This window comes from Acinetobacter sp. YH12211, assembly GCF_013418015.1.
GTDB lineage: Bacteria > Pseudomonadota > Gammaproteobacteria > Pseudomonadales > Moraxellaceae > Acinetobacter > Acinetobacter towneri.
The window spans coordinates 1-57,671 of record NZ_VPCW01000011.1 but is presented as its reverse complement, the minus strand read 5'-3'; the positions used below and the strand labels follow the sequence as shown (position 1 = coordinate 57,671).

Sequence of the window (57,671 nt, the reverse complement as noted above, 5' to 3'; positions counted from 1 at the left end):
GCTTCTGGGGTCATTCTGCCATGCGATGTTGTTGCAGGATGGGTAATGGTTGATTTTACATCGCCCAAATTACTGGTGATAGATAGGAAGCGTGTGTTGTCAATCACAGTCCACGCGCCTTCACGCTCGCCTTTCACCACAAAAGATACAACACCACCAAAGCCAGACTGTTGTTTTTTCGCCAACTCATGCCCCGCATGATGCGGCAGACCTGCATAATACACTTTTTCAACTTTTGGATGTGCATCTAGCCACTCGGCAAGTTTTTGTGCGCTAGCGCAATGTGCTTTCATCCGCAGGCTTAAAGTTTCTAAACCTTTTAAGAAAATCCATGCGTTAAATGGACTTAATGAGTTACCCAAAGTACGAATCACACCGTTGATTTCTTCAACCAGTTTATCTTTGCCCACCACAGCGCCGCCTAAAGCACGTCCCTGCCCATCAATATATTTGGTCGATGAGTAGATAATTAGGTCAGCACCAAATTTAATTGGTTGTTGTAAAACTGGGGTACAGAAGGTGTTATCGACTGCAAATAAAGCATTATTTGCATGTGCAATATCGGCAATGGCTTGTAAATCGCCTACTTGTGCCAATGGATTTGATGGTGTTTCAATAAATAACAAACGCGTATTTGGACGAATCGCTTGCTTCCAACTGTCTAAATCTTCTAAATCAACAAAAGTGACATCGACACCAAACTTCATCACGTATTTTTCAAATAGTGAAATGATCGAGCCAAATACAGCACGTGAACAGACTACATGATCACCCGCTTTAAGATAAGCCAAAGTGATCGCATGAACGGCCGCCATACCCGAACTTGTCGCAACCGCACGTTCTGCACCATCTAATACTGCCAAGCGTTTTTCAAAAGCCTGTACAGTTGGATTGGTATAACGTGAATAGGTATTGCCTTCAATTTCACCTGAGAATTTTGCAGCTGCATCGGCAGCATTTTCACAAACAAATGATGAAGTCAGGAAAATTGGCTCACTGTGTTCGCCTTCAATTGTACGGTTGTGTCCGGTACGAATTGCCAAAGTATCTAATTGATATTCAATGTCGTCGTGTTGACTCATCTTTACTGCTCAGCCCTAAACTTAGTCCTAAGACCTGTTTGTTAAATAATTGCCAACATTTTGAGCGCCAAGCGCATTTAAGGTCAAGGTAAAATGTATAAATATCGCTTAGACTTCATTCAAATCGGCGCCACGTGTGATGGAACACCTCATGAATCAGCTACAAAGAAAATTTAATCCGCACCGAAAAAAGCTTAAAAACCTCAGCACTCGCTTATTTAAAAGCCGTGATTTGATCTTATCTCAGACCACGCCATACGACATCGTGGCACGTTATAAGTATGCGCAGATTCGCTATTACGCTTCGCCAGATAAGCAATATAAAGAGCCGCTGGTTTTTGTTGCGCCTTTAGCAATTACCATGTCGATTTATGACTTATATCCTTATCGCTCTTTAGTGAAACATTTTCAGCATAGCGGTTTTGATGTGTATTTGGTTGATTGGGGACAATTGACCTATCAACATTGTCATTTAAATTTTATGGCTTTTATTTAGGATGCAATCCCTAATTGTATTCAACTCATTTTACAACACGCCAAAGTCGAACAAATTTCACTACATGGTTGGAGTATGGCGGGTATTTTTGCCATGCTTTATACCGCCGACCAACAAACAACTCATATTAAAAACTTGATGGTTTTGGGTAGCCCTGTAGATAGCTATGCTTCGGGGCGGGTTGGTAAACTCTTTCAACTGACCAATCAACTGATTTCTAAATATCCCAAATTGCAACATGCCTTTTATTCAGGAAAAATTCCAAAGCATTTAATTCATACACCGGGTTTAATCAATGCGATTGGTTTTAAGATTTTAGACCCTAGAGCATGGCTGGAAAGCAATAAACAGATGCTGTCGAATCTGCACGACTTACAAACCTTGCATGAAAACGCAACTTTAGCCAATTTTTTAAATAATATGATTGATTATCCGGGTGGGATTAATCAGGACATGGTATTGAATGTATGGCTGCAAAACCCACTCAAACAAGGTCATATTCAACTCAAACAACATCAGATAGACCTTAAAAATATTCATTGTTCACTTTTGGTCGGTGCGGGTGATAGCGATCAAATTGTCACTGCTGAAGCTGCTCAACCTTTATGTGAATTGACAAGTAGTACCGATGTCACGTTTACTCTTATTCCAGGTGGACATTTGGGTTTAATGTCCAGTCAAAAAAGTGCCAATGAATTCTGGCCTAAACTGACCACTTGGTTAGAACAACGATCTAGCAAAATTGCATAAAGAGAGCAAAAACATGATTCAATCTGTTGCATTTATTGGCTTAGGCGCAATGGGCTACCGCATGGCAGCCCATTTACCTAAACATTTTGATACGGTCTATGTCTGGAATCGTAACTTTGCCAAAGCCGAGCAACATGCTGCTGAATATGGCACACAAGCGGTTGAATTGGCTCAAGCGGTGCAAGCAGATATTATTTTTTCTTGCTTGCCCACCAGTACCGAAGTTGAAAACCTGATTGCACAAGTTCAACTTAAAGCAGGTTCAGTCTGGGTCGATTGCACCAGTGGCGTACCCGAAAGTGCTAAAAAATTGGTACAACAACTTGAAGCACAACAGATCGACTTTTTAGATGCACCTGTAAGCGGACAAACCATTGGTGCAGAAAATGCCACATTAACAGTCATGATTGGCGGTAAAGCTGCTGCTTTTGAAAAAGCCCTACCTGCAATTCAGGCTTTTGGTAAAGTGATTCAGCATGTGGGGGAACCCGGTGCTGGCTTTGCCGTAAAAGCGGTGAACAATATGTTAATGGCAGTAAGTTTGTGTGCTGCAGCTGAAGGCTTTACCACCTTAAAAGCGCATGGCGTAAACTTAAATCAGGCCTTGCAATGCATTAATGCTTCGAGCGGTAAAAGCGCAGTAACGGAAATGATTTTGCCGCAGCGAGTACTGAACCGTGCTTTTCCAAAGACTTTTGCTCTGCCTTTACTGGCCAAAGACACAGGAATCGCATTGGATTTAGTCCGTGAAGCAGCTTTGCCTGCACCTGTATTGGCTTTAACCCAAAGCCTGATTCAGGCAGCGAATTTAACCGCAGAAAAAGACAGTGATTTTTCCACTGCTGTGAAAATGTATGAATTATGGAGTAATATTACCCTAGAGTAAGAACTCGCCATTGAATATGCAGCGATAAACCCAATAATGTGTATTAAGTGGCTAGTCACACCATCATTAAATAGAGGAAACTCTTATGAACAAGTTTAGCATTGCCGTATTTGCAAGCCTTGCAACTTTAATTGGGGCAAGTTCAACTGCTTTTGCATCCGAACAAGAATGTCAAAAACTTAAAAATGACCACGATGTTATTTATGCATCTAAAGGGTTCTGCTTCAAAGACCCAGAAGCTAAAGCACGTTTTGGTAATGACAACTGCTATACAACCAAACCTAAGTTTTCTGAAAAAGAACAACAACGTCTTGACGCAATCAAAGAACGTCAAAAAGAACTGAACTGTAAATAACCGTTCTGAAATATCAAAGCTGAATTTAAGGAATCATAATGGCTTACGATGATCAAAATATTTTTGCAAGAATTCTACGTGGCGAACTTCCTGCAATTAAAGTGTATGAAGATGACCAAGTGCTTGCGTTTATGGACATCATGCCGCAAGCCGATGGTCACACTCTCGTGATTCCTAAAACACCTGCAGTAACTTTATTGGATTTACCTGCAGATGCAGCAGCATATACCATTCAAATTGTGCAAAAAATTGCAAAAGCAATGCAGCAAGCTTTGGGTGTAGATGGTATCGTGTTAATGCAATTGTCAGGTACAAGCGCAGGTCAAACTGTCCCCCACGTGCATTTTCACTTAATTCCGACGTCGGTACATCAGCTTGGGAAACATGCTGCACAAATGGGCGACCAAGACAAAATTAAAGCCCAAGCGGAAAAAATTAAAGCAGCGCTCTAAAATATTTCCAAAATAAGCAGCAAAAATGAATGGAGCACCTGCTCCATTTTTTTCATCTCATACTTTAACCCTGCATTTTTTCAAGCAGTTTATGACAATAGCATTTCAGTCTGCTTGCAATTAAGTTATTCATTTCATATATTTTTTCTAAATTTAAAAACTCAGTCACTAAAAAAATGCGAATAAAAGTAAGTTTTTGATCTAATTTGTACTTTTTAATAATTTTGAAATATTTCCTTAATATTACTGTCGCATTTGTAAGGAATACTTAGCACCAATAGAGAACAGCGGTAGATCAACCCTACTTCTGAACAATGTTTAGGACTAAAAAACAATAGTCTGTATTGGAGCTACACATGAAAAAAACGCTTTGCGCATTAGCAGTTGGGGCAACCTTTTTAACACCAGCATTAGCGATGGCTGCTGATGTTAAAGTTTATGGTCGTGCACACGTATCTTTAGACTATCTTGATGATGGTAAAGACTACAACGAAGTTGGTCTTTCTTCTAACTCATCACGTTTAGGCTTCAAAGCTGAACAAAAATTAGAAAATGGCATGACTGTTTTTGGTCAAATTGAACAAGAAATTAACTTTGCTAGCGGTTCTGCAAATGATGATTTAGAGTTTGCTACTCGTGATACTTTTGTAGGTTTAAAAGGTGACTTCGGTCAAGCGCGTGTAGGTCGTTTTGACAGCCCATTTAAAGCTGCACGTGGTCCAGTCAACTTCTTTGGTGACCAAGTTGGTGACATCCGTAACGTAACTCGTGCTGGTAACTTACGTTTTGATGAGCGTAATGCTAACTCAATTGAATATAAATCACCTAAATTTGGTGGCGGTTTTAATGTTCTAGCTGCACTTTCTTTACATGAAGGTAATAGTGCTGGTTTCACATCTACAACCTCACAAAAAACTACAGTCATTAATACTGTAGACGGTCCAGTTACAGTTGTTGTTCCAGGCACTACAACAACAAATACTAAAGCTGATCGTGATGATAAAGCTTATGACTTAGCTTTAACTTATAAAGAAGGCAAAGTCGATTTTGCTGCTGCTTATGAGCACTATGAAGAAGATGCTGGTCGTGGTGAGCGTGATGGCTTCCGTATTGCCGCTGCATACAAAATCACACCTGAGTTAAACGTTGGTGCTTTATATCAATTGTTAACACATGATAATGAAACTGCAAACCCAGATGCACAAGTATTTGGCGTAGCAGCGGATTATAAAGTTACACCGAAGACTTATGTACGCGGTCAAGTCTTCCATCGTGATGTAGATGCAGATGATGCAAATGCAACATTATTGGCTGTGGGTGTAGAGCACCGTTTAGACAAGGCCATACGTGTATACGCAAACCTTGCAACTATGCTTAATGACAAAAAATCTAACTTAACACCATGGTCACAAGGTCGCTCAAACAACGTTGGTGGCGTGAATGACGAAGATGCTTTAGGTCTTTCTTTGGGTTTTCGTTACGACTTCTAAGTCTAACCAAACTTAAAAAACCAAAAAACACGCTTCGGCGTGTTTTTTTATGCTCTACTGTTTTAGCTATATTTAGAAACAGGTAAAAAAGCCAGCAAATGTGCTGGCTTAGTTTTTATGGCTCAAGTTTTAACAACAAAGCCTTTCTTTCATTAACGCTTTAAAAACCCAGACACTAAATTCATGACTTGTTGAATATCGTCGTTGGCTTCTTGTTTACTGGTTTGCTCACCTTGTGGTGTCAATGAATCAATAATTTGCGGCAATACTGTAGAAATCGCATTATAAATATCTTGCTTTGGCGCCTGAGTTTGCTGTGCGACCTGCGCTACATCGGCATCATCAAATAAACTTTGTACTTGTTCAGCACCTACATGTGCATTTTCACCTGGGCCTGTAGATACCCAATCATCCACCTGACTGGTTAAGCCTTGTCCTTTGAGTTTATCCAAAGCACCTTGCAAGCCACCCTGTTTTTGAATCCATGCCAACACCAAAGGCAAGACTGCAATTAATAAACTTTGTGTACCTGAAGCACCTGCAGCAGAACGCTGTTGTTGTCCACCCAACTGACCAAGTACCGAACCAAGAATACCACCCAAGCCACCTTGTGCAGATTGTTGGTTATTACCACCAAGTTGCCCCAAAACCGAACCTAAAATGCCACCCAATCCACCTTGAGATTGATTAGATTGCTGATTCGCGCCCAATGCCTGCTTTGCTAAAATTTCAACAATATTGCTTAAATTGGTCATTTTATTTTCCTCATAATGCCCTTATGACAGCATACGAAGTTTTGACTGAATTGCGCGCTTGAAATTGTTAAATTTTGCAATATCCTAAATTTATGTGAATTAACTATCATTATTAGAATTTTGTGGTCGTAATTCAGCACTTACCAGCGGAATTTATCCCAATTTTCAGGGTTTGCCCAAAACTTAGAATTAAACCAATCAGGCACGTGCTTATAAGTCAAAATATTAAATTGCCATAAGCACAAATGATGCTGCTCAAAGCGATGTTCAATCAATTGCGTAAAACCAAGTGCTCTAAGCAATTGCTCATCTTCACGTGCAGCAATTACCACAATACGCTTTGCCAATAAATCACGTAGCTTTACCAAAATTTGCGAGGTGTGTTGTGGTGTCTGCGCAGCAAAATCGGCAGCATCTAAAAATACAACTGCCAAATCAAAACGTTGGGTAAAAGGCAGATTTAAAAATGCCAATGCGCTAAAATACTGCCATTGGATAGTTGGCTGCTCATCAGCCGCTTGATTGTTATACTTCGGGCTTGCTTCAATATTTTGCCCCATACACAATGCAGTAGAAATTGGCTGTTGTTGAGATAAATCATCAATTAATGCTTGAATTAAACGCATTTCAGCCATCACTGCATTCCTTCATTTTCGAGAGAGTATTCTTATGGAACTACAAGGCATTTGCCATAAAATGCACGCAGGTCTTAAGGACCATAGTGTAACTGATGAACAGGTACACAAGGCAAATGTTGAATATAAATTTATTCTAGACCGTTCAGAAATTGATCTACCTTTTCAGCTTGGGCAAGAGCTTGAACTAGAGTGGACGGGCAATATTTATTGTGTTTCTTGTGGCGTAAAAACACCAAAATCTTATTCGCAAGGACATTGTTTCAAGTGTTTTAAAACCAAAGCATCTTGCGATATGTGCATCATGAAGCCTGAAACCTGTCACTATCATTTAGGTACATGTCGTGAAGATAGTTTTGCTCAAGAAGTCTGCTTTCAACCGCACATCGTATATTTAGCCAATTCAAGTGCTTTAAAAGTGGGAATCACCCGTTTAGGTCAAATGCCTACACGTTGGTTAGATCAGGGCGCAACCCAAGCCTTACCAATTATGAAAGTCGGCTCACGTCGTTTATCTGGGCAATTAGAAGTTATGTTTGGTACACAAGTCGCAGATAAAACCGACTGGCGCAAACTACTCAAAGGCGAAGCAGAGCCGCTAAACCTAATTGAAGTGCGTGAACAACTGATTGAAGAGTTTGCGCCTAAAATTCAGACCATTCGTGATGAGTTTAGTCAAAACCTTGAATTCAACGAAACGGTAGAGCTTTTAGATCAGGAACTTCCGCGTGAATTTGTGTACCCTGTAGAACAGTATCCTGAGAAAATTAAATCGCATAACTTAGATAAAACCCCAATCATTCGCGGCAAACTGCAAGGAATTAAAGGGCAATATTTAATCTTGGATACAGGTGTCATCAACATTCGTAAATACACAGGTTATGAGCTAAAAATTCGCGCTGAATAAATCTTGAAACTGCTTACTTAATCATTTTAGATGCACAAAAAAACCAGCAAATTTGCTGGTTTTTTTGTAGATGTTCATCACTTATTTGATTTTCGCTTTCGATTTCAAATATTGCGTATAGTCATCTAGCTCTTGTTGAGCACGTAATTGTTGATACAACTGCGCTAACTCTTTCAGTTGCTCAGGCGTTAAAGCATTCGATGTAGTATCGTTTACATTTGATACAGCTACCACCACCAATTCATTTGGTATAGATGCTGTTGTTACTGACCACATACCATCTTTAGGCGCAAGCACACTAAATGCAGCACGTTCAATTTCACGCTTTAACAAACCATCTGCACGGGTGAATGTGCCTGCATTTTCAAAACGGATTTGGTTTTTCGCCAAAACGGTCGCTGCAGGTTGAGTTTTAAAGGCATCCAACGCAGCTTGAATATCTTTTTTCGCTGCATCAAAGGCTTTTTTCTCAATCAGTTTAGCTTTTACGCGGGGTGTTGCTTCTTCTAAAGTTTGCACACCTGCGGCATGGTAATTACGCACTTTCACCCATACCACATCGCCATTGGCTAAAGTAATGTTACTCGATGCGTTGCGATCGCCATTTTTCACATCATCATTAAACAATTTAACTTTGACAGATGGCTGGCTTAAAACAGGATGCTGCGCCGCCAAAGTTAAACCATTAACAGATTCGACTTTGGCCGTTTTCACTTCTTCTGCCACAACATCTAAAGCATCACTACTCACCACCAATTCATTTAAGCTGTTGATGGTATCGGTATACGCATTTTCAGTTTTGGCTTTTTGCAACTCTGCCATTAAACGTGCTTTTTGAGTTTCAAACGCAGGGACTTGAACTGTAGCACCTTCTGTTTGAATCACATGATAGCCATATTGAGTTTTAATCGGCTGTGATACTTCACCAGATTTTAAGCTACCCACGGCTTTGTCAAAGGCATCGCCAAATACGCCTGCTTCATAACCTGCAACCTCACCACCTTTGGCTTTAGACTCAGGATCATCCGAATACTTTTGTGCAGCTGCAGTAAAGCTTGTACCTTGCTTAATTTCAGCTGCGGCTTGCTCTGCAAGTTTTTTAGCTGCGGCATCATCACGCGCATCGGTGGTGATTAAAATATGTTTCACTGTCGGTACAGCAGCACCTTTTTGAGTTTCGACAAACTTTTGATAAGCCTGTTGTAACTCTGCGTCAGTGACAGCCGTATTTGCAGGTGCAATATTGGCTGGAGTCACCACAATGTAATCGACATCAACGCTAGCAACCTGTTTAAAGGCATTGGCGTGCTGTTCATAATACGCAGCAATCTCTTGTGCATTTGTGGTGATGTTTTTCTTGTAGTCATCTAACTTAATGCTAGATAAATGCAAAGTACGTTGCTGGGTTTGTAAATTGGCAATTTGCTGAATATCAGACGGGCTAACTAAAGCATAATCGGTAAAGCTAGCACTCAGCATTTTTAACGCATGGTCTTGGCGTAAATTTGCCACAAGCGCCTGATTGGTCATGCCTACAGATTGCAGATAGTTCGCATACAAGCTTTCAGAAAACTTGCCATCTTGTTGGAAATTCGGTTGCTGTGCAATCATTTGTTCAATTTGTGCATCGCTCAAAGAAATCCCTAATTTCTCAGCTTGTTGTAATAACAAGGTACGTGCAACCAACGTATCTTTGGCTTTGTTTTGAATATAATTTTGATTCAATAGTGTTTCATCACCATTGGTATAGGCCAAGTATTGTTCTTTCAAGGAATTGGTCAGATTATCTAATTCTCGTTTTGAAATTTGCTGACCATTGACTGTTTGTGCAGTGTCTTCAGACTGACCTCCACTAAAATATCCTTCAATACCTACAAGTGCTAAAGGGGTCAAGAACAAGACGAGCAAAACTTTGCCCAACCAACCCTTAATAACTTTACGAAAAGATTCCATAAGTATTCCAATATTTTATTTGTGCGAGATTTTAACTGAAAACCCTCAACGAATGAATGCGTTGAAGCCGTTTATTGACATTATTAATAAAAAACGCGCCAATTGGCGCGCTTTCTTGGCATTTTAAAAGATTATGCTACTGAATCTTTTAAACCTTTACCCGCTTTAAAGCTTGGTACTTTGCTTGCTTTAATTTCAAGTGTAGCACCTGTTTGTGGGTTACGACCTGTGCGAGCAGCACGCTCTTTCACATTAAATGTACCAAAACCAACGAGGGTTACAGTATCACCCGCTTTAAGCGCTTCAGTAATAGAAGCAATTGTTGCGTCTAAGGCCTTACCTGCATCAGTCTTAGACAATCCCCCTTTCTCTGCAATTGCATCGATTAATTCTGATTTATTCATGAAAATTACGTCCTCTTAATATCGTTTATTTAAGGTCCAGAGATTTAATTTAAATTACCGTAACGCCTTTATAGCAATGCTTTGAGGGTAAAAGCAATACTCCCTGCACGCTTTTATGCAAAATAAATGGTAAAACGATGGAACTATTAGCCTCTATTCAGTTTTGCCCTAAAATACCCGATGTATAATAAAGCAACATACTTTAAGCCCCCTTTGCACAGAATTACTTTTTCGCGACATCTTCTTTTAATTGTTTATTTTCTTCAATCAACGCATCGACTTTGGCATGTAATTGCAGTACCAATTGCTCCAAATGTTGTAGGTCTTTTGCTGTCACCAAGCCAATTCTATTTAAAGAATGATTGACGCTATGGTCAATTAAACGCTCAACTTTATCTTTAGTATCAATGACCGACTCTTTGGCTTTTTCAGACACTTTTTCAACTGTTTGATCGGCAATTTCTGTAGTTTTAGATTCTAATTCCTCACCCACCTTGACCAGAGAGTCAAACAATTTATTGCCTTCTTCTTCTGCGCGTGAAAATGCACCTAAACCTGCTAGCCAAATTTGCTTGGTATATTTACGAAAATCGAGTGATGATTTACGTCCTGAGCGTAATTTATCTTTATTTTTCAATGTGGTTTCTGATTCAAGCAAATGCTCTTCTACGCTATCCGTCGTTTTTTCCATGAACCTCTCTCCTGCTTATTTTATGCGCACATAAATGTAATAAACCTACAAAATGCTTTCATAATAGCAAATTAAATACTTGATCGTTTTGCTAAACTGTTCTACAAAGCAAGATTATTCGCTGCGCTTCTTAGAATGTATTCTCAACGAAGCGCAAAACAAGGAATTCAACTTTAGATTTAGGGACTTGATTTTATGAGTGATTCGCAACAAAGACAAAGTAATCCACATTTGTTGCTGACCATGCTCATGATTGTGCTGGAAACAATTTTTAGCTTTATTCTAAAACATGATCGTGTGGTCGCTTTGCAGGCTAAAAAGTTTGTCGACCAGAAAATCACCATTAAAATTAATAGCTATATTCCTTATTTCGACATTTACGTGGAATTCAATCCAAACGGCATCTTATTTGACAGCAAAGCACCTGAACAAGCTGTCGATTTAGATGTGCGCACCACCCTCATAGATTTATTTAAAATCTTTATTTTAGGTAATCGTCGCAGTATTAAACACATGCGTATAGATGGTGACATTACCCTTAAAGATGAGTTTCGTGATCTAATTTTGCATTTTAGTGCACCCAAAGTTTTAGCTGACTGGAAACAATGGCTGAAAGAAGCACCGCAAGAACAAGAAGTGATTGGTTCTAAAAAGCGCATTGCCCCACTTTTAGACAAAATTGATGAACAACGCTCTAAGATCAACACCCTACAAGTTGAGCTTAAACAGCATAAAAACCGTATTCGTCGGATTGAACGTCGTCAAAAGCGCATTAACATCGCCTTTGGAGTAATAACAGTATTATTAATTACGTTATTAGTGTATAATTTATGGATCGTTTAAACGCATTAAAATATCAATAAAAACAGCGTAAATCCTTGCGCACGATATCATAATAAAATACTTGACTAATTTAGTCGGGATTCATACAATACCCATATCTAGTCTAATCATGTGTATCGAATCATGCGCTTAACAACTCGCGGTCGCTACGCAGTGACTGCTCTACTTGATTTAGCTTTGCAGCCAACTGAACAAACGATCACGCTTGCTGAAATTGCAGCACGTCAAACTATTTCTGTTGCTTATCTTGAGCAGTTATTCGCAAAACTTAAGCGCCACGGCTTAGTGTCTAGTGTTCGCGGTGCTAACGGTGGTTACCATTTAGCACGTAGTGCAAATGAAATCACTGTGCTAGAAATCATTGAAGCCGTAAACGAAACTGTTGATGCAACCCGTTGCGACCATAAAGGCAACTGTCAAAATGGTGCAATGTGTTTGACTCACGATTTATGGCAGGAACTCTCCCATCATATTGCCGACTATCTCGCTAAAATCTCACTTGCTGACTTAGTTGCGCGTGACAACGTACAAACTGTTGCCATTCGCCAGAACACAGCACCGTTTGATTCAGCTCTTTTATCGGTTACAGGTATTTGACATGAAACGTCCAATTTATCTTGACTACGCAGCAACCACTCCTGTAGATCCTCAAGTTGCAGAACGCATGATGGAGTGCCTGACTTTTGATGGGACTTTCGGTAATGCCGCTTCTCGTTCGCACGCTTATGGCTGGCAAGCAGAAGAAAAAGTTGAATATGCACGTGAACAAGTTGCGAACTTGATCAAAGCAGACCCACGTGAAATCGTGTGGACTTCTGGTGCAACAGAATCAGATAACCTTGCACTGAAAGGCGTAGCGCAATTCTATGCGTCTAAAGGCAAACACATTATTACCTCTAAAATTGAACACAAAGCCATTTTAGATACCTGCCGTGAGCTTGAATCTGAAGGTTTTGAAATCACCTACTTAGAGCCACAACCACAAACAGGTTTAATTACCCCTGAAATGGTTGAAGCAGCAATTCGTCCAGACACCATTTTAGTGTCGTTGATGATGGTCAATAACGAAATTGGTACGATTACCGATGTCGCTGCAATTGGCGAAATCACCCGTGCCAAAAAAATCTTCTTCCACGTTGATGCTGCGCAAGCTGCAGGTAAGGTAGAAATTGATTTATCTACCTTAAAAGTAGACTTAATGAGCTTCTCTGCACACAAAATCTATGGCCCTAAAGGTATTGGTGCGCTATTTGTACGCCGCAGTCCACGCGTACGCTTAAAAGCACAAATGCATGGTGGCGGTCATGAGCGTGGCATGCGTTCAGGCACACTTGCAACCCACCAAATTGTAGGTATGGGCGAAGCATTTGAACTTGCAGGCAAAAACTTGGCTTCTGAACAAGCCCGTTTACGTGTATTGCGCGACAAACTTTGGAATGGCTTGAACACCATGGAACAAGTTTTCCTGAATGGTCACCCAACACTAAACGTAGCCAACTATTTAAACGTCAGCTTCAACTTTGTTGAAGGTGAATCTTTAATGATGTCTCTTAAAGATGCTGCGGTATCTTCAGGTTCTGCGTGTACTTCAGCGACTTTAGAGCCATCTTATGTATTACGTGCACTAGGTCTTTCAGACGAACTTGCACACAGCTCAATTCGTTTCAGTTTTGGTAAATACACCACTGAAGAAGATATTGATCATGTCCTAACTGTGACTAAAGCTGCTGTTGAAAAGTTACGTGAACTTTCACCGCTTTGGGATATGTATAAAGAAGGGATTGACCTTTCTAAAGTAGAATGGACTGAACACTAATTCATCCCAAATCTAATGGCTTTGACAGGAAGCCATTAGATTGATAAAGGTAATTTCACCCCCATATTTATATTAAGGCTGACCCCGAGGTTTGGAGAAGCGACATGGCTTATAGCGATAAAGTAATTGATCATTACGAAAACCCTCGTAATGTTGGCGTTTTAGACAAAAATGCTGAAAACGTTGGTACAGGTATGGTGGGCGCACCTGCATGTGGCGATGTAATGCGTCTGCAAATTCAAGTGAATGACGAAGGCGTGATTGAAGAAGCACGTTTCAAAACTTATGGTTGTGGTTCTGCCATTGCTTCTAGTTCTTTGGTTACTGAGTGGCTTAAAGGTAAAACTTTAGATGAAGCACAAGCGATCAAGAACATTGATATTGCTACCGAACTTGCCCTTCCACCAGTGAAAGTACACTGCTCTGTATTGGCAGAAGATGCAATTAAAGCTGCTGTAGAAGACTATCGCAGCAAAAAGACCAAAGCTTAATTTGCTAAGTTTTGTGGAAAAACAAACGGAGTTTTCATGATCAATTTAACTGAAAATGCTGCAACTCATATCAGCAATTACTTAAAGAATCGCGGTAAGGGTGAAGGTATTCGCGTTGGTGTGAAAACTTCAGGCTGTTCTGGTTTGGCTTATGTACTCGAATTTGTAGATGAAGTCGATACGCACGACCAAATGTTTGAACAGTTTGGTGTTAAAGTTTTCGTTGATCCGAAAAGCCTAGTTTACCTAGATGGCATGGAAATGGACTATGTCAAAAATGGTTTAAACGAAGGTTTCGAGTTTAACAACCCCAATAAAAAAGGTGAATGTGGCTGCGGTGAATCGTTCACGGTATAACGCCACCTCCCTCTTTTTAGCTTAAAACAGTGTACAATACACTGTTTTAATTGCATTTATGCAGCCAATTTTGCACACTAATCGCGGATTCCATCTCCCATGAATCATTTTGAGTTGTTTAATCTTCCTGTTGCACTCGATATTGATTTCGCTACTTTAAAAGCTGAATTTTTAAAGCTACAGCAGCAATATCACCCCGACAAAGCCGAAGACAAAGATCAAGCCTTGATTAAATCTAGTAAAATTAATCAGGCGTTTAAACAACTCTCTGCGGTAGACAGTCGTGCTGCATATTTACTCTCATTGAAAAAGCAAGATTATCATCTCGATCAATCCATCCATGACTTTGAATTTTTACAAGATGCCTTGGAAATTCGTGAGCAATTGGATGATGCCAACTGTGCCGATGACTTACAGTCATTAAAGGTTGAAGTACAACAATGGGTTGATGGCTTAGTCCGTGAATTTAAAATTGACTATGCCGAAGAAGATTGGGCAGAAGCGCGTGACACTGTGCGTAAATTACGCTTTTTCATGAAAGTTATGGCTGACCTAGACAAAGCTGAAGATCGTTTCCTTGATGATGACAGTTTTGATTTAGACGATGATTTTTAATTTTAGTTTGTATTTTAATATTTAACGGGCAAAGGATTTTACATAATGGCGCTCTTGCAAATTGCAGAACCAGGTCAATCAAGTGCACCGCATGAACATCGCATTGCGATTGGCATTGACTTAGGCACCACTCATTCATTGGTTGCCACAGTTCTTTCTGGTAAAGCCAAAGTCTTGCATGATGAGCAAGGTCGCGTGCTACTGCCTTCTATCGTCCATTATGCAGAGCAAAATACACATTATGGCAATGCTGCTGCGCCATTTATTACTACAGACCCTAAAAACACGATTGTTTCAGTCAAGCGTTTTATGGGTCGTTCTAAAGCGGACATTAAATTTCAACATCCATACACGTTAGTGGGTGAAGACAATCAAATGCCTGCTTTTGAAACAGCTCAAGGCCGTAAAACACCTGTTGAAATTTCGGCAGAATTACTTAAACAACTCAAAGACCGCGCAGAAGCCAGCTTACAAAACCCTGTAAATGGTGCAGTGATTACTGTTCCTGCTTATTTTGATGAAGCTCAACGCCAAGCCACACGTGACGCTGCCGAGCTTGCAGGTTTAAAAGTATTGCGTTTATTGAATGAACCGACTGCAGCAGCGGTTGCCTACGGTTTAGATCAAGACACCAACTTGGCTCAAGACCGTAACTATGTGATTTACGACTTGGGCGGTGGTACGTTTGACGTTTCTATTTTACGTTTCTCTCAAGGTGTTTTTGAAGTTTTAGCCACAGGCGGCCACACTGCTTTAGGTGGTGATGACTTAGATCGTCTGATTGTAAAATGGGCAAAAAAACAGCTGAATATTGAAAGTTTAGATGATGCAGAATATGCACACTTTATTGTGTCTGCACGTAAAGCCAAAGAAGCGCTCAGCAATGCAGAAAGTGTTGAATTAAAACTGTTAGAGCACACGCTGCAATTAGACCGCGCAAACTTTGAAAGTATTATTCAGGTTGCTTTAGATAAAACCATTAGTGTATGCAAACGTGTATTACGCGATGCCAAACTTGACCTAGATGACATTCAAAATGTAGTTTTAGTTGGTGGTTCAACACGTTCTTATGCCGTGCAAAAAGCTGTTCGTGAAGTATTTAATCAAGAACCATTATGCACAATTAACCCAGATGAAGTGGTTGCAATTGGTGCATCAATTACCGCCAATCAACTAATTGGTAACAGCAAAGATGGTTCGTTGCTATTAGACGTTACCCCACTGTCTTTGGGTTTAGAAACCATGGGCGGTTTGGTGGAACGCTTAATTTCACGCAATACTGCAATTCCTGTAGCACGTCGCCAAGAATTTACCACTTATCAAGATGGCCAATCTGCCATGTTGATTCATGTGGTACAAGGTGAGCGTGATTTGGTAGAACATTGTCGTAGCTTAGGTCGTTTTGTGCTACACGGTATTCCACCAATGACTGCGGGTCAGGCACGCATTGAAGTTACGTTCCAAGTCGATGCTGATGGCTTGCTCAGTGTTTCTGCTAAAGAAACCACTTCTGGTGTGACTGCAAATATCGACATCAAGCCATCTTATGGTTTATCTGAAGCAGATACCGAGCGTTTGCTGCTAGATGGTTTCAAATATGCAGAAGAAGACAAGCAATTGCGTCATTTGCATGAAACCAAAGTTGAAGCACAACGTGAACTTGAAGCTTTACAACAAGCCTTAAAAGTAGATGCACAACTATTAAGCCCAGAACAATTAGAAGCTTTAAATACTGCCAAAGCGCAGTTGGAAGCCGAATTGACTGGACAAGACATTAAAGCCATTGAACATGCTGTTGAACAGCTTAAAATACACAGTGATGCTTTTGCTGCAATTCGTATGAATCAACATATTGATACAGCACTTAAAGGCACTAAACTCGACGACTGGTCAAACTCAAACTAATTTAAGGTAAAGATTATGCCACGTATTAAAGTACTTCCACATGCGCAATTCTGCCCAGAAGGTGCTGAGTTTGAAGTCGAACAAAATGCCAACTTATGCGAAAGCTTACTTGAAAATGGCATTAAAATTGAACATGCTTGCGATATGTCTTGTGCATGTACCACTTGCCACGTTGTTGTTCGTAAAGGCTTTGACAGCCTAGAAGAAATGGATGATGTTGAAGCTGACTTATTAGACCGTGCTTGGGGTTTAGAGCCTGACTCTCGTCTGTCTTGCCAAGTTAAAGTTGTGGATGAAGATTTAGAAGTTGAGATTCCAAAATACACGATTAACCATGCTTCTGAAAATCACTAATCCACTTAAATAAAAAAGAGGGCTTAAAAATCCTCTTTTTTATTTTATTACTTATAAAAATATATCTATAATAAAAAACTTACTAAAATTCTACTTATTTTACCTTTATTGAAGAAATACTTAAGATGAAAGACTATATTCCATATGAATTACGCTCAATAGCCAATCAAATCGACCCCCATTTAGATTTATATTGGCAAGAAAATTTCCAAAATTTATTTTCTCAAATTAATCTTGAATATAGGGAGATGATAAGCAATCAAATTCTTCAAAAAAAATCAATTTATTGGAATAAAGCCGATAATTCATTTAAAATTACTAAACAATTTAATTTTCCTAATTTTATAGAATCTATTCCAAATTTAGGAATAAAGAATCTTGCTGAGAAAATACTGGTCTCCTGTTCTCATCTTGAAAAATATACCGATGCTCTTGAAATTGCTAGCTTTGTCGAAGGCCTATTAGCACAGATAAATAAAATAGATACTGAAGAAAACCTCTCTCTTCAAAAATATAAAAATGAAATTAAAACCTATTGTATTTACCATATTGCCCATATAATTAAAAATAAACCAATTATTACTACTGAAAGTAATATAAGAAATTTAGATTCTGATGTAATCAAAGTTTTTATTAATGAAGTTTATTTAAAACACCAATTACTACAATTCTGGTTTAAAACAGTTCAGTTGCGAGAACTAAAACAACAAAAAAATTCATTATTTCATGAATTCATTGTTCAACAAAAACAATTACGACAATTAGAAATTGTAAAAACTTCAAAATATTTTTTCTGTCTTTCCCAACCCGCTAATAATAAAAATATTAATACCTTCTCTATCCGGAGATTTTTAACAGAAGAAAAAAGTTTAGTATCAGACATTTTCTACCTTAACGGTGTTTCTCTTAATTTAAGCAAATTAAATGATAAGTTATATATCGATAATTTCCACTCGCAAATGGAAAAAATCGTAACTATAGAAAAACAAATTGGAGATGAAGTCACCAACTTTATTGAGAAACTTCAAGAACACAATAATATTGCCCTTTTACCATTACTTTTAAGACCTTTAGACTCTTCAGGTATGAGTATGGAAAAAGTAGTAGAAGAAAGATTAATAGAATTTGAAAAGGATCTTATTTTAAATATATTAGAGCCAACTGCCTTATTTTTAAAATCAAAGATCAATCACCAAGATGAATATGACTACATATATATTAGCTTACGTGAAATTTTTTCTGATATTTTAAATTATTACCATGACTTCCAAAGTCAACCAGCCGTATTATTTGATAATAAAGCTAAACTATTTTTCTATCGATTAGTATCTTGGTTAAATTTATTAGAAAAAAGAAATAAAGAAATATTTAGAAAACAAAATTTTGAAGAATGGAATTTACAAAGTGAAAAAATGTATGAATCTATAAATGAATTGTCATTAATTATTAAAACATCTTTAAATAATTACAGAGAAACTTATAAAGCTATTAAAGAGTTAGAACGAGAAATCTCTTCAAGCAATAGTATTATAAGTAAAATTTTTAATACAAAGAAGAAAAAGGAAGATTTATTACTTGAGCAACATCAAAAATTAAATAAAATTAAAGTCGATGCTTTTCTAGATATCATACGAGTACCAAAAAAATATCCTCATTTAACTGTTTATCTTGAATATGAATCTCAAATTTCAGTTAATGAAAAAGAACGACATTATGCTTTTTCTGTTGGTAACAATGGTATTTCACGTTTACCAATTATGATTCAACTACCAGAAGATAAATCTAAATTTAATTTAAATGAAATACACAATAATTTATCTTTTGATATAAATTTAGCCAATCAAAAATGGGTTTAAAATGCAAAAATAAAGGCTGTCTAACAGCCTTTATTTTTCACAATTGTAAACTATGAAATCTAGCCCATCTTACTAGCTTGATTATCTCGTTCACCTTCTCCATGAAGATTATTCGATTTTGGATCAAATTCTGAATTTTTCACCGGTTGCTCAGCCACCATATCTTCGAGTTTCAGTTTCACGATGCCTTGAGAGTTGGTCAGATGTTGCTGGGTTTGAATACGCTTGATCATTTTTTCCAGTACCGTAATCAGTTCAGGATACTCAAAGTTTTGCACTTCATCTAAGTTCAGCAATAAATGAAAACCTTTATATTCGTAGTCAAACCAACGCTGATAATCCGACTTGCTGGCCGCATATTTTTCCATCACTTGCCAAGTTTTTACAGGACCTTGAATCCCCTTTAAAAAGATCGGTGCTTTCGGAGCACACAAATAATCATTTTTAATCAGTTTATAAGTGTCATCTGAAAGTAAAATTTCATCAACTTCGGCCGCACTTTGCAAACGCGCAGCTAAGTTAGCATCACGCCCAACAATGGTATATGCCATCCGATGTGCTGCACCGTAGTTCCCAACGTGGCAATATCCTGTACTGATACCCATACGAATATGTAAAGGCGGATAGCCCATTTTGACCCAACGTTCGCGTAACAATTTCATTTGCTGACGCATCGCAATAGCCATCTCTACACAAGTTTTAGCATCTTGTTCAACACCTTGCGTATTTGGATCACCAAAGAAAATTAAAATCGCATCACCCATAAACTTATCCACCGTCGCTTCATATTGCTTGGCAATTTCGGTCATGTGGCTTAAATAATCATTGAGCAGGAATGCTAAATCATCTGGAATTAGTGTTTCAGAAAGTTCAGTAAAGCCTTGAATATCAGAAAAGAAAATCGTCATTTTTTTACGTTTATATTCAATTTTCGCTTCCGACTCACCTTTCATAATCGATTGCCACAACTGCAAAGGTGCATAGCGACTAAGCTGATTCGCAAATTCCATATAGCGGTTCATTTGTGTGTAGTAATGGTCTTTCTTTGCCGTGGTATAGCGGATACGACGTGCCTGATAGGCACTGCCCATGCCAAAGTAAAAGATCATACATAAAAAGGCTAAAATCGTAAGTTCGGTACTGCTTTGTTCAAAATATTCGTTAAAACCAAAAATAAAAATATTACAAAAATAAAAAACTGTGACCGCCAATAAGGATGCCAATGCCACCAAAAAGAAAGAAACTTTAATATAAATGGCGGTATATAGCAGCGCAAATAAAGCGGCAAAAGTAAGTACCAAATTCAGATGTACCGCAGACAAACATACTGCGACTACCACAATATCAATAATAAACAGGATATTACGCTTGGCTTGATGACTATATTTATATTGCAGCCAACGCGAAAATTTAGGAATTATCAGTAATAAAAAAGTAAGAAAAAACGGAAGGTAAATTTGATAATTGGTATCGGCGTAGGTGTAGTGATAGACCACCATAATCAGGGATAAACTTGCATACCCGACTAAACGATGCAGAAATTCGAATTGTTTGGGATCTCTTTCCATCCAATTGTACATGAACACCGCGGCCTACTCCAATCTAGGATTAAAAAGCCACGCATCCTGCGTGGCAATTCATTTCAATTAATCCATTCGCCAGTCAAATGGCATATCGCCTTGACCACGCAGAGCAAGCATCAAGGTTTGACGCATGTGAGCCAAAACTTCATTGCTGTATGGTACAGCTGGCGTACCCCAAACTGGTTTAGGCCAAGCCACATCATTTTGATAACGCACGACGTGATGAAAATGCAATTGTGGAACCATATTACCTAAAGCCGCCACATTCATTTTATCGGCACGGAATACACGTGATAATTGGCTAGATAACCAGCTAGATTCACGTAAAAATTGTTCTTGGTCTGCCTGGCTTAATTCGTATAGTTCTGTAACCCCTGGCACACGTGGAATTAGAATTAACCAAGGGAATTGCATATCATTCATTAAACGACATGTTGACAGAGGAAAGTCGCCTACAAAAAAAGTATCTTGAGCAAGTTGTGGATGCAAACTAAACATATCTTTATAAATGACGCAAATTGTAATGATGGGTAATACTATCACATCCCTAGTGAACTGAGTATGATTCCCATCATGTTTCGATGTAAATAAAGTGCAATTTTAACCAAATTCATCATGAATAATATTCATTATAGAATCAGAGGTTTCTTAGCAAATATTCATAAATTTACCGATATGATATTTGGATCAATTTGCATTTTTAAACTCAGCTGTGCAAAGTTTTTAGCAGGCTGTTTAATAGATCGGCAATAAATTGAATCCGCTTTTCAGCTTCCTCCAACATCACCATCACTTTTAAACGCTGTCCACCATCCATACGGAAATAGGTCGGATGTTTTTGCATCACTTGAATGATGCTCATGGCTTGCACAGGTGTATCTGGTGAAAATTCGATATGACCGCCATTTGTACCAATATCAATTTTAGTGATGCCCAACTGCTCTGCTTTTAAACGCAGTTGATGTACAGCAAATAATTGTTTCACCGCTTGTGGTGGAATACCAAAACGGTCAATCAACTCCATACGGATATGATCAAGCTTTTCTTGAGTATCGGTATTACTAATGCGTTTGTAGAACAATAAGCGCTGATGCACATCGCCCAAATAATCATCTGGAATTAAAGCAGGCATGTGCAGGTTGATTTCTGCAGTTAAAGACAATGGTGCATCGAAGTTAGGGGTTTTACCTTTTTGAATGGCTTTGGTGGCTTTTTCCAGCATTTCCATATACAGGCTATAACCAATAGCTTGCATTGAACCGCTTTGTTGCTCACCCAGTAATTCGCCCGCACCACGAATTTCCAAGTCTTCGGTTGCCAGCATAAAACCTGCACCCAAAGTTGAGGCACGCTGAATCGCATCCAAGCGTTTTTCAGCATCGCCTTTTAAGCCCTTAATGGAAGGTACCAGCAAATACGCATAAGCTTGGTGATGCGAACGTCCAACACGACCACGTAGTTGGTGCAACTGCGCCAATCCGAGTTTATCTGCACGTTCAATTAAAATGGTATTGGCATTTGGAACATCAATCCCTGTTTCAATAATGGTTGAGCAAACCAACACGTTATATTCTTTATGATAAAACTGCTGCATGACTTGCTCTAATTCACGCTCGCGCATTTGCCCATGCGCAACTGCAACCCGCGCTTCTGGTACCAATTCACGAATGGTTTCAGCACTACGCTCAATGGTTTCCACTTCATTATGCAGGAAATACACCTGACCACCACGTAACAATTCACGTAAAATGGCTTCTTTCACCGTATCGCCTGTATGCTCTTGCACAAAGGTTTTGACCGCTAAACGGCGTGCAGGTGGTGTAGCAATAATGGATAAATCGCGCATACCGCTAAATGCCATATTTAAGGTACGTGGAATTGGCGTTGCGGTTAAAGTCAGCATATCCACATCGGCGCGCAGCGCTTTAATACGTTCTTTGTCACGCACCCCAAAACGATGTTCTTCATCGACAATCATTAAACCCAACTGCTTGAACTGAATATTTTCTTGCAGAATTTTGTGCGTCCCAATCACAATATCGACTTTGCCTTCAGCTAAATCTTCAATGGTTTTTTGATGAGATTTGCTTGAACCAAAACGCGATAAGACTTCAATACGCACAGGCCAGTCGGCAAAACGGTCTTTAAAAGATTCATAATGCTGTTGTGCCAACAATGTGGTCGGAACCAATACCGCGACTTGTTTATTATTCTGTACCGCGACAAATGCAGCCCGCATGGCGACTTCGGTTTTACCAAAACCAACATCACCACAGACCAAACGATCCATTGGTTTTGCCAGTTGCATGTCATGTAAAGTCGCTTCAATTGCATTGGCTTGGTCTAGGGTTTCTTCATAAGCAAAGCCACTGGCAAATTGCATATAAAGACTATGATCCAACTCAAAAGCAAAACCCGGTTTAGATTGACGACGTGCCTGAATATGCAGTAATTCTGCTGCCACATCGTGAATTTGTTCCAACGCTTTGCGTTTGGCTTTATTCCATGCATCTGTGCCTAATTTATGCAAAGGCGCAAGGTCTGGATCACCACCGCTATAACGGCTGATTAAATGCAAATTGGTAACAGGTACATACACTTTTGCAGCATCGGCATAATCAAGTTGTAAAAACTCATGCTCTTGCTCATCAATATTTAAAGTAATTAAACCTGCATAACGCCCTACGCCATAATCAATATGTACCACAGGTGCACCAATGCTTAACTCGGTCAAACTGCGAATTAAAAACTCTTCAGAAACTTCCTGCTGACGTTTACGACGGCGCTGCACCACACGATGTTCATACAACTGATTTTCTGAGATTACACTCAATTGATCTTGAATGACCAAGCCGCGATCTAAAGGTGCATTGGTAATCGCAATGGCTTGTAAAGACTGCTGAAATGCCTCAAAACTCTCCACTTGTGGAATTTCACCCAAAGCGGCACGCAACGCATCTTTTAAGGTTTCACGACGACCTGCACTTTCTGCCACCAATAAAACAGGATGATTGGCCGCATCAATATATTGCTTAACGGCATGAAAGGGTTGTTCTTGTTTAGGATCAACCGCCAAACGTGGTGGTACAAGTGTGCTTAAGTTCACTACACCTGCTTTTTGCTCAAAAGCTTCGGGCGATGCAATCACACGTCCAAATTGATTCAGTTGTTCTAATAATTGATTTGGTTGTAGGAATAATTGCTCAGGCGGCAAAATCGGCTGGTCGATGTTATGACGTCTGTCCTCATAACGATACAGCACATCTTTCCAAAATTGAGTTAAACAGTCATCCACCGCCTTATCTGTAATGACAATGCAATGCTTTGGTAAGTATGAAAGTAATGTATTTTGACCTTCAAACTGTGCTTGAGTGAAGAATAACGGAAAATAAAACTCTAAACCAGGCGATGCAATGCCTTCTAACACATCCTGATACACAGGGTTCTTTTTCGGGTTTGCCGTTGGGAAACTTTCTGCATAGCGGTCACGGAAAATCGTACGACCTTCTTTTAATGGAAATTCTTTGGCGGGTAAAACCGTAAAATTCTGCAAACTTTGGGTGGTACGCTGCGTTTCTGGATCAAAAAACTTTAAGGTTTCAACTTCATCATCAAATAAATCAATACGGATGGGTGCTTCCTGTCCCGAAGCATAAATATCCATAATACTGCCACGCACAGCGAATTCACCATGATCATAGACTGTATCGACCAGATGATAGCCTGCTTGTACCAAACGCTGCTTTTGTTGTTCCAAAGCAAACTTTTGCCCAACACGAATATCGAAATGCTCGCCTAACACCCATGAGGTTGGTGCAACACGTTGTGCCAAAGTGGTTGCCGAAACCAACAATACACCTTGCTGCGGCATATTGGATAAAATCGCCAAACGCTCCGACACAATATCTTGATGCGGTGACAAGCGGTCATAAGGCAAAATTTCCCAATCGGGGAAAATAGTCGGTTTTACCCCGTAAAATTCTAATTCGCTTTCTAACTGCGCCAAATGTTGTTGATTGCGCGCGACAATCACAAATAAATGCTGATTCTGCTGACCAATTTCTTTAAATAATAATGCTGCGGCAGAACCTTGTAGATTACCAATCCAGCGTTTTTCGCCAGCTTTCAGTTGTGCTAAATTGAGTTGGGAAATTTCGTGTTGGAACATGTATATAGCTTTAGGGTCTAAACAACATGGGGCTTATACTAGCACGATGAATTGACGGTTTTACGTAATTTTTTTCATCCACCATTACAGCGTATTTAATTGCAAAATTTTATAAAACAGCGAGCTTTAAAGTTTGATACACACGCCTCTTTACTTTTGATCACGTAAAAACTGTCGATAATAATCATTCAATTTTTTAACAATCGCTTTAAATTCCAGTAAGTTTTCTTCGGTATTACCAAGCATTGTGTTAAAACGCTGTTGCGCAATTTCCAGATCAATTTTTTCATTGATAATCATAGCTGTAGAATACAGCTGTGCCAAATCATCAAACTGCTGCATACGGCGGTTAGATAAATAATTTAAACGCTCTGCCAAAACATCGTTAAGCAAAATACCATCGACCATATAGCCTTGTTCCGCATCCCATTGAATATTCTGTGCTTCTAAATAGGCAATTTCTTCGAGATTGGCTTTATTTTTAAACAACCCTGTAAGTTTGCTGAACATTTTGAACCTATAAATTGGCGAAATCAAAGTGAATGCTGCAGAGTTTAAATGCTTCACTAAAATAGATGCAACTGATCAGGGTGATTTATGCTCCCCTGATGTTATAAGTCAGTGTTTCAACCCCACTTTGCTTAGGCTATTTATAATGATGCATATTTTGCATCCTGCCAAATGCAAAAAAGCATCTTGAAGATGCTTTTATAACAATCAAAAAATGACTTAAAGCTTATTTGCCATAAGTTTGCTGTAAATACTTCACAATCTTAGCTGATTCAAAAAGCTGAGTCTGGGTATTTGGATCGATTAAAAATGGGACTTGAATATTATCACCCATGACTTTTAATACCTGCTCACGCTTACCACCTGCCAGTGGCACATATTTACCCGGTTTTAAACGTAATTTTGCCAAGCCTTGATCTTGCCAACGCTCTTTGGCTACATTATGAAATTTGAATGGCAACTCCAGTTCAGTCAATACACCACGTACTACACGTGTATAAGGACTTCCCTCAAAACCCCACAGTTCAATCAGTTGTTCAGGTGCAGCGCGCTCTACAATTTTCTGGTTAATCCACACACCACGTGCACCATTCAATAACGTGCCTGCAAGTGCAACATAAGGAATTTTAGGAAAATGCGCGTATTTTTTTGGCGTTTTTCCACTTTTGCCATAATGTTTGAATAAATGATGAATGATCTGCTGTGATTCATAGAGCTGATCACCTGTATTTTCATCAATTAAAAATGGAAACTGAGTTTTACCACCCAGTTGTTTCACCAAAGGTCGATATTTTGTGCCGCCTTTGGGGCATGGATAAACCTCATAATCCAAATTTAACAAGGTCATGACTTCGCGTACACGACGGCAAAATGGTGAACCTTCAAACTCATATAACTTTAAGGCTTTTTCGGGTTGCTTAGGAAATGCTGTCCCATTCACTCCACGTCCACCTTCGGTGAGCATAGATGCCACTGCCTGAATGACTTTAATTTGATGATGCACCATTTTGTTTTCCTTGTGATGTGCTCAGCAATTTGATGACTGCGCCATCAAACCGCTTATAAATCGACCAACTTTTCTTTTGCCACAATAATACCGTTGTTATCAGCATAGACATAATCGCCCGAATTAAAAGTGACTTGTCCGAAATGCAAACTCATATCCACTTCACCCACGCCTTTGCGGTTACTTTTTTGTGGAATTGAAGCCAAAGCATGTACGCCTAAATCAAGTGCTGCAATTGCATCGACATCACGTACACAGCCGTAAATGATCACGCCATTCCAGTGATTTTTCACTGCGGATTCAGCAATCAAGTCACCCATTAAGGCACAGCGCATAGATGCCCCACCATCTACCACCAAAACTTTGCCTGTGCCATCGGTTGCCAATAACTCTTTTACACGTGAGTTATCTTCAAAGCATTTTACAGTCACAATTTGACCACCAAAAGTTTTACGTGCACCGTAACTTTTGAAAAATTTACCATCCAAAGATGGAATCACCACTTGAAGGTCATGTTCTGGATGGTCATCTAATAAGTCACAAGTTACGAATGGTACTGTAGACACGTTGTTCCCCTTTTACTTGGTTTTTTGTATTTGTAAATTATCATAAATTTGAAATTTATGAATTTGCGATTGCGCTGCCTCGACCATAGTATGAGTCACTTGCGTAGCATTTACTGGCTTATATGTAAAATGATCGGGAATAAATCGTGATATTTTAAGATACAGCTTTTGTCCTAAATCTTCTAAACGCCGTTGTTCGTTGCGCTCACCCAATAATAAAGATGGACGCAAAATTGATACTTTGTCTAAATCCAAACTTTCAATATATTGTTCTAGCTCACCTTTGACACGATTATAAAATACGGCTGATTTGGCTTCTGCTCCCAAAGCACTGACCAATATGTAATGCGTACCCTTCGCCTGCAATAATTCGGCAAAATGTGCATTGATGGTATAGTCCACAGCATAAAATCCCTGCTTTGAGCCTGCCTTTTTTAAGGTTGTGCCTAAACAACTGAATGCATGACTATAACCGCTCACATCTTCATCATTGAGCAATAAAAAGTCTTCGAGGAGTAACGTCTGGACTTTTTCTAAGCGATTTAATTCCGAGCAAGGTCTACGCAAAACAACGGTGATATTTTTACATTCAGGCAGCTGATTAAGCTGTTTGACCAATTGCTGCCCAACTAAACCATTCCCACCAATTACAATTGCATTTTGAATAGAATTTGTCATTTTTTAAACAATCTCTGAGGCTTAAAGCTAATCTACCTGTTTCTTTCTGATTTTTCTGCAGCTAAAATGTTGTCAAAGCATGTCAAGACTTGACTTAACTGTCTAGTTTCATCAAAATATGGCACTTGTTTACGGGCTGGTGATAATTCTTCTGATGTTGGTTTTCGGAAGTAATTGCAGCCCGCCCAGACCAATCTATTTCAAGGAGTGCACGAGTGGCAAACTCTGCTCAAGCTAGAAAACGTGCTCGTCAAAACGTTAAAGCACGTAAACACAACGCAAGCTTACGTTCTATGGTTCGTACTTATTTAAAACGCACAATCGCTGCTATTGCTGCAGGTGATTATGCGGTTGCTACTGAAGCTTACAAAAAAGCTGTTCCAGTAATTGACCGTATGGCTGATAAAGGCATCATCCATAAGAACAAAGCAGCTCGTCATAAGAGCCGTTTAAACGCTCAAGTTAAAGCTTTAGCTTCTAACTAAGTGTTAAACAAAAGAAGCCCGTTAAGGGCTTTTTTTGTGCCTGCTGTTTCGATAATTTATCAAATTAAGCAATCTTTAGTTTCTGCACGCCAATTACATCACTTCAAATACACCTGCCACCATAAAATAAAAAACATCTCCTGAACTGGTCAAAAGGTGTTTTAAATTAATGAAGATGAATAATTCAGATGAGGAATTATTTCAGCATCAGTCGTAAATTTTGTGGACTTAAATAAGCCAGTTGCAAACTGTTATTAGCCTTTAATTGCGTTCATTGCTGATTCGCACCACCTGTGCAACCATAACGAATTAAACGCGCGCGGTTTTCTTTTAGGTAGCCATGCTCTAAATCAAAACACTGACTCCCCTGACGAATCGTTCCCGAAGCTGTGTGCATTTCCCAGACCTGACTGTCTTTAGATGTACTGCAGCTTGCAAGTGAGACCACATTGCCGTTGTTAGTTAAGCACTGATCCATTTCTGCTTTGCTGTGAATACGCCCCAAACCATCATAAATCCACTGCTCAGTTGCATCGCCTGTACAGCCACTTGCTCCACTAATGTAAGCATTTTTCTGACCACTCGCCAAAGTTTCAACTTTCAAACAGTTATTTCTGTTTTTCATTAGTGTTGCTTCAGCCACAATATTTTCATTGCCTAAACCCAATCGCTCCACAAAATTGTGCAATGCTGTTTCCGCTTCAGGCTTAGTCTTTTCTAAATCGGCACGATAAACATTCATCCAGCGGTTTAAACGATAAATCGTATTTTGCTGTTGTTCATAACGCTGTAATTGTTGCTGTGCAGTTGCACTTAGCTCTTGACGATAATCTGCATAAGAATCATACAATAGTTGTGCAGCAGGTTTTAAAGCCACCACAGCTTGACTGGCTTGCGCTTCCAACTGCTTCTGAAAATCAGGCATTTCAACTTTTCTTAAAGCTTCATAGCCATGTGTACGACCAATTTTTACCGCAGGTTGAATACTATCGCTATATTGCGGAATATTCAGTGTCGATAATAACTTCTCGGCATGATTGGCTTTTTTACAGTATAAATTCACCTGTTTTGGCTGCTCAGCAAGTGCTAAATTGACATGCAGTTTATTGGCATTGCTGGTCATACGGTTAGGTGCCAATGCCACGTTCTGATTACGATTGGCATATTGAACATCTAACCAACATGCGGCATTTTCAGCAGCACGATTTGCCACAGGTAAATTATAAACATTACCCCAGTTACTGCGTGCAGCAGGATACAACACACCTTGCTGAGTTTCAGGATCATATCCGCCAATAATAGTAATTACAGGCACACCAAATAAGCGCGGTTTTAAATAATATCCATCGGCACTGTTGTACCAAACCTGATTGGAGCTTGGTACTTTTGGATAAACCACTTCCATTTGGCGTGTGTCTTTATTCCAAATTTTATAACCACTTGGTGAGCTTTCATCCCAAACATGTCGCGCCCCAAAGTGGGGGTTGAATCCGAATATGGGTACTGTAACCCGTGTAATGGGTATAACGCGAAATGCTACTGTTGGTTGCACCACCTGACATCGCATCCCAACCATAAGCATATTGTTTCAGGAAGTTAGGCACACCATTTTTGCCATCACCCAAGTTTCGAGTATGCCACGCTAAGTTACCGCGCATTTATTACGATACGCAATATAGCCCCAACCGCTGTCTGCATGGTGTGCAGCCCAGAACATATTTTCACCTTGTGAACCCGAATAATGCCCTAGACCATAATGATGTCCAATTTCATGGCTGAACTCGTTGCCCACAGAATCATACAGGGTCAACATACCATTACCGCCACTTAAACCATGCGTTTGATCACCATTTGTATATTTACCTCGTGCATGATGGGCAATTACAGTTTGTGTAAGTTGTGGCTGTTGATGACTCAACATCGAGGCACTGGTCACCCCCCAGTTGGCCAAGTTAATTCCTACACTAAAGGTCGATTTTGCAGTATTTTCCCGCATGTCCCCCGACTAGACACCACCTTCACCCGCACTTTGGGTATCGTAAATCGTGCCGTTGGCGACCATCACTCGATCTAGCTGAATGTCATCATATTTTGCCACGGTCATTTGTGCCGCAGGAATGGTTTGGAAATAATCGGTACCCGCTTTTTCAGGCTCTAATAACATATAATGCCCGCCCGATTTCGGTGGTGCAGTTAGTAGACCGATACGAATATTATTGAGTACCAATTCACCCGGTGCGGCAAAATCAATTTTTTCTGCTTCGAGTGCACCAGTACGGTTTTTAGAATCGACCAAACTCAGCTTTAAACCGGGACGTACTTCATCCCAATTTAATTTAGCCGACCACGCACGCTTACTATACAACACCTCAGCACGACCATCTTGATTGCTCTGGTCTGAAGCAGGAATCTGGGTTGGATCAAGTAAAGCAACACGACGTAACAAGCGTTCATTTTGATACACTTCAAGCTGCAAAGTGTCGATATTGTCCATGCCCTGATTTGGTGTAACCAATAATAATGCTTCTTTTTCTGCGGTCAAACGTGGCATTTTTTTCGCCTCGTTACCATTCGGATCAACCACATGCCCTTGAGCAAATTGAATCATTGCCTGAAAATCACCTTCTAAATCATTACGCACTTCACGTGATTCAGAATTGGCGTTGTAATCATAAAACCCAAGTGCCGATTGATTGATGACATCTTGTGTAGGTTCAGGGTAAGGATTAGCCACATTACCCACAGGTGGTTGCTGAGGAATTTCCGGTGGTATTGGATTTTCTTGATTTGAATTCCCAGCGGTATCTCCCTCGCCACCACCGCCACCACCACATGCGGCAAGCATGGATGATAATATACATACACTTAATAGACTAAGCGAAAACCGAGTCACACTTTTCATTATTTATTCCACCCCAATGTCAATTTATGACAAAAAATATAAAAATAAACACATATTTTTCAATAACTTGTATTTTTATATTAAATAGATGTATAAAATTATGCAATTCTCAATTTCATATCGCTTTATATTTTCAACACAATTTTATTAATTTTTCTTTATAAAAATCAGCGAATTTTTAAAGCAGCACACAGATTGATAGACAATATTTGATCGAGTTTGCGCTCACAACTGCATAAAATGAAGGAAAAAAAGAGAATAAAATTTGAATTATTTTTTTAATTTCTGACAGACGGTATTCTATCGTACTGAATGGATAGCACTAGAATATGCGTTCAATGTTCTGCTTAAACTTTCTGACGAAATTGCGAGATATCTAAAGTGTGAATCTGACCGCGCCAAATCCATTTTAGCTTGGATTCTAAAAACTCATCACCTTCAAACCAAACGAATAAACCTTCCATCATGTCTGGCCAATCGGCTTGCGTAACTTCATTACGTCCAGAAATCACCGCGATAATTGCAGCTAAAATCGTATCATGACTCACAGCCAAACTCAGTCCGTATTGGTTGGTTGGATGGGTGTTATAAATCAGCTCAAGGACATCCACGACACCATGAATCGGATGTTTCATGCCGGGCAAGGCATTATTCACAAAACTATTAATAAAGCCTAAAGCACCCTGTTTCTGAAAATATGGGCCTGCCTGTTTGATATCAAGTACAAAGCTTCCTGGTTCCACCAATAAACCTTGTTCTATAATTTCAATGTGATGGGTATTTGGTTCAAGGGTAATGCCATCTGCCCCACGAATCATTAAAGCAGCCGTATCGACACAACGCTGAATAGGACTTGAAATACAGTGTTGAATCACCCGATCTGTATTTCCAACCAAGTAGCCTCCCCATGCTTCGGCTAAATCGCGACCTTGTTCGGTCAATTGTAAATTATAGCCAGCCAAACCCTGACCAACGACAATTTCACGAATAGAATGACGGGTAAACAAAGTCACAGGCGTCTGAGCATCAGGCAATAAATCAATTGCTTTAAGCATACTTGCAGGGAGTAGTTCTAATGCCATGATCTAGCCAAAATTTTAACTTGGTTGCTTGACACTATACCATGTTCAGCACTTTGCTCAATCTGACTTCGCCATAAGTCCAAGTGCTTGTAAGGCAATCTGTTTCATCTGCGTATTTTTATAGGCGATAAAACCACCATTTAACAATGTATCGCGCTGATTATATAAAAATGCCCGCCCCTGAAAATCGACCAATCCACCACCTATTCGTTCCAATAAACATTGTCCTGCACTGGTGTCCCACTCAGAAGTCGGATGAAAACGTGGGTAAATATCGACACGATCTTCCAAAATCATGCAGAATTTATAAGCACTACCTGCTTTTAGTTCTTCAAAATTGGTCAACTGCGCCAAGCTTTTTAAATAGTCTGCATAGTGTGATTTTTTTTGACTACTGTGGCTTAATCCAATTTTTAGAACTGAAGATGTTACCGTGGGTTCAGACTGATAGAGATACCATTGCTGAGTTAAAATATGATATTTCAATGGCATACCCTGTTCAGGACAAAAATAAACAGTTTGCTCGCCTGGTACTGCAAGTACTGCAAAAGTTGTTTGCACACCACAAATTAAACTTAAATTAATGGTAAATTCAGGACGTTGATGTAAAAACTCTTTCGTGCCATCTAAAGGATCAAGCAACCAAAATTGCTGCCATTGCTGACGTTGGTCTTGCTCACCTTCTTCGGACAACACAGGTAAATTGGAGATTTTTGCCAAAGCCTGCATTAAATAATAATTGACTCGATAATCGGCTTGCGTAACAGGAGAATCATCAGTTTTCTTTTCTACATCAAAAGCAGCACCTGAACAATAATCTTGAAATTCCTGATTTAAAATTTCACACGCCTGCTGCACGATTGGCAATAACTGTAAAATTAAAGTATGCGTTGGCGCCTTTGTTTTTATAAACATAACTATCCTTTTTAGACTGTATCTAAAGGTCTAATTTTTCATTACTTTCATAAAAACATTGTAATAAAATTTACGGCTGATGCGTAGATAAAATTTAGTGGCTAGATATGCTAAATCAAGACTTTATGTGTCAAGGCAATTCATTTTTACTTGAGTTTTTTATTTATTGAGTGCTTAGTTAATTAATCTTTAAATGGATTGGATAATCTTTTTTTAAACATCGATAAAGTGAGTGCACCACTAACCAATAATAAAATACCCACAATCACCAAATAAGTTTCACCACCAAAAAAACCAATAATAATTGCAGCAATACCCAATAAACCCAAAATAGTGGTAATGGCAATTCCTAAAATAGACATCACAATTCCTTTTAAATTTATTTAATCATGAAAAATTGTCAATATTCTTAGGTATCGTTCTGTCATATTCATGCCTCTTTTGATAGTTAAAGCGTAACATTTGAGCGCACCTTGCCACATTTATACACAGAACTTATACTGAAATAGACTAAACACGACCTATTACATTTTACTGAGTTTGCTGAATAGCTTAAGTGCAGATTATGACAACTTGATGCATTTTATTTAAAAAGATTCTTTCTTAAATCATTTTTGAATCACTGCAAAGGAAATTCCCTTTCCTTTTAGGAGACTTGCGGAGCATGCTCCTCAGGGAGAGGTTTTTTATAAGAACCCCCTCATCCACTTGCGGAATATACTCCTCATCCTGAGCAATACATGGCGTAAAAGAAGGGACTTTCAATACTAATTTTACTAATCATTTATGATCAAATTTCGACTTATAAAAGGATTCTAATTCAGGTTGAACCATTCATAGAATTAAGGTATAAAAAATCCCGATCTGCATCAATCGGGCCAGATTTAAAGGTACACAAATTTGTATACATAATCAAAATCACTAGAATTTTAAATCAAAAAATTAATCAATCCTTTTCTAGAAAAGTTAACTCTCCCTCATCTGAGGTGATTTTAATTTTGACTTTACGATAACTACGTTTATCTGGGTTTAATGCCGACTCTGAAACATGATGGGCGAATTTTTCATCGCCCATTAAATGCGCAAATAATTTATAGCCGATACGCATTTTCTTAATTTTTTTCTTCTTTTTCTCAAACTCATCGAGTTGTTTATCTAAGTGTTTTAAATCTAAATACTGTTGTTCAGCCATTACTAGCTCCCTAATTTAAAAAATTTACCATTCAATTTCTATGCTTGTACAGACAAACAAATACAGAAATATGTCAAAAAAATTGTTTTTGTGAACGCTACAGTTACTTTTTACAACTGCCCCATCTCACCTAATTTATATGCAACGCATGTACAGTGCTTATTTATTTAGCCTAGCACAATTTGGCGAATAATCAGACAGTATTTTGAGTTATGCCTCAAGCATGTTTAAATGAGCCAGTTTTATTTGCCTTTTGGCAATTGCTTAATGGTTTAGGATGTCTAAATGCACAAAAATATCATCATGTTTGACATGGACGGAACGCTGTTAGATCTCGCTTATGATGATTTTATTTGGAATGAACAACTGCCTATTCGCTATGCAGAATTACACGCCTGTTCTTTAGAGCGCAGCAAAGAAATTTTATACGATTTTTATCAAGCGCATAGCCACACCTTAGAGTGGTATTCCTCACGTTTTTGGACGGCTAAAGTGGGTGTAGATATGCTTGCGATGCAACTTGAATATAAAGATCAAGTCACGTTGCGTCCACAAGCTATCGAATTACTGGAATATTTAAAAAATAATGGCTATCACATTTGGCTCACCACCAATGCCGATTGTGCAGGTTTAGACTTTAAATTAGCACATACAGGTTTAGCAAAGTATTTTGAAGTGATTGTTAGTTCTGAAAGTATTGGTTATGCCAAAGAGCGCGTTGAATTTTGGCAAACATTGCAACAACAACATGCATTTAATCCTGAAGATTGCTATTTTATAGATGACACCGAAAAGGTGCTTAATGGTGCTAAAGCCTTTGGGATTGGACACTTATATAGTATTGCCCAGCCATCCTCAGCAAAACCTACGCGTCAGACTTGTAATTACCCTATGTTGCACCAATTAACAGATTTAATTCCTGTCTTAGAACAATTTGAGGACACTCAAAAATATGCCTAAAACTTCGTCCCACGAAGCCATTGAAACGATCCGAATTGATAAATGGCTATGGGCTGCACGTTTTTTCAAGACCCGCTCTATTGCAAAAGCTGCCATTGAAGGCGGCAAAGTACATCACAATGGCGAGCGCGTTAAAGTTTCCAAAGAAATTCGTGTGGGAACTGAGCTGACCATTCAACAAGGTTTTGATAAGAAAACCGTATTGGTCAAGGCATTATCCGGCGTACGCGGCCCTGCCCCTGTCGCTCAGCAACTTTATGAAGAAACTGAAGTGAGTATTGCACGCAGGGAATTGATTGCGACCCAAAGAAAGTTGCATAATCTAGCACGACCTGATCATCGACCAAGTAAAAAAGACCGTCGTGACATCAGCAAATTTAAACAAGAGAATGATCAGCAATTTGACCAATTTTGGTCATATAATGATGATTAAATAGAGCGTCACAGGCTGTCGCACAGCCCGTGATATAAATAGAACTACAGGACAAATTCTGTCACTATATTGCATGTGGAAAAGATTTAAGTAAATGCATCCACTTGAGTATATTGTTTCGTGACATCGTATTGAGGTTGTAAGATGGATGAGAATAAAAGCAAGGCGTTAAACGCTGCGTTAAGCCAGATTGAAAAACAATTTGGTAAGAACACAGTCATGCGTCTTGGTGACAACACTGTGCAAGCGGTAGAAGCCGTATCTACAGGCTCATTGACCCTAGATATTGCATTGGGTATTGGTGGCTTACCTAAAGGTCGTATCATTGAAATTTACGGCCCTGAATCATCAGGTAAAACGACTATGACCTTGCAAGCCATTGCAGAATGTCAAAAAGCTGGTGGAACTTGTGCCTTTATTGATGCCGAACACGCGCTTGATCCTCAATATGCACGTAAACTTGGTGTAGATATTGACAATCTTTTAGTATCGCAACCAGACAACGGTGAACAAGCCCTTGAAATTGCCGATATGTTGGTACGTTCTGGTGCAATTGACATGATTGTAGTCGACTCCGTGGCTGCCTTAACCCCTCGCGCCGAGATTGAGGGTGAAATGGGTGATTCACACATGGGCTTACAAGCGCGCTTAATGAGCCAAGCCTTGCGTAAAATCACAGGTAATGCCAAACGTTCGAACTGTATGGTGATCTTCATTAACCAAATTCGTATGAAAATTGGTGTAATGTTTGGTAGCCCAGAAACCACAACTGGCGGTAACGCATTGAAGTTCTATGCTTCTGTTCGTTTAGATATTCGCCGTGTAGGTCAGGTGAAAGAAGGTGACGAGATTATTGGTTCTGAAACCAAAGTCAAAGTTGTGAAAAACAAAATGGCACCTCCATTTAAAGAAGCATTGTTCCAAATTCTTTACGGTAAAGGTGTTAACCATTTGGGCGAGCTGGTCGATTTAGCTGTTCAACAAAATATCGTGCAAAAAGCTGGTGCTTGGTATTCTTATCAAGGCGATAAAATTGGTCAAGGTAAAAACAACACCATTCGCCATCTTGAAGAACATCCAGAGCTTGCTAAAGGCATCGAAGCGATTATTCGTGAACAACTACTCACGACAGGTCAAGCTGCACCTGTAGAAGATAAAGACGAAGAAGAATTCGACTTACTTGATGTTTAAAGCATGCGCTAAGATGAACACAACAAACTGAATTAAATAGAACGCTCTACGGAGCGTTTTATTGTATATGGAAGCATTACCATGTCTGAAAATAAATTCCCCAAACTGATTGATTATGCTGCGCTAAAACAACAATTTGGCGAAGATGAGCAATCATGCAGCCAAACTAAGCAGGCATATTCAGAAACAACATCTGCCCTGCATTTTGCCTCAAATTCTGCGCCTAACATTAATAAACAATACCCTGCTTATACAGATGCCATTGATGATCAAGAATACATTGAAGACCCTGACGAACAGCAAAGCAAACGCCCAGGACTGACAGGTTCTCGTCTACGTAGCTATGCCTTCGCTGTCTTAACTCGTAAAGAATATTCTAAAAATGACTTAATTGAAAAATTGGCTTTATATGCAGAAAACCGTGATGAAGTGATTGAATTAGTCAATGAACTGGCACGCGAAAATTATCAGAGTGATCAGCGTCTTGCAGAAATGTTACTGGCTAGCCAAAAGCGCCAAGGTAAAGGGCCAAATCGCATTAAAATGGCACTTAAAAACAAAAAAGTGGATAGCAGTTTAATTTCAGAAGAACTTAAAGAAACTGATTGGGCAGAACAAGCCTATCAACTGAAAGTGAAAAAATTCGGCACAGAAGTCGCAAACGAGCCAAAACTTAAAGCCAAACAAATTCGTTTTTTACAGTATCGGGGCTTTGATATGGATGCGATTATGAAAGCAATTCGTAGGAAAGAGCAGGATTTTTAAAATAGTGGATATAAGATCAAAATAAGTAGAAGATAAATAGAATTATTATTTCAAAACTGGTGGCAACCCTACCAGCAAGCCTTCGGCACATCATAGTTCCACTACCGCTGCTACCTTCCGGTCCTGACGGGGTTCGTAGAGTACAATTGCGAAGTAACCAGCAGGGCTACCATTGCAAAAACAGAGTATAGAGATTTTTAACAAACTTGCAAGCGTTGTTCTGTATTTCCTTTTATAATGCTATCCAATTGATTATTTTAAAAACAATTGAAGACATTTATAGAATAACCTCACTTAAAATTCAAAACTTAGTCTAACTAAACCATCATAAAATTATTTTGAGATTTAAATCCTAGATTTACCCATATTGCGCTGAGATTGATGATAAGTTTGTAAAAGCTTATTGCAATTCCACGCGCGGACGTTTTAAATGTGGAAAATGACCAAATCAACAGGTTGAGTCCAATACGCTTACAAGGACTCACTTATACAAGATTAAGATGGATATTCAATTATGCTAAAAAAGCATGCACTTTGTGCTCTTGCCCTACTGTGCTCAACGTCTGTATTTGCCAATATTCCAATTGAAAGCCACAACCTCAGCCAAAGCAGTGCTGGCTATGCCAATAGCCCTGCGATTGCAACGAGTAATATGGCAACTGCCAATGTACCCACCAATATCAATTGGCAGTTGATGCAAAAAAATCAGCAACTTGAAAATGACATCCGCCAGTTACGTGGCAAAATTGAAGAACAAGACAATGAAATTGCGCAGCTCAAACATGAATTGCAAAATCGCTATACCGATTTAGATCAACGTCTAGAACTGCTCCAACAAAAAATAGACCCTGAATCTGCTCCTGCCGCTGAGGAGGATAACCAAAAAGATACTGCACCCAGCGCCAGCAACAACCAGTTAAACAACAATGCCACGCAATCTGTGCAAAATACAACGCATGTGAGTCCAACAGCTCAAGGTTTAAATACCAATATTGAGCTGGAAAAAGCAGCCTATACTGTTGCATTGGATGCCTATAAACAAGGTGGTGCCAAAAAAGCGATTGCACCTATGCAAAACTTTATTAAAAACCACCCAAACAGTGTGTATATCAGCAATGCGTATTTTTGGTTAGCTGAGTTTAATTTAGCGATTGAACCGACCAATTACACCGAAGCCAAAAAGAATTTTGAAATTGTGGCAACCAAGTACCCTCAATCTGCAAAAGCATCAAGTGCCCTATATCGTTTATATAGTATTGCGCAAGATGTAGATCACAAACCTGCTTTGGCAGCGCAATACAAAAGTAAAATTCTGAGCCAATACCCAAAGTCTGAAGAAGCAAGATTCTTTAAATAAGCCAATAAAAAAGACATCCGAGGATGTCTTTTAATATTCTGAAGCTTGCCGCATTCGACAAACTCAAAGCTTAACGCACAATACCACGTTCAGATTGCTCTAAAGAATCAATTAAACGCTGCGCTTCTGCCACATTTGGCAAAATATCACTGCGAATTTGCTGAATGGCTTGCTCAGTGGTTAATCCAGATTTGTAAATGAGTTTAAAGGCTTCACGAAGACCTTGAATCACATCCTTCGACCAGCCTTTACGACGCATTCCTTCCACATTCATTGCAAATGCATGTGCAGGATTACCAGAAACCATGACATACGCAGGCACATCTTTAAGAATAAGCGATGCACCACCAATCATGCTATAAGAGTCAATTTTACAGAATTGGTGAATACCAGAGTTTCCACCGACAACCACATAATCCCCAACATGCACATGACCTGCCACACCCACGTTATTGGCAAAAATATTGTGATCACCCACCATACAGTCATGTGCGATATGCGTATTGACCATAAGTAAGTTGTGACTACCAATTTTGGTCAGGCTATTGTCTTGCACCGTACCACGATGCAAACTGCAGTGTTCACGAATTTTGTTGTGATCACCAATTTCTAGCCAAGTTTCCTCACCTGCATATTTTAAGTCCTGACAGACCTCACCTACGCTGGCGAACTGGAAAATTTCATTGTGCTGACCAATACGGGTGTAACCACCAATCACCACATGCGAATGAAGTTTTGTACCCTCACCAATCGTTACATTTGGGCCAATAATACAGTATGGACCAATCGTGACATCTGAAGCGATTACTGCAGATGAGTCAATAATAGCGGTTGGGTGAATGAGTGGGTTATTGCTCATGCTTGCTCTGTTTTCTGATGCGAAACCATAATTTCCGCGGTTGCTGCGACGACGCCATCAACGGTGGCGATACAATTATATTTGTAAATGCCTCGTTTTTGCATAACTAATTCAGATTTTAATACAAGTTGATCGCCTGCAACGACTTGTTTTTTAAATCGAACTTTTTCTGCGCCTGCAAAAAGGAACAAAGAACCTGCGCTCGGTTTCTCATTATTCATGATAAAACCTAAAATACCCGACACTTGTGCCATCGCTTCAACGATTAAAACACCCGGCATGATCGGATAATTCGGGAAGTGTCCTTGCAAGAATTCTTCATTGATAGATACGTTTTTATAACCCACGATACCGTTATCAGTGACTTCTACAATGCGGTCTACCAATAAAAACGGATAGCGATGGGGTAAATATTCACGAATGGTTTGAATGTGCATTGGCAATTCAGGTTTAGTGAAGGTGCTAGAATTCGACTCAGTCATCATAATTATTTACGCAATTTAAAAGTTGATTCAAGGGACTCAATTTGAGATTGCATATCATCAAGTCTTTTCACCAATTGGGTCAATGGCACATCTGCTAATTGTCTGAGGCGCACAACAGTACGTTTCCACTTTTGATTTTCAAACAAGCCTATACCTGACGAATATTTTCCTGATTCAGAAATATTATTTGTGACCATTGACATTCCTGTCAAAGTCACATTATCAGCAATATTTAAGTGCCCTGAAATTGCACTTCCACCACCAATGATACAGTTTTTGCCAATTGTCACACTTCCAGCCACGGCAGTTTTTGCTGCAATGGCCGTATGAGCACCTAATTTGACGTTATGTGCGATTTGCACAAGGTTATCAATAATGACACCATCTTCCAAAATTGTATCATTTAGTGCACCGCGATCTACGCTGCAATTCGAGCCAATACGAACGTCATTGCCAATAATCACCGAACCCAACTGTGCAATACGATGCCATTTGCCTTGATAAGGTGCAAAGCCAAAGCCTTCACTGCCAATTACAGTATTGGCGTGTATGCGCACACGATGTCCAAGCTTGGCTGCGCCTGTCAAAGTCACGTGTGAATCAATAAAACACTGTTGACCAATTTCGACAAAGTCATCAATTTTACAGTGCGATTGCACAATCGTATTGTCACCCACCACACAATTTTCACCAATTACGACGTAATGACCAATATAGGCACTATCGGCGATGATGGCTGATGGATGGATTTGGGCTGTGCTTTCTATACCACGTTGCGTATGCTTGCGCTCAAATACATGAGTCAAAATTGCAAAAGCCAGATATGGATTATCGACCACAATAAAGTTGTGATGATTGTCTAACTCGGCTTGTAGTGAAGCGGTCACAATTAAAGCTCCCGCTTGGGAGCTACGTGCTTGCGCTAAATATTTATCGCCATTCACGAATGCAAGTTGATGCGCCTGAGCAGACTCAAGGCTTGCCAAACCTTGCAAACGTAAATCGGCTTGTCCAATGTATTGACCTTGAACTAAACCAGCAATTTCTTCTAAGCGATAATGTTGGGAACTCATTGATTATTTAAGTGCGTTGACCTTTTGGATCATTTTATCAGTTAAATCATACTTCGGGTCATAGGCAAGTGCCGAGTTTTTATTCAAAACTACATCTAAACCATTTTCTTTACGCAATTGTTCAGCAACTTGCTTTAAACGAGTTTCAAAACCATCGTTAATTTTGTGCAATTCTGACTGAACACGGGTTTGTACCACTTGTTGCAAACCATTAAATTCTTTCAATTTCGCTTGAAACTGTGTATTCATTTTTTGCTTTTCAGTATCTGACAAATTCGTAGCCTGCTGCGCTCGCTGCTGCATGGCTTCCAACTCTTTTGTCAGCTGTTCAAGCTTAGTGGTTTGTGGTTTGACCGACTGCTGCAAAGCTAAATTTTGCTGTTTGAGATAACTGCTATTTTCTACAACACGCTCTAAACTTACTACACCATAGCCTGCAGCATGTGCTACTGCTGCCATTGTAGATAAACCCAACAATGCCAAACTCAATATTGTTTTTTTCATATGCTACATCCTGTGTTTAAACAATCCAACACGAGTCGTACTTAGAAAGTACGACCAATTTCGAATTGAATATTTTTAGTATCATCGCCTTGTTTATCATTCAACGGATACGCATAGCTGAGTGACAATGGACCAATCATGGTAATCCAAGTAAAGCCTACACCCACGCTATAACGCATTTCACCGAAGTCAAAGCCGTAGTTGTCTTTACAGTACTTTCTCAAATCAGCAGATGAAGAAACATCACACTGGGTATCAAAGACTTGGGCACCTTCTGCGAAAACCACTGGACGGACTTGACGTGTCCAATCCCCTTTAAATGGCACTGGTAAAGCCAATTCTGTACCAAATTGGACTAAAGCATTACCACCCACTTCTTCCAAATCGAAATTTTCCAATGAATTATGTTCCGCATAGACACTGTCATATTTAGGACCAAGCGTGCTGTTATCATAACCACGTACCGAACCATAACCACCTGCATAGAAGTTCTTATAGAATGGTAAATCATTACCAAAACCTAACTTACTATAGCCACGTAAGACAAAATCATGACCTAATGGGAAATAAGCCTGTGCATCATAAGTCACTTTTTGGAATTCCACATCACTGCCAGGCAAAGCAATTTCAGCATTAACGCGATGCGACATACCATTGGTTGGGAAAATTGGACGGTTTAAGGTATTATACGACCACCCTAAGTTCAGATTGTAAGTTAAGTAATCACCAGAGAAGCGATCAGCTTTAAGCTTTGTTCCACAAGGATCATTATTATCTATACAATAATTTGATGAACCAATTTCTTTACCGCCATTTTCCAATAAATAGTCACGAATATATGTTGAGACTCGATTACCCGTTGTAACTTCAGTCTGGTCAATGTTTAAACCTGCACTAATGCTTTGGTTTTCATCAATTGGGTAACCAAAGTTAATTCCGCCACCAAAACTGTCTGTCACATAGTTGTTTACGTTATAGTTATCATCTAGCTTGGTTTTACGGTAGTACATGTTGTAACCACGACGCACACCATCAATCGTGAAGTACGGGTCGGTCACACTCAGGTTATAGTAATCCTGAGTTTCAGAACGTGATAAATCAATCGAAACTGCGTTACCTGTACCCAAGAAGTTGGTTTGGCTTAAACCAGCTTGGAACGTCACACCACCGCTTTGCGAGAAACCTACCGCTAAAGTACTTGTACCTGAGTGCTGTTCTTCTACATTTACATTTAAGTCAATTTGGTCTGGCACATTTGGAATACGCACAGGCTTGACATCAACGGTTTTAAAGAAACCTGTACGCTCTAAACGGACTTTAGACAAATCAATTTTTTCATTGCTTGCCAATGCGCCTTCCATTTGACGCATTTCACGACGCAGTACTTCATCGGCGGTTTTACTGTTACCAGCGAAGTTAATACGACGCACTGTAACTTGCTGACCTGGGTTGATGTAGTAGTTTAAATCTACCAGTTTAGTTTCTTTGTCAATTTGCGGAACAATATTCACTTCGGCATAGTAATAGCCTGCATTACCATATTTACGCAGCAACAATTGTTTCACCGCATTCACTTTTTCTTGTGAATAGGTTTCACCATCTTTATAAATTTTCAGTGCCGTAAGTTCTTCTGGTTTGTATAAAGCATCGCCCAAGAACTTGCTTTCACCAAACTTGAATTGCTCACCTTCATCCACCGAAACTTCAACAAAAATATGCTTTTTGTCTTCGCTCAAATTCAAGCTAGAGTTAGTGATATTGAAGTTGATATAACCTTTATTAAGATATAACGCACGTAATGCTTCCAAGCTTGCTGCCATTTTTTCGCGTGCATAGCGGTCATTACGGGTAACAATCGAACTCCAGCTACTTTCTTTAACTGCAAACGCCTGCTTAATGTCGCTTTCTTTAAATACCGTATTACCAATGATGTTGATATCTACCACTTTGGCAGCTTTGCCTTCAACAAACTCTACAGTTAAATCTACACGGTTATTTGGACGTGCTGTGGTAATGACACGTACATCCGCATCATAACGACCTTGCTGCATATACTGCTGTTCAAGTTCAGATTCTAAAGTTTGTAGTGCTGACTTTTTCAGTACTTCACCTTCAGCCACACCCATTTTCTTTAAACCATCTTCCAACGCTTCTTTTGGAATCAGTTTATTGCCTTTAAATTCAACCTTAGAAATGATTGGGCGCTCAACCACTTTAAACACTAAAGTGTCGGCTTCACGACTGGCCTGAATGTCATCAAACAAACCTGTGGCATAGAGTGAACGAATCGCATTGGCCAACACTGCTTCATTGACACGATCACCACTATTCACTGGAATCATTCCATAGACATTGGCTGGCGTTAAACGAACAAGACCATCTATTTTTATATCTCGCGCAATAAATTCATCTGCTGCATATACTTGTTGTGTTGCCGCCATTGCACTAACCAGTGCCAAGGGCATAAATAAATGTGTGTGCTGCATGCCAGTCTTTTCCAGTGTTAAATTTATTTCGTATCTACGTTGTTATAAACGCATAATGTCATTAAATAATGCAAGGAGCATCATACTTCCAAGCAGTACCATACCAATTTTTAAACCAACTAATTGTATTTGTTCAGAAACAGGTTTTCCACGAATCAGCTCGATAAAATAATAAACTAAATGCCCGCCATCCAACATTGGAATTGGCAATAAATTTAGAATTCCTAAGCTTACGCTCATGAGTGCCATAAAGGAAATAAAAGTTTGCCACCCCATTTCCGCACTTTGTCCTGCAACTTTAGCAATGGTAATTGGGCCAGATAAGTTATCGAAACCAATTAAACCACGTACCATTTTGACAATAGAATTCAGAATCATGCTAGACAGCTGACCTGTTTTATCTACCGCCATAAATAAAGCTTCACTCGGGCTGTATTGAATGGTTTGCTTATAATCTTCTGGAATGACAATTTTTCCAGGATCACTTTGCACACCCAATACACCCGAAACATTGCCCATATTGTCACGTTTGCCTTGCGGCATCACTTCCAGTTGCTGTACTTGATTGTTACGCAGCACATCTACTTTCAGTAATTTTTCTGGCGATGCTTGAACAACTTGTACCACATCGTACCAGTCATTCATTTTTACGCCATCAATCGCAACAATTTGATCGCCGACTTGCATACCTTGACGAATGGCCGCACCATCTTCACTTAACTTACTGACAATTGCAGGAATTTGTGGGCGATACGGTGTAAAACCCAAGATATCTAAAGGTGATTGGGATTGATCATTTAAGAAATTTTGAATGGGTAAGCTAAATGTTTTGATTTCACCTGCGCGTTCCGCCTGTACCTGGATCTTGCCTGTTTCACCTACACGATCTACCAAGGCAAAGTTCAGCTTTTCCCATGTCGTCACAGGCGTACCATCAATGGCGGTAATCTTATCACCTACTTGCATTTGCGCTGCCGCCGCAGGTGTATCTGCCAGTACCTTACCCACACGGGTATTCAACTGTTCTTGAGAGGGTAAAAATAATAGCCAGAACAATAATATGGCAAAAATCAGGTTGATTAACGGACCTGCTGCCACAATCACAATACGTTTCCACGGATGCTGACGATTAAAGGCATAAGGTAGGTCTGCTTCTGCAACGTTTTCTTCGCGTTCATCAAGCATTTTGACATAGCCACCCAAAGGCAGTGCCGAAAGCTGATATTGAATCCCCGATTTTTTAGACGTCCATTTTAAAATGGTTGGCCCAAAGCCTATGGAATACACCAAAACTTTGACACCTAATTTACGTGCAACAAAGTAGTGCCCAAACTCATGAATTGCAATTAAAGGTCCTAGCAAAAGAATCGCTGCAACCACAATAAATAAGGCACTCATGCTTTAGCTTCCTTTATTCAACACAAAATACTGTGCAATAGCACGAGCATTTTGGTCTGCCTGCAAAATCAGTTCAATGCTTTCTGCGGCTGAATTTTGTATTTGGTTCAAGGTATGCTCAACCACTGTCGCAATTTCAGTAAAACGAATTTTTTGCTGCAAGAATGCTGCAACTGCAATTTCATTTGCTGCATTTAAAATAGCAGGCGCCAGACCACCTTCTTGCATGGCTTGACGTGCCAGACTTAAGGCAGGAAAACGTGTGGTATCGGGTGCTTGAAAATCAAGCTGATGATTGACAAACAAATCTAAAGGCGGAACATGCGTTTGGATACGCTGCGGCCACGCCAAAGCATGCGCAATTGGCGTACACATATCAGGATTACCCATTTGCGCCAAAGTTGAACCATCCACATATTGAACCATGGAATGAATAATACTCTGTGGATGCACCACCACTGTAACAAAGTGTTCTGAAATTGCAAAAAGATGACACGCTTCGATTAATTCCAAACCTTTGTTCATTAAGGTTGCAGAATCTACCGAAATTTTTTGTCCCATAGACCAATTTGGATGTTTGCAAGCTTGTGCAGGAGTAACGTGTTGCAGTTCTTCTAGGCTGTGGTTTAAAAATGGGCCGCCCGAAGCAGTCAGTAAAATTTGTGATACACCTAACTTAGGTTGTCCATTCCGCTCAGCCTGTAAATAATGTTCAGGCAAACATTGGAAAATCGCGTTATGTTCAGAATCTACAGGCAATAACAAAGCTCCATGTTCACGTGCCGCCTGCATCATGATGTCACCCGACATCACCAAAGCTTCTTTATTGGCCAATAATACGCGTTTACCCGCTTTAACCGCAGCCAGTGTAGGTAACAAACCTGCCGCACCAACAATGGCTGCCATTACCACATCCACTTCAGGATGTTCGGCAACTGCGATTAGACCCGCTTCATCGCTTAGAATTTCAATTTCAGAAATATGTTGCTGTGCAAGTGATTGCTGTAACTCATCAACTTTTGACGCAGGTACAACCACAATTTTAGGATGGTACTGTTTGCATATTTGAACCAGTTCTTGAATTCGGCTGTGCGCCGTCACGGCAAAAACTGAATACTGCTCTGGATGTTGTTGCAGTACTTTTAGGGTGCTTTGTCCAATTGAACCTGTCACACCCAAGATACAAACAGCTTGTGACATTTATAAATCTACGCCAATAAGTTTTAAAACATACATACCCGCAGCAAAAATTGGAGCTGCTGCAAGCAAAGAATCAATCCGATCTAGCACACCACCATGACCTGGCAAGACGCGCCCAGAGTCTTTAATACCTGCACGGCGTTTGATCATGGATTCAAATAAATCGCCCAATACCGAGCTAAATACCGTAATCACCGAAAGAATCAGGAATAAAATATGTTGTGCCAAAGTCAGGTCTAAATACACCACTTCAACAACAATCACGATTAGCATGGCAGTAAAAACACCGCCATATAAGCCTTCTACTGATTTGTTTGGACTGACATTCGGTGCAAGTTTTTTCTTGCCCAGTTTACGCCCAACAAAATAAGCACCTGAGTCTGCACCCCAAACCAACAAGAACAAGTACATTAACCACCACGGCGAACTATTCCATACGGAAAAAATTGCAGTGACCGCAGCAGAAATTAGAATAAAACCAATAAAACTTAAGCTTGGGTTATACCATGCATCGTATTCTGGATAAGACTTGACCCAATAAATACTGAGTAACCATGTCAAAATAGAAGCTGCCCAAAGTAACAAGGCAATATCACTAAAATAAAGTGCCATTGCTGCCAAAGCGGCAGTCAATACACCAAAGCCCCAAGCCACAGGTTTGAGGACATATTTAGTTTTTCTTGGCATGAGTTTGAACCACTCATAGCCCGCAACCCCTGCTGCAACAATCATCAGCATAAACATTGGATAGTGCGACTGAGTTGCAAACATACAACTCAACACCACAGCAACCAATACCAATGCGGTAATAATCCGCTCTAACATGTATTAATTCTCAATTTTCTCTTGTTGAATTTGCTCAGAAGTTTTACCAAAACGACGTTCGCGACCACCAAATACTGCCAGTGCATCGTCAAATTCTTCTATGCTAAATTCAGGCCACAAGGTTTGGGTAAAATACAATTCAGCATACGCAGCTTGCCAAAGTAAAAAGTTGGACAATCTAAAATCGCCACCTGTACGAATCAACAGATCGACAGGTGGTAGGTCTGCCAGACTGACATATTGACCAAAAAGTTGTGTATCTATTTGTTCAATATCAATTTTATGCGCCACAACATCTGCAGCAATTTGTTTTGCAGCTTGTGCCATATCCCACATACCACCATAACTAATGGCAATTGTGAGTGTCATACTGTTGAAATTAGCAGTCCTTTGTTCGGCATGCAACATTAACTCACGCAAATGCGGCGACAAACGTGAACGGTCACCAATAAAACGTAAGGCAATATTGAATTTTTCCATGCGTGGTAATTGCTCATGAATTGTGGTTTCCAGCAATTGCATGAGTAAATCCACTTCAAACTGCGGACGATTCCAGTTTTCACTCGAAAAAGCAAAAACGGTTAAAGCTTGAATGTGTTTTTTTCTACAATGTTCAACAATCGGGTCAAGTACATCTTTACCAGAGCGATGTCCTTCCCCTTTTTGCATTTGATTTTTTTTTGCAAAACGATTGTTGCCATCCATAATGATGGCAACATGTTTTGGCAAAGACGCGCTGTCTTCCGATGTGGTCATTGATTAGACCTTCATCAACTCAGCTTCTTTTGCAGCAAGACGCTTGTCTACTTCTGCAACGTATTTGTCTGTGATTTTTTGGATGTCATCTGCTGCACGGCGCTCATCATCTTCAGAAATTTCTTTTTCTTTCAATAATGCTTTGATGTCGCCCAATACATCACGGCGGATGTTACGAATAGCAACTTTGGCATTTTCTGCTTCAGAACGCGCAACTTTTTGCATGTCACGACGAGTTTCTTCAGTCAATGCTGCAAGCGGTACACGAATTGCATCGGCTGTGATTGGGTTTAGACCCAAATCTGACTCACGAATTGCTTTATCAATTGCAGACACCATTGAACGCTCAAATGGCTGAACCAATAAGGTACGTGAATCTTCTACACCAATGTTGGCTACTTGGTTAAGTGGCACATCGGAACCGTAGTAAGAAACCATCACACCATTTAAAATTGATGGATGTGCACGACCTGTACGTACTTTGGCAAAACCATGTTCTAAAGACTCTAAAGTCTTGCTCATACGTTCTTCGCTGTCTTTTTTAAGATCGTTAATCATAAGATCTTCCTTACTGTATTCTAAAATTTGAGTCAAAATATAGGGTTAAATTAAACCGTAGTATAAAGAGCTTTGTGGCTCACGTACATTAGTTCGTAACGTGAGTTCCTTCTTTTTCGCCCATCACTACAGAAAGCAATGCACCTGCTTTATTCATATCAAAAACTTGCAACGGCACATTGTGATCGCGGCATAAGCAGATTGCAGTTAAATCCATAACACCTAATTTTTCATCCAACACCTGATCAAATGTAAGTGTGTCATATTTCACCGCATCTTCGTATTTGCTTGGATCTTTGTTATATACGCCATCTACTTTGGTCGCTTTTAAGATCAAGTTAGCTTCGATTTCGATACCACGTAAACATGCTGCTGTATCTGTGGTAAAGAATGGATTGCCTGTACCCGCAACGAACACACACACTTCACCTTGAGTCAGGTGACGAATCGCATCACGGCTTGAGTAAGACTCAACCACTGTACCAATAGGCAATGCAGACATTAAACGGGTTTTGATGTTACGGCGCACCAAGGCATCACGCATGGCTAAACCGTTCATCACCGTTGCCAACATACCCATTTGGTCGCCTGTTACACGGCCGACTAAACCATCTTTTTGTAATTGGCTGCCACGGTATAAGTTACCACCACCGACAACAATACCCACTTGCACACCTAAACCAACCAAGTGTGCAATTGCCAAAGACATTTGATCGAGCACTTGCGCATCAATCCCCATGTCTTTATTACCCGCAAGTGCCTCACCCGATAGTTTCAACAAGATACGTGCATAACGTGGCTTTTTTGAATCTAACATTGTCATTACTCCAATTCTAAATTCTAAACTTTAATTTTTTACAATTTTTATGGCTTACAGCTTGCAAGCCAAATCTGCAAATTATTATGCAGATTTGACCTGAATCAGCTTGGCAAATAAGTCGTATTCATCGGCATCGGTAATTTCAACTTCAAGTAAATCACCTGCTTTAATCACGCTCTTGTCAATATCTTCTACAAAGACGTTGCCATCAATTTCTGGTGCATCTGCATAAGAACGTGCCACTGCGACTGGAAACTCTTCTTCCAAATCATCTACCAACACGGTCATGGTTTGACCAATACGTTTTTGCAGTTTAGCTGCTGAAATTTCTTGCTGAACCTGCATAAAACGCTCATAGCGTTCTTGCTTGATTTCTTCTGGCACATGATCTGGCAAGTCGTTTGCTGCCGCACCTTCAACAGGTGAATAAGTAAAGCAACCAACACGGTCTAATTGCGCTTCTTTTAGCCAGTCGAGCAAAATTTGGAAATCTTCTTCTGTTTCGCCTGGAAAACCCACCACAAAGGTTGAACGAATCACCAACTCAGGGCATTTTTCACGCCAAAGTTTTAAACGCTCCAACGTGTTTTCGCTGTGCGCAGGTCGCTTCATCAACTTTAATACTTTCGGGCTGGCATGTTGGAATGGAATATCCAAATAAGGTAAAATTTTGCCTTGTGCCATTAAATCAATTACAGCATCCACATGCGGATATGGATAGACATAGTGCAAACGCACCCAAATACCCAATTGCCCTAAGGCTTCACACATATCATAGAATTTGGTTTTAACAGGCTGACCGTTCCAAAAGTCCAATTTGTATTTGGTATCTACGCCGTAGGCAGAAGTATCTTGAGAAATTACCAATACTTCTTTTACGCCTGCACGTTTCAGTGCTGCAGCTTCTTCTAATACCGAACCCACAGGACGCGAAACTAAATCGCCACGCATGCTTGGAATGATGCAGAAAGTACAGCGATGGTTACAGCCTTCTGAAATTTTAAGATAGGCATAATGTTTAGGCGTCAAACGAATGCCTTGTTCAGGTACCAAATCAATAAATGGATTATGTTTTGGTGGCTCAGGAACATATTGATGCACCGCTTCCATCACGTCCTGATAAGCAGCCGCGCCAGTCACTTTTAATACGTTGGGATGCATTTGACGAATTTTATCTTCATCTTTACCCAAGCAACCTGTCACAATGACACGACCATTGGCATTCATGGCTTCGCCAATCGCGTCTAAGGACTCTTGTACTGCAGATTCAATAAAACCACATGTATTGACAACAACTAAGTCAGCACCTTCATAATCAGATGCGACATCATAACCTTCAGTTTTTAACTGAGTTAAAATTCGTTCGGAATCTACCAATGCCTTAGGACAACCTAAAGAAACAAAACCGACTTTGGGGGATTTCATAGAATCTGCACTCCACTAGAATGCGCGTATTGTATGACTTTTCTTTGCATAAAAATAGAGAAATAGCCGACTCTTTGCATAATGCACCAAAATACAACCATTCAGGCTGAATGATTTAAATATTGCACCATTTTAATGCATTTTTTATTTACAGTGTTTCTGCTATCCGTTATATCTTGAAAATTCAGTCCAGTTCCTGCGCATTTTTCCGATTCTTCAGTGATAAATGCACTAAAAACGAAAAGTTGGCGTGCATTTTGCTTAATTCGCCTCAATTCGATCCAAATTTGGAACATGGCTGACACATGACAATGCCCTTGCACAATATTTCATACAGGAAGCATTCACGAATGGATCAGACCCAGAGCATTGACTATCGTCTTTTGGTGGATAACCTCAGCACCGCAATTTTACTGGTTGATCGTGACCTGAATATTTTTTATTTAAACTCGTCTTGTGAAGCATTGTTTGATATCAGTTTAATTCGCGCTTCGGGGCAACCCGTTTTAAATTTGCTGCACATGCCTGATGATGAGTTCAATACGCAAGAGGCTTTCCTGAATACCATCAAAACTGGTCAACCCTACACCCGCCGTGAAGCGACCATTAATGTCAATTTTAAAGATATTCATGTCGATTACACTGCATCACAGTTAAATGCAGGCAAGCCTTATCATCCTCTTTTGCTGATTGAATTGAATCCGATTGATCGGATGCTCAAAATTTCCAAAGAAGAAAACTTTATTCAACAGCATCAAGTCGCACGTCAGCTGATTCGTGGTGTGGCACATGAAATTAAAAACCCGCTTGCAGGAATTCGTGGTGCGACACAACTGTTAGCACGAAGTTTAAATGACCCGAAATATGATGAATTTACCGACATTATTATTAGCGAGGTAGATCGTTTAAGAAACTTGGCCGATACCATGCTCGGCTCACGCCAACTACCAAGCTATGAACTGGTCAATATTCACGAACCTTTAGAACGGGTGCGCAGCCTGATCGTCAATCAAACTAAAAACAAAATAAATATTATCCGTGATTATGACCTTTCTTTACCTGAAGTCATGGCAGACCGCGATCAATTGATTCAAGTCATGCTGAATATTTGCGCCAATGCAGTACAAGCCATGACCGAACATCCCGATTTCTTTACCGAGCATCGACCTGAATTGATTTTAAGAACTCGTATTCAACGCTTGGTTACCATTAATGGTGTGCTGAATCGTTCTACCGTACGTGTTGATATTGAAGATAACGGCCCAGGCGTACCTGAAGACATTTTAGAATCCGTGTTTTATCCATTGGTGACTGGACGCGCAAACGGTACAGGACTTGGTTTGAGCATCGCACAAAATATTATGCATCAACATAACGGAATGATTGAATGCCAATCCATTCCAGGAAAAACAATATTTAGCTTATATTTACCTTGGGAGGCGAGTCATGTCGCGAAATAAAATTTGGGTGATTGATGATGACCGTGCAATGCGCTGGGTACTGGAAAAAACTTTTAGAGAAGAAGGTTTTGAAGTCACCAGTTTTGAAGAAGCACAGTCTGCACTAGATGAGTTAAACCAAGATGCACCCGATGTAATTTTGACCGATATTCGCATGCCTGGAATTGATGGTTTAACTTTTCTTGGCAAAGTCAAAGTCAGTTATCCCGACTTGCCTGTGATTATTATGACTGCGCACTCCGATTTAGAATCGGCAGTATCTAGCTATCAAACAGGTGCATTTGAATACCTACCCAAGCCTTTTGATATTGATGAAGCACTTGCTTTAGTCAATCGTGCAATTTTGCATATCACCAAACTACAACAGCAAGAATCTGCAAAATCGACAGTGCAGCCAATTCAATCGACAGAAATTATTGGTGAATCGCCTGCCATGCAGGAAGTGTTTCGTGCGATTGGTCGTTTATCGCAATCACACATTACTGTGCTCATTAATGGTGAATCAGGTACAGGCAAAGAGTTGGTGGCGCATGCACTGCATCGCCACTCACCGCGTAGCAGCAAACCATTTATTGCGCTGAATATGGCAGCCATTCCGAAAGATTTGATTGAAACCGAACTTTTTGGACATGAAAAAGGTGCATTTACAGGTGCCAATACACAACGTCAGGGACGCTTTGAACAAGCCAACGGCGGCACCTTGTTTTTAGATGAAATTGGTGATATGCCTTTTGAAACCCAAACCCGCTTATTGCGCGTCTTGGCAGATGGTGAATTTTATCGGGTTGGTGGACATATTGCTGTCAAAGTGGATGTACGGATTGTCGCAGCAACACATCAGGATTTGGAAAAACTGGTACAAGATGGACGCTTCCGTGAAGACTTATATCATCGCCTGAACGTCATTCGGATTCATATTCCTAAACTGGCGCATCGCAGTGAAGATATTCCAATGTTGGCACAGCACTTTTTGGCACGTGCAGGCAAAGAATTAGGCGTGAGTCCAAAAATATTGCGTCCTGAAACAGTCGAATATATGCAGCAATTGCCGTGGCAAGGTAACGTGCGCCAATTGGAAAACACTTGTCGCTGGCTTACCGTGATGATTACAGGACGTGAGGTCTATCCTGAAGATTTACCAACCGAACTCAAGCAAATTCCAATTGAAAAATTAGCCGAACATTCTGCGCTTCATGTGGCAGATCGGGTATCTATGCAGCATTGGGATGAATTACTTGGGCAATGGGCAGTACAAAAGTTAAAAAATGGCGAGATGAAACTTCTGGATATCGCCATTCCAATGTTTGAACGCACCTTAATTAATGCTGCACTGCAACAAACCCGTGGACGTAAACGTCATGCCGCTGAATTATTGGGTTGGGGACGTAATACTTTGACGCGAAAACTCAAAGAATTAGGAATGGACAGTGCCGATGATGAAATAGAAGAAGATATGGAGAGCTAAACGCAGAAAAAATATCTAATCCATCAAAATATAGGGAAATTCAGCTTTTGAATTTCCCTATTTTTATATCTTAGACTCTCTAAGTTAAGTGCAATTAAGCCGCGGTAAATCCAACATAGCGAGATAAACCTTGCACGCCTAAATCCGTTTTATAAATCAAATATTGCGGATAACGACTTGAAGTCAGTTCTTGCCACATATCCAACTGATCATCATGTGCATGAATTTCATCGACACTGCGTGGCATGGTTTGTTCAAATACATCTGAGGCATATTCAAAACCCAAATCCATTGCGACAAACAAAGTATGCTCGCAAGGCTGAATATATTGTTCTTCTGCCCAATCAATAACAGCATGTTGGCAATGTGGGCAAAGCAAATTTTCAGTCGCAGGCGTATTCAGTTCAATGAGTTGATATGGCATAGAGCAGCATCACCAATAGTAAAATAGATAAACATAAAATCTGTTTGCATCATAACAAGCAATTTCTATATTTTGCGCTAAGCACGGCTTATAATTATAGAAATTTTTTTAATTATACTTATGGCAACTCTAGAAAATGCAATTACACTTGCAGTACAACAACATACAGGGCAGCTAGATAAAGGCGGTCAGCCTTATATTTTGCATCCCTTACGTGTAATGTTGCAATTACAACAGCCCGATCAGCAAATTGTCGCTGTACTGCACGACATTCTTGAAGATACCCACACCACAGCACAAGACCTGCAAAATTTAGGATTTCAAACGCATATTATTCAAGCAATTCAGGCGCTCACCAAACTGCCGCATGAAACTCGTGTTCAAGCGGCTATGCGTACTGCACAAAACCCGCTTGCCTGTGCTGTAAAAATTGCAGATGTGCAAGACAACATGAATTTAACGCGGATTCCCAATCCTACAGCACGTGATTTAGCCCGTTTAGAAGAATACCGACAAGTTTTAGAGATTCTGCAAAAAGCACAGCAATAAAGCACAATTAAAGATTGACAACATGCAACGATGCCACTTTAATTTAAGTATTGTTGCATAAATGGAATTTAGTCATGCTTACAGATTTGGATGATTTTTATTGTTTTGCCCAAGTGGTCGAACATGGTGGATTTAGTGCAGCAGAACGCGCCACCGATATTCCAAAATCCAAACTTAGCCGACGCGTACACAACCTAGAAGAACGCTTAGGTGTGCGTTTAATTCAGCGCAGCTCACGTCATTTTGCGGTCACAGAAATTGGTATGAATGTGTATCGGCATGCGCAAGTAATGATGAATGCTGCCCAAGCCGCGCACGACTTGGTCGATCACCTAAGTATTCAACCGCGTGGTGTAATTAAAGTCAGCTTACCTGTTTCAATTGCACAAAATGAAATTGCCAAAATCTTGCCTGAGTTTTTGAAAGCCTACCCTGAAATTAAAGTACAGCTAATTGTCAGCAACCGTCGTGTCGATATCGTCAACGAAGGGATCGACATTGCCCTGCGTGTCCGCTCAAATTTAGATGATGATCCAAGTTTGGTGATTCGCAAATTCAGCAACATCGAACAACATCTATTTGCCAGTCAGGCTTATTTGAATGAATTTGGCGATTTGAAAAAACCTGAAGATTTAAGTCATCATAAAATTTTAAGCATGTCGGATGAGCATTTAGATCAATACATGGTTGTGCATGATCAACAACAGCAACCGAAAAAAATTAAGGTCAACCCTACAGTCATGGGTTCAGATTTAATGATGCTAGCGCAATTGGCACGACAAAATTGTGGCATTGTGTTGTTGCCTGACACGATTGTTGAAGATTATGTTGCATCGGGTGAATTGGTTCGTGTTTTACCCGACTGGCACGCACCGCATGGTATTTTCCATGCCGTCTATCCATCACGCCGTGGTTTATTACCTGCTGTACGTGTATTTATCGACTATTTGGTCGAAAAGCTAACCATTCGTAAGCATCCGGCTAACACAGCCTTACCAAGCGATCCTATAAGCCTTAATTTAGTTCCCACCTAAAAACAAGTGGGGACTTAATCCATGAACATGGATATATATTCAGCAACACCTCCTGTTGCTAAAAAACGCAGAACATACAGCAAAGAATTCAAACTCAGTATTGTCAATGCCTGTAAAAATCCTAATACCTCGATCGCTTCGGTCGCACTGCAACATAGTATTAATGCCAACCTTGTCAGTCGTTGGATCAGGATCTTCAGCCATCATGAGGGTGCCGTGCAGGATCCTACTCATGTGAATCCAGCATTTATTGCTTTGCCTTACACTGCTGAAATCAGCCAACCTATTGATGAGAGGATCACGTTGTGTATCACCGTGCCTCATACGAATAATGATATTCAGCTAAAATGGCAGACATCAGAAATACCTGTCTTGGCAGAATTACTCAAGGCACTTGCAACATGATCCGCATTGATGAAATCTGGTTGTCTACTCAGCCCATGGACATGCGTGCAGGTATGGATACGACCATGGCTCAGGTGGTGAGAGCCTTTGGCTCAATCAAACCGCATTGCGCCTACCTGTTCTGTAATAAACGTGGTCATCGTATGAAAGTGTTGGTACATGATGGACTGGGCATCTGGCTGTGTGCCCGGCGTTTGGAACAGGGTAAATTTCACTGGGCTCAAGTTCACCAAGGTGAAACCGTGGCCCTCAGCCCGGAACAGTTACAGGCATTAATCCAAGGTTTGCCTTGGCAGAGAATTGGATTGCAGCAAGTGGTGAATATGCTCTAAACCAAGCTCGACCATTCTGCCATCCTCCAAACGTTCTATTTCATTCTCTTCATGACCTCAGGCATACTGCGGTCATGAATACGCTGCCTGACTTAAGCCAACTGACCCATGAACAACTGCTGGAATTCACCAGACAGTTGGCGATGCAGCATCAGTCTCTAGCACAATCAAACCAGCAATTAGATGCCAGAGTTCAACATCTTGAAGTCACCAATCAACAATTAGATGCCAAAGTTCAACATCTTGAAGTCACCAATCAGCAATTAGATTCTAAAGTTCAGCATCTTTCTATTCTCAATCAAAAATACGAGCATGAACTGGCGCTGTTTAAAAAGCATAAATTCGGCAGTAAAAACGAACATCTCACCGCAAAACAAATCCATCTATGGGACGAAGCGGTCGAAGAAGATATTGCAGCCGTTGATCTGGAATTAGAACGATTAAATGCAGATAAAACCGATGCAGGGACACAGAAAGCCACAGTCAACAAACCTAAACGTCGACCACTGCCAGATCATCTACACACCATCCGTATTGAGCATGAACCTGCATCAACCCAATGTGCTTGTGGCTGCCAACTTCGTCGTATCGGCGAAGATGTCAGTGAAAAACTGCATTTCAGACCGGCACAGTTCTATAAGGAACAGCATGTACGTGGCAAATGGGTCTGTGATCAGTGCGACACCCTGACTCAGCAAGCGATGCCCGCCTATGTGATTGATAAAGG

57 protein-coding genes, 1 other RNA gene and 2 pseudogenes (1 of these 60 running past the window's edge) are annotated in these 57,671 nt (G+C 40.0%); 28 read left to right on the top strand and 32 right to left on the bottom strand.

Annotation, left to right across the window (positions count from 1 at the left end):
* Positions 1 to 1,082 carry the 5' portion of an O-succinylhomoserine sulfhydrylase gene (locus FTU98_RS07780; RefSeq protein ID WP_096901446.1) on the bottom strand. The gene continues 106 nt to the left of window position 1, outside the view, so the window shows 1,082 of its 1,188 coding nt (coding positions 1–1,082); it begins with the start codon at positions 1,080 to 1,082; its stop codon lies off the left edge, out of view.
* Between the two features lie 151 nt (positions 1,083 to 1,233).
* On the opposite strand from FTU98_RS07780, the pseudogene FTU98_RS07775 reads away from it, so the two are divergent.
* From FTU98_RS07775 to FTU98_RS07755, 5 genes and pseudogenes are all read left to right on the top strand, one after another.
* Positions 1,234 to 2,328: pseudogene (locus FTU98_RS07775) on the top strand (alpha/beta fold hydrolase).
* A gap of 13 nt (positions 2,329 to 2,341) precedes the next feature.
* Positions 2,342 to 3,214, top strand: a complete 873-nt coding sequence (locus FTU98_RS07770; RefSeq protein ID WP_180050927.1) for an NAD(P)-dependent oxidoreductase — start codon at positions 2,342 to 2,344, stop codon at positions 3,212 to 3,214.
* 85 nt (positions 3,215 to 3,299) lie between these two features.
* Positions 3,300 to 3,569: a YARHG domain-containing protein gene (locus FTU98_RS07765; protein WP_136144520.1), complete on the top strand. Its 270-nt coding sequence runs from the start codon at positions 3,300 to 3,302 to the stop codon at positions 3,567 to 3,569.
* Positions 3,570 to 3,607: 38 nt separating this feature from the next.
* Positions 3,608 to 4,021, top strand: a complete 414-nt coding sequence (locus tag FTU98_RS07760) for an HIT family protein (protein WP_004976632.1) — start codon at positions 3,608 to 3,610, stop codon at positions 4,019 to 4,021.
* Between the two features lie 356 nt (positions 4,022 to 4,377).
* Positions 4,378 to 5,511, top strand: a complete 1,134-nt coding sequence (locus FTU98_RS07755; RefSeq protein ID WP_180050924.1) for a porin — start codon at positions 4,378 to 4,380, stop codon at positions 5,509 to 5,511.
* A 152-nt stretch (positions 5,512 to 5,663) separates the two neighbouring features.
* Here FTU98_RS07755 and FTU98_RS07750 read toward each other — a convergent pair whose 3' ends face one another.
* Entirely contained in the window at positions 5,664 to 6,266 is a 603-nt protein-coding gene (locus FTU98_RS07750) for a YidB family protein (RefSeq protein WP_180050922.1), read from the bottom strand.
* A gap of 140 nt (positions 6,267 to 6,406) precedes the next feature.
* On the bottom strand, positions 6,407 to 6,901 hold the full coding sequence (locus FTU98_RS07745) for a DUF6231 family protein (RefSeq protein WP_180050919.1): 495 nt from the start codon (positions 6,899 to 6,901) through the stop codon (positions 6,407 to 6,409).
* 34 nt (positions 6,902 to 6,935) lie between these two features.
* On the opposite strand from FTU98_RS07745, the gene FTU98_RS07740 reads away from it, so the two are divergent.
* Positions 6,936 to 7,808: a DUF2797 domain-containing protein gene (locus FTU98_RS07740; protein WP_179996393.1), complete on the top strand. Its 873-nt coding sequence runs from the start codon at positions 6,936 to 6,938 to the stop codon at positions 7,806 to 7,808.
* Positions 7,809 to 7,889: 81 nt separating this feature from the next.
* Here the strand turns inward: FTU98_RS07740 and FTU98_RS07735 are convergent, their stop codons facing one another.
* The 3 genes from FTU98_RS07735 to FTU98_RS07725 all read right to left on the bottom strand — a co-directional run bounded on the left by FTU98_RS07735 (position 7,890) and on the right by FTU98_RS07725 (position 10,856).
* Entirely contained in the window at positions 7,890 to 9,761 is a 1,872-nt protein-coding gene (locus FTU98_RS07735) for a SurA N-terminal domain-containing protein (RefSeq protein WP_131261456.1), read from the bottom strand.
* A 131-nt stretch (positions 9,762 to 9,892) separates the two neighbouring features.
* The gene (locus FTU98_RS07730; protein WP_004976639.1) at positions 9,893 to 10,165 is read right to left on the bottom strand and encodes an HU family DNA-binding protein; all 273 of its coding nucleotides are present in this window, start codon (positions 10,163 to 10,165) and stop codon (positions 9,893 to 9,895) included.
* Between the two features lie 223 nt (positions 10,166 to 10,388).
* On the bottom strand, positions 10,389 to 10,856 hold the full coding sequence (locus FTU98_RS07725; RefSeq protein ID WP_004976642.1) for a phasin family protein: 468 nt from the start codon (positions 10,854 to 10,856) through the stop codon (positions 10,389 to 10,391).
* A 195-nt stretch (positions 10,857 to 11,051) separates the two neighbouring features.
* On the opposite strand from FTU98_RS07725, the gene FTU98_RS07720 reads away from it, so the two are divergent.
* The 9 genes from FTU98_RS07720 to FTU98_RS07680 all read left to right on the top strand — a co-directional run bounded on the left by FTU98_RS07720 (position 11,052) and on the right by FTU98_RS07680 (position 19,093).
* Positions 11,052 to 11,699: a hypothetical protein gene (locus FTU98_RS07720; protein ID WP_104851923.1), complete on the top strand. Its 648-nt coding sequence runs from the start codon at positions 11,052 to 11,054 to the stop codon at positions 11,697 to 11,699.
* Between the two features lie 123 nt (positions 11,700 to 11,822).
* Entirely contained in the window at positions 11,823 to 12,296 is a 474-nt protein-coding gene (locus tag FTU98_RS07715; protein ID WP_004976645.1) for an Rrf2 family transcriptional regulator, read from the top strand.
* A 1-nt stretch (position 12,297) separates the two neighbouring features.
* Positions 12,298 to 13,515, top strand: coding sequence for an IscS subfamily cysteine desulfurase (locus FTU98_RS07710; protein ID WP_136143974.1), 1,218 nt, complete (start codon positions 12,298 to 12,300; stop codon positions 13,513 to 13,515).
* A 104-nt stretch (positions 13,516 to 13,619) separates the two neighbouring features.
* Complete coding sequence (iscU, locus tag FTU98_RS07705) at positions 13,620 to 14,006, top strand: Fe-S cluster assembly scaffold IscU (protein WP_004976649.1); 387 nt, start codon at positions 13,620 to 13,622, stop codon at positions 14,004 to 14,006.
* A gap of 36 nt (positions 14,007 to 14,042) precedes the next feature.
* Positions 14,043 to 14,363, top strand: a complete 321-nt coding sequence (iscA, locus tag FTU98_RS07700) for an iron-sulfur cluster assembly protein IscA (protein ID WP_100241673.1) — start codon at positions 14,043 to 14,045, stop codon at positions 14,361 to 14,363.
* Between the two features lie 99 nt (positions 14,364 to 14,462).
* Positions 14,463 to 14,978: a Fe-S protein assembly co-chaperone HscB gene (gene hscB / locus FTU98_RS07695; protein ID WP_004976652.1), complete on the top strand. Its 516-nt coding sequence runs from the start codon at positions 14,463 to 14,465 to the stop codon at positions 14,976 to 14,978.
* A gap of 45 nt (positions 14,979 to 15,023) precedes the next feature.
* The gene (gene hscA, locus FTU98_RS07690) at positions 15,024 to 16,883 is read left to right on the top strand and encodes a Fe-S protein assembly chaperone HscA (protein ID WP_004976654.1); all 1,860 of its coding nucleotides are present in this window, start codon (positions 15,024 to 15,026) and stop codon (positions 16,881 to 16,883) included.
* A gap of 15 nt (positions 16,884 to 16,898) precedes the next feature.
* A complete protein-coding gene (fdx, locus tag FTU98_RS07685; protein ID WP_180050917.1) occupies positions 16,899 to 17,237 on the top strand; it encodes an ISC system 2Fe-2S type ferredoxin in 339 nt (112 codons plus the stop codon).
* A gap of 125 nt (positions 17,238 to 17,362) precedes the next feature.
* Positions 17,363 to 19,093: a hypothetical protein gene (locus FTU98_RS07680; protein WP_180050912.1), complete on the top strand. Its 1,731-nt coding sequence runs from the start codon at positions 17,363 to 17,365 to the stop codon at positions 19,091 to 19,093.
* 59 nt (positions 19,094 to 19,152) lie between these two features.
* Here the strand turns inward: FTU98_RS07680 and FTU98_RS07675 are convergent, their stop codons facing one another.
* From FTU98_RS07675 to FTU98_RS07645, 7 genes are all read right to left on the bottom strand, one after another.
* Positions 19,153 to 20,673 carry an adenylate/guanylate cyclase domain-containing protein gene (locus tag FTU98_RS07675; protein ID WP_257220031.1) on the bottom strand — a complete coding sequence of 507 codons (1,521 nt, stop codon included), beginning with the start codon at positions 20,671 to 20,673 and terminating at the stop codon, positions 19,153 to 19,155.
* 66 nt (positions 20,674 to 20,739) lie between these two features.
* Positions 20,740 to 21,174, bottom strand: a complete 435-nt coding sequence (locus tag FTU98_RS07670; protein ID WP_004976660.1) for an HIT domain-containing protein — start codon at positions 21,172 to 21,174, stop codon at positions 20,740 to 20,742.
* A 208-nt stretch (positions 21,175 to 21,382) separates the two neighbouring features.
* Positions 21,383 to 24,844 (bottom strand): transcription-repair coupling factor, encoded by a 3,462-nt coding sequence (mfd, locus tag FTU98_RS07665; protein WP_180050908.1) that lies wholly within the window; start codon positions 24,842 to 24,844, stop codon positions 21,383 to 21,385.
* Positions 24,845 to 24,994: 150 nt separating this feature from the next.
* A complete protein-coding gene (locus FTU98_RS07660; protein WP_131261458.1) occupies positions 24,995 to 25,354 on the bottom strand; it encodes a hypothetical protein in 360 nt (119 codons plus the stop codon).
* Positions 25,355 to 25,580: 226 nt separating this feature from the next.
* A complete protein-coding gene (locus FTU98_RS07655) occupies positions 25,581 to 26,360 on the bottom strand; it encodes a glutathione S-transferase N-terminal domain-containing protein (RefSeq protein ID WP_004976665.1) in 780 nt (259 codons plus the stop codon).
* Positions 26,361 to 26,413: 53 nt separating this feature from the next.
* Positions 26,414 to 26,926: a ribonuclease E activity regulator RraA gene (rraA, locus tag FTU98_RS07650; protein WP_180050905.1), complete on the bottom strand. Its 513-nt coding sequence runs from the start codon at positions 26,924 to 26,926 to the stop codon at positions 26,414 to 26,416.
* A gap of 12 nt (positions 26,927 to 26,938) precedes the next feature.
* Positions 26,939 to 27,604 (bottom strand): nucleoside-diphosphate sugar epimerase, encoded by a 666-nt coding sequence (locus FTU98_RS07645; RefSeq protein WP_154320771.1) that lies wholly within the window; start codon positions 27,602 to 27,604, stop codon positions 26,939 to 26,941.
* A 215-nt stretch (positions 27,605 to 27,819) separates the two neighbouring features.
* Here FTU98_RS07645 and rpsT point away from each other — a divergent pair, with 215 nt between their 5' ends.
* A complete protein-coding gene (gene rpsT, locus FTU98_RS07640; RefSeq protein WP_004976669.1) occupies positions 27,820 to 28,089 on the top strand; it encodes a 30S ribosomal protein S20 in 270 nt (89 codons plus the stop codon).
* A 196-nt stretch (positions 28,090 to 28,285) separates the two neighbouring features.
* Here rpsT and FTU98_RS07635 read toward each other — a convergent pair.
* The 5 genes and pseudogenes from FTU98_RS07635 to FTU98_RS07615 all read right to left on the bottom strand — a co-directional run bounded on the left by FTU98_RS07635 (position 28,286) and on the right by FTU98_RS07615 (position 34,180).
* Positions 28,286 to 30,991, bottom strand: a pseudogene (locus FTU98_RS07635) (M66 family metalloprotease).
* Between the two features lie 347 nt (positions 30,992 to 31,338).
* Entirely contained in the window at positions 31,339 to 32,073 is a 735-nt protein-coding gene (locus FTU98_RS07630) for a histidine phosphatase family protein (RefSeq protein ID WP_004976677.1), read from the bottom strand.
* A gap of 57 nt (positions 32,074 to 32,130) precedes the next feature.
* Positions 32,131 to 32,988 carry a 3'(2'),5'-bisphosphate nucleotidase CysQ gene (locus FTU98_RS07625; protein ID WP_180050902.1) on the bottom strand — a complete coding sequence of 286 codons (858 nt, stop codon included), beginning with the start codon at positions 32,986 to 32,988 and terminating at the stop codon, positions 32,131 to 32,133.
* A 182-nt stretch (positions 32,989 to 33,170) separates the two neighbouring features.
* Positions 33,171 to 33,350, bottom strand: coding sequence for a hypothetical protein (locus FTU98_RS07620; RefSeq protein ID WP_004976682.1), 180 nt, complete (start codon positions 33,348 to 33,350; stop codon positions 33,171 to 33,173).
* Between the two features lie 584 nt (positions 33,351 to 33,934).
* Entirely contained in the window at positions 33,935 to 34,180 is a 246-nt protein-coding gene (locus FTU98_RS07615; protein WP_004976684.1) for a hypothetical protein, read from the bottom strand.
* 285 nt (positions 34,181 to 34,465) lie between these two features.
* On the opposite strand from FTU98_RS07615, the gene FTU98_RS07610 reads away from it, so the two are divergent.
* The 4 genes from FTU98_RS07610 (at position 34,466) to FTU98_RS07595 (ending at position 37,529) form a co-directional block, all read left to right on the top strand.
* Positions 34,466 to 35,140, top strand: a complete 675-nt coding sequence (locus FTU98_RS07610; RefSeq protein ID WP_096901429.1) for an HAD-IA family hydrolase — start codon at positions 34,466 to 34,468, stop codon at positions 35,138 to 35,140.
* Positions 35,133 to 35,573, top strand: a complete 441-nt coding sequence (locus FTU98_RS07605) for an RNA-binding S4 domain-containing protein (protein ID WP_004976690.1) — start codon at positions 35,133 to 35,135, stop codon at positions 35,571 to 35,573. The genes FTU98_RS07610 and FTU98_RS07605 overlap by 8 nt, the downstream gene beginning before the upstream one ends.
* 144 nt (positions 35,574 to 35,717) lie before the next feature.
* Positions 35,718 to 36,764, top strand: coding sequence for a recombinase RecA (gene recA / locus FTU98_RS07600; RefSeq protein ID WP_004976691.1), 1,047 nt, complete (start codon positions 35,718 to 35,720; stop codon positions 36,762 to 36,764).
* Between the two features lie 81 nt (positions 36,765 to 36,845).
* On the top strand, positions 36,846 to 37,529 hold the full coding sequence (locus FTU98_RS07595) for a regulatory protein RecX (protein ID WP_179990156.1): 684 nt from the start codon (positions 36,846 to 36,848) through the stop codon (positions 37,527 to 37,529).
* Positions 37,530 to 37,595: 66 nt separating this feature from the next.
* Here FTU98_RS07595 and ffs read toward each other — a convergent pair.
* Positions 37,596 to 37,692, bottom strand: an RNA gene (gene ffs, locus FTU98_RS07590) — signal recognition particle sRNA small type.
* Between the two features lie 348 nt (positions 37,693 to 38,040).
* Here ffs and FTU98_RS07585 point away from each other — a divergent pair.
* Entirely contained in the window at positions 38,041 to 38,886 is an 846-nt protein-coding gene (locus tag FTU98_RS07585) for a YbgF trimerization domain-containing protein (RefSeq protein WP_180050935.1), read from the top strand.
* Positions 38,887 to 38,956: 70 nt separating this feature from the next.
* Here the strand turns inward: FTU98_RS07585 and lpxA are convergent, their stop codons facing one another.
* The 12 genes from lpxA to rimO all read right to left on the bottom strand — a co-directional run bounded on the left by lpxA (position 38,957) and on the right by rimO (position 51,275).
* Positions 38,957 to 39,745, bottom strand: a complete 789-nt coding sequence (lpxA, locus tag FTU98_RS07580) for an acyl-ACP--UDP-N-acetylglucosamine O-acyltransferase (RefSeq protein ID WP_019836491.1) — start codon at positions 39,743 to 39,745, stop codon at positions 38,957 to 38,959.
* Positions 39,742 to 40,230 carry a 3-hydroxyacyl-ACP dehydratase FabZ gene (gene fabZ / locus FTU98_RS07575; RefSeq protein WP_004976697.1) on the bottom strand — a complete coding sequence of 163 codons (489 nt, stop codon included), beginning with the start codon at positions 40,228 to 40,230 and terminating at the stop codon, positions 39,742 to 39,744. The genes lpxA and fabZ overlap by 4 nt, the downstream gene beginning before the upstream one ends.
* 2 nt (positions 40,231 to 40,232) lie before the next feature.
* Entirely contained in the window at positions 40,233 to 41,303 is a 1,071-nt protein-coding gene (gene lpxD / locus FTU98_RS07570; RefSeq protein ID WP_004976698.1) for a UDP-3-O-(3-hydroxymyristoyl)glucosamine N-acyltransferase, read from the bottom strand.
* A gap of 3 nt (positions 41,304 to 41,306) precedes the next feature.
* On the bottom strand, positions 41,307 to 41,807 hold the full coding sequence (locus FTU98_RS07565) for an OmpH family outer membrane protein (RefSeq protein WP_104851908.1): 501 nt from the start codon (positions 41,805 to 41,807) through the stop codon (positions 41,307 to 41,309).
* A gap of 41 nt (positions 41,808 to 41,848) precedes the next feature.
* A complete protein-coding gene (bamA, locus tag FTU98_RS07560) occupies positions 41,849 to 44,293 on the bottom strand; it encodes an outer membrane protein assembly factor BamA (RefSeq protein WP_180050899.1) in 2,445 nt (814 codons plus the stop codon).
* A gap of 42 nt (positions 44,294 to 44,335) precedes the next feature.
* Positions 44,336 to 45,691, bottom strand: coding sequence for an RIP metalloprotease RseP (gene rseP / locus FTU98_RS07555; protein WP_180050896.1), 1,356 nt, complete (start codon positions 45,689 to 45,691; stop codon positions 44,336 to 44,338).
* 3 nt (positions 45,692 to 45,694) lie between these two features.
* On the bottom strand, positions 45,695 to 46,891 hold the full coding sequence (ispC, locus tag FTU98_RS07550; protein ID WP_154320779.1) for a 1-deoxy-D-xylulose-5-phosphate reductoisomerase: 1,197 nt from the start codon (positions 46,889 to 46,891) through the stop codon (positions 45,695 to 45,697).
* Positions 46,892 to 47,716: a CDP-archaeol synthase gene (locus FTU98_RS07545; protein WP_136143951.1), complete on the bottom strand. Its 825-nt coding sequence runs from the start codon at positions 47,714 to 47,716 to the stop codon at positions 46,892 to 46,894. It lies immediately after the preceding gene.
* 3 nt (positions 47,717 to 47,719) lie between these two features.
* On the bottom strand, positions 47,720 to 48,472 hold the full coding sequence (gene uppS, locus FTU98_RS07540; RefSeq protein ID WP_004976709.1) for a polyprenyl diphosphate synthase: 753 nt from the start codon (positions 48,470 to 48,472) through the stop codon (positions 47,720 to 47,722).
* A 3-nt stretch (positions 48,473 to 48,475) separates the two neighbouring features.
* Positions 48,476 to 49,030: a ribosome recycling factor gene (gene frr, locus FTU98_RS07535; RefSeq protein WP_004976711.1), complete on the bottom strand. Its 555-nt coding sequence runs from the start codon at positions 49,028 to 49,030 to the stop codon at positions 48,476 to 48,478.
* Between the two features lie 88 nt (positions 49,031 to 49,118).
* Positions 49,119 to 49,847: a UMP kinase gene (gene pyrH / locus FTU98_RS07530; protein ID WP_004976712.1), complete on the bottom strand. Its 729-nt coding sequence runs from the start codon at positions 49,845 to 49,847 to the stop codon at positions 49,119 to 49,121.
* 84 nt (positions 49,848 to 49,931) lie between these two features.
* On the bottom strand, positions 49,932 to 51,275 hold the full coding sequence (rimO, locus tag FTU98_RS07525) for a 30S ribosomal protein S12 methylthiotransferase RimO (RefSeq protein ID WP_096901422.1): 1,344 nt from the start codon (positions 51,273 to 51,275) through the stop codon (positions 49,932 to 49,934).
* Between the two features lie 350 nt (positions 51,276 to 51,625).
* Here rimO and glnL point away from each other — a divergent pair, with 350 nt between their 5' ends.
* On the top strand, positions 51,626 to 52,735 hold the full coding sequence (glnL, locus tag FTU98_RS07520) for a nitrogen regulation protein NR(II) (RefSeq protein WP_004976718.1): 1,110 nt from the start codon (positions 51,626 to 51,628) through the stop codon (positions 52,733 to 52,735).
* Positions 52,722 to 54,200, top strand: a complete 1,479-nt coding sequence (gene glnG / locus FTU98_RS07515; RefSeq protein ID WP_154320780.1) for a nitrogen regulation protein NR(I) — start codon at positions 52,722 to 52,724, stop codon at positions 54,198 to 54,200. The genes glnL and glnG overlap by 14 nt, the downstream gene beginning before the upstream one ends.
* A gap of 94 nt (positions 54,201 to 54,294) precedes the next feature.
* On the opposite strand, the gene FTU98_RS07510 is transcribed toward glnG, so the two are convergent.
* Positions 54,295 to 54,624, bottom strand: a complete 330-nt coding sequence (locus tag FTU98_RS07510; protein WP_167845971.1) for a hypothetical protein — start codon at positions 54,622 to 54,624, stop codon at positions 54,295 to 54,297.
* A 120-nt stretch (positions 54,625 to 54,744) separates the two neighbouring features.
* On the opposite strand from FTU98_RS07510, the gene FTU98_RS07505 reads away from it, so the two are divergent.
* The 5 genes from FTU98_RS07505 to FTU98_RS07485 form a co-directional block, all read left to right on the top strand.
* Entirely contained in the window at positions 54,745 to 55,173 is a 429-nt protein-coding gene (locus tag FTU98_RS07505; protein WP_004976725.1) for an HD domain-containing protein, read from the top strand.
* Between the two features lie 74 nt (positions 55,174 to 55,247).
* Positions 55,248 to 56,207, top strand: coding sequence for a LysR substrate-binding domain-containing protein (locus FTU98_RS07500; protein ID WP_154320781.1), 960 nt, complete (start codon positions 55,248 to 55,250; stop codon positions 56,205 to 56,207).
* Positions 56,208 to 56,228: 21 nt separating this feature from the next.
* Positions 56,229 to 56,612 carry a transposase gene (locus FTU98_RS07495; protein ID WP_154320783.1) on the top strand — a complete coding sequence of 128 codons (384 nt, stop codon included), beginning with the start codon at positions 56,229 to 56,231 and terminating at the stop codon, positions 56,610 to 56,612.
* A 20-nt stretch (positions 56,613 to 56,632) separates the two neighbouring features.
* Entirely contained in the window at positions 56,633 to 56,944 is a 312-nt protein-coding gene (gene tnpB / locus FTU98_RS07490; protein ID WP_179991371.1) for an IS66 family insertion sequence element accessory protein TnpB, read from the top strand.
* 74 nt (positions 56,945 to 57,018) lie between these two features.
* Positions 57,019 to 57,671 (top strand): IS66 family transposase zinc-finger binding domain-containing protein (locus FTU98_RS07485; protein WP_180050892.1); only part of this gene is annotated, 653 nt, incomplete at its 3' end.

Bases quoted from the DNA above. Each gene is read 5' to 3' on its own strand.
- FTU98_RS07770 (WP_180050927.1), top strand. From the start codon at position 2,342: ATGATTCAATCTGTTGCATTTATTGGCTTAGGCGCAATGGGCTACCGC.
- FTU98_RS07765 (WP_136144520.1), top strand. From the start codon at position 3,300: ATGAACAAGTTTAGCATTGCCGTATTTGCAAGCCTTGCAACTTTAATT.
- FTU98_RS07760 (WP_004976632.1), top strand. From the start codon at position 3,608: ATGGCTTACGATGATCAAAATATTTTTGCAAGAATTCTACGTGGCGAA.
- FTU98_RS07755 (WP_180050924.1), top strand. From the start codon at position 4,378: ATGAAAAAAACGCTTTGCGCATTAGCAGTTGGGGCAACCTTTTTAACA.
- FTU98_RS07750 (WP_180050922.1), bottom strand. From the start codon at position 6,266: ATGACCAATTTAAGCAATATTGTTGAAATTTTAGCAAAGCAGGCATTG.
- FTU98_RS07745 (WP_180050919.1), bottom strand. From the start codon at position 6,901: ATGGCTGAAATGCGTTTAATTCAAGCATTAATTGATGATTTATCTCAA.
- FTU98_RS07740 (WP_179996393.1), top strand. From the start codon at position 6,936: ATGGAACTACAAGGCATTTGCCATAAAATGCACGCAGGTCTTAAGGAC.
- FTU98_RS07735 (WP_131261456.1), bottom strand. From the start codon at position 9,761: ATGGAATCTTTTCGTAAAGTTATTAAGGGTTGGTTGGGCAAAGTTTTG.
- FTU98_RS07730 (WP_004976639.1), bottom strand. From the start codon at position 10,165: ATGAATAAATCAGAATTAATCGATGCAATTGCAGAGAAAGGGGGATTG.
- FTU98_RS07725 (WP_004976642.1), bottom strand. From the start codon at position 10,856: ATGGAAAAAACGACGGATAGCGTAGAAGAGCATTTGCTTGAATCAGAA.
- FTU98_RS07720 (WP_104851923.1), top strand. From the start codon at position 11,052: ATGAGTGATTCGCAACAAAGACAAAGTAATCCACATTTGTTGCTGACC.
- FTU98_RS07715 (WP_004976645.1), top strand. From the start codon at position 11,823: ATGCGCTTAACAACTCGCGGTCGCTACGCAGTGACTGCTCTACTTGAT.
- FTU98_RS07710 (WP_136143974.1), top strand. From the start codon at position 12,298: ATGAAACGTCCAATTTATCTTGACTACGCAGCAACCACTCCTGTAGAT.
- iscU (WP_004976649.1), top strand. From the start codon at position 13,620: ATGGCTTATAGCGATAAAGTAATTGATCATTACGAAAACCCTCGTAAT.
- iscA (WP_100241673.1), top strand. From the start codon at position 14,043: ATGATCAATTTAACTGAAAATGCTGCAACTCATATCAGCAATTACTTA.
- hscB (WP_004976652.1), top strand. From the start codon at position 14,463: ATGAATCATTTTGAGTTGTTTAATCTTCCTGTTGCACTCGATATTGAT.
- hscA (WP_004976654.1), top strand. From the start codon at position 15,024: ATGGCGCTCTTGCAAATTGCAGAACCAGGTCAATCAAGTGCACCGCAT.
- fdx (WP_180050917.1), top strand. From the start codon at position 16,899: ATGCCACGTATTAAAGTACTTCCACATGCGCAATTCTGCCCAGAAGGT.
- FTU98_RS07680 (WP_180050912.1), top strand. From the start codon at position 17,363: ATGAAAGACTATATTCCATATGAATTACGCTCAATAGCCAATCAAATC.
- FTU98_RS07675 (WP_257220031.1), bottom strand. From the start codon at position 20,673: ATGTACAATTGGATGGAAAGAGATCCCAAACAATTCGAATTTCTGCAT.
- FTU98_RS07670 (WP_004976660.1), bottom strand. From the start codon at position 21,174: ATGTTTAGTTTGCATCCACAACTTGCTCAAGATACTTTTTTTGTAGGC.
- mfd (WP_180050908.1), bottom strand. From the start codon at position 24,844: ATGTTCCAACACGAAATTTCCCAACTCAATTTAGCACAACTGAAAGCT.
- FTU98_RS07660 (WP_131261458.1), bottom strand. From the start codon at position 25,354: ATGTTCAGCAAACTTACAGGGTTGTTTAAAAATAAAGCCAATCTCGAA.
- FTU98_RS07655 (WP_004976665.1), bottom strand. From the start codon at position 26,360: ATGGTGCATCATCAAATTAAAGTCATTCAGGCAGTGGCATCTATGCTC.
- FTU98_RS07645 (WP_154320771.1), bottom strand. From the start codon at position 27,604: ATGACAAATTCTATTCAAAATGCAATTGTAATTGGTGGGAATGGTTTA.
- FTU98_RS07630 (WP_004976677.1), bottom strand. From the start codon at position 32,073: ATGGCATTAGAACTACTCCCTGCAAGTATGCTTAAAGCAATTGATTTA.
- FTU98_RS07625 (WP_180050902.1), bottom strand. From the start codon at position 32,988: ATGTTTATAAAAACAAAGGCGCCAACGCATACTTTAATTTTACAGTTA.
- FTU98_RS07620 (WP_004976682.1), bottom strand. From the start codon at position 33,350: ATGTCTATTTTAGGAATTGCCATTACCACTATTTTGGGTTTATTGGGT.
- FTU98_RS07615 (WP_004976684.1), bottom strand. From the start codon at position 34,180: ATGGCTGAACAACAGTATTTAGATTTAAAACACTTAGATAAACAACTC.
- FTU98_RS07610 (WP_096901429.1), top strand. From the start codon at position 34,466: ATGCACAAAAATATCATCATGTTTGACATGGACGGAACGCTGTTAGAT.
- FTU98_RS07605 (WP_004976690.1), top strand. From the start codon at position 35,133: ATGCCTAAAACTTCGTCCCACGAAGCCATTGAAACGATCCGAATTGAT.
- recA (WP_004976691.1), top strand. From the start codon at position 35,718: ATGGATGAGAATAAAAGCAAGGCGTTAAACGCTGCGTTAAGCCAGATT.
- FTU98_RS07595 (WP_179990156.1), top strand. From the start codon at position 36,846: ATGTCTGAAAATAAATTCCCCAAACTGATTGATTATGCTGCGCTAAAA.
- lpxA (WP_019836491.1), bottom strand. From the start codon at position 39,745: ATGAGCAATAACCCACTCATTCACCCAACCGCTATTATTGACTCATCT.
- fabZ (WP_004976697.1), bottom strand. From the start codon at position 40,230: ATGATGACTGAGTCGAATTCTAGCACCTTCACTAAACCTGAATTGCCA.
- lpxD (WP_004976698.1), bottom strand. From the start codon at position 41,303: ATGAGTTCCCAACATTATCGCTTAGAAGAAATTGCTGGTTTAGTTCAA.
- FTU98_RS07565 (WP_104851908.1), bottom strand. From the start codon at position 41,807: ATGAAAAAAACAATATTGAGTTTGGCATTGTTGGGTTTATCTACAATG.
- bamA (WP_180050899.1), bottom strand. From the start codon at position 44,293: ATGCAGCACACACATTTATTTATGCCCTTGGCACTGGTTAGTGCAATG.
- rseP (WP_180050896.1), bottom strand. From the start codon at position 45,691: ATGAGTGCCTTATTTATTGTGGTTGCAGCGATTCTTTTGCTAGGACCT.
- ispC (WP_154320779.1), bottom strand. From the start codon at position 46,891: ATGTCACAAGCTGTTTGTATCTTGGGTGTGACAGGTTCAATTGGACAA.
- FTU98_RS07545 (WP_136143951.1), bottom strand. From the start codon at position 47,716: ATGTTAGAGCGGATTATTACCGCATTGGTATTGGTTGCTGTGGTGTTG.
- uppS (WP_004976709.1), bottom strand. From the start codon at position 48,472: ATGACCACATCGGAAGACAGCGCGTCTTTGCCAAAACATGTTGCCATC.
- frr (WP_004976711.1), bottom strand. From the start codon at position 49,030: ATGATTAACGATCTTAAAAAAGACAGCGAAGAACGTATGAGCAAGACT.
- pyrH (WP_004976712.1), bottom strand. From the start codon at position 49,847: ATGTTAGATTCAAAAAAGCCACGTTATGCACGTATCTTGTTGAAACTA.
- rimO (WP_096901422.1), bottom strand. From the start codon at position 51,275: ATGAAATCCCCCAAAGTCGGTTTTGTTTCTTTAGGTTGTCCTAAGGCA.
- glnL (WP_004976718.1), top strand. From the start codon at position 51,626: ATGGATCAGACCCAGAGCATTGACTATCGTCTTTTGGTGGATAACCTC.
- glnG (WP_154320780.1), top strand. From the start codon at position 52,722: ATGTCGCGAAATAAAATTTGGGTGATTGATGATGACCGTGCAATGCGC.
- FTU98_RS07510 (WP_167845971.1), bottom strand. From the start codon at position 54,624: ATGCCATATCAACTCATTGAACTGAATACGCCTGCGACTGAAAATTTG.
- FTU98_RS07505 (WP_004976725.1), top strand. From the start codon at position 54,745: ATGGCAACTCTAGAAAATGCAATTACACTTGCAGTACAACAACATACA.
- FTU98_RS07500 (WP_154320781.1), top strand. From the start codon at position 55,248: ATGCTTACAGATTTGGATGATTTTTATTGTTTTGCCCAAGTGGTCGAA.
- FTU98_RS07495 (WP_154320783.1), top strand. From the start codon at position 56,229: ATGAACATGGATATATATTCAGCAACACCTCCTGTTGCTAAAAAACGC.